This is a genomic window from Limnobacter sp. UBA7229 (genome assembly GCF_002473065.1).
Taxonomy (GTDB): domain Bacteria; phylum Pseudomonadota; class Gammaproteobacteria; order Burkholderiales; family Burkholderiaceae_B; genus Limnobacter; species Limnobacter profundi.
This window is the reverse complement of sequence record NZ_DKTN01000003.1, coordinates 115343-173013: the sequence shown is the minus strand read 5'-3', so window position 1 is coordinate 173013 and position 57671 is coordinate 115343. Positions and strand designations below refer to the sequence as shown.

Here is a 57671-nt window from a genome sequence, read left to right as displayed (position 1 = left end):
GGTTTTGGGTGTCATTCTGGGTGGTCGATTGGGCTATGTGTTTTTTTACAAGCCTGACTACTACATGGCCAACCCTGGCGAAATTCTCGCAATTTGGGAAGGCGGAATGTCTTTTCATGGTGGGTTTCTCGGCGTGTTGCTGGTGTGTTTTATTTACGGCAGGTACAAAGACTGGAAGTTTTTTGATGTGATGGATTTTGTGGCGCCCGCTGTTCCAATCGGATTGGCCTTGGGTCGTCTTGGCAACTTTATCAATGGTGAGTTGTGGGGGCGCCCGACCGATGGCTGGTGGGGGGTTGTGTTTCCGCAGGCGGGCGATGCAATTGCACGCCACCCATCACAGCTTTACCAAATGAGTTTGGAAGGTATTGCCTTGTTCATTGGGCTTTGGTGGTTTGCCAGCAAGCCACGCCCGCGTGCGGCAGTGTCAGCCTGGTTTTTGATTGGCTATGGTGCCGCCCGTTTTGTGGTGGAGTATGCCCGCGAGCCAGACCGCTTTTTGGGTACGCTTTCTCTGGGATTGTCGATGGGGCAATGGTTGTGCGTGCCCATGATTCTGGGTGGATTTGCCTTGTTGGCCTGGTCACGAAACAAGCCCACAGGGCTTGAAACCATGATTGCGCTGGAGGCCGCCCAGGCCAAGGTCGGCAAGGGCAGCAAACGTAGCAAGTGATAATGAATTAGAAGCCGGTAACTGCTTTGTAAATCATGGACATGGCAATGAAAGCCAGCAGCAGTGCAAAAATGCGCTTGATCTTTTTGACAGGCAGGGTGTGCGCCAGTTTTGCACCATAAGGGGCAAATAGCACGCTCATCACTGCCACGCAGGCCACAGCGGGCAAATAAACATAGCCTAGGGACCCAGCTGGCATGCCTTGCAAGTGTTGTCCGTTGATTACGTAAGCGGCACTTGAAAACACGGCAATCGGAAAACCCAAGGCAGCTGATGTTGCCACCGCATTGCGCAGGTTGATGTTGCTCCACACCATGAAGGGCACCGACAGAAACCCACCTCCGGCGCCTACAATTGCCGAGGCTGCTCCAATTACGCCACCCACAGCCGCAAGACCTGCTTTTCCCGGCAAAGTGCGGCTTGGTTTGGGTTTCTTGTCGGCATACATTTGGTAAGCGGAAAAAATAACAAAAGCACCGAATACCAAGGCCAGTTCTTTGGTAGGTAAGTAAGACACCACTTTCGATCCAATAAACCCACCGATGAGAATACCTGGGGTGAGGAACTTCACGATGTCCCACCGCACCGCGCCAGCCTTGTGGTGAGCACGCATGCTCGAAATGCTGGTAAACATGATGATGGCCAGTGAGGTGGCAATGGAGGAGTGCACCACATGCTCGACGGGCACGCCCTGGCTAACCATCAGGAAAGTGAGAAAGGGCACCAGCAGCATGCCGCCACCAATGCCCAACAAGCCAGCCAACACGCCGCTGACTACACCCAAAACAAGCAGTGAAACTATAAAAACCGGATCGAACATGGTGATTAAATTTTTTTTGGTTTGAATCTGGACAGAATAAAAAAAGAGGCGACTGAACATAGGTTCAATCGCCCCGGTGTGGGGGTCTCTGCCGATGCCATACTGGCCCGATCCCTGAACCTAAGGTTCAAGTGGGTCGCAGTATTAGGGTCTTTAGGTTTCCCTGACAAAGAGGGAATCACACCGACCCTGAAAAGTCCGCAACCGGGATCACAGATATTGGTTCACGGAATACTGACCAATACAGACACGGCAGAGATAAAACAAAATTCTTTATTCGAACAAGTCGGCATTCTTGGGCTTGCCAGCAGCCGCATTGTTCAGGCTGCCATCAACCATTTGTTCGATAGCCTCGATTTTACGCTCAATCGTCTCAATGTCCAGTCCTAAAACAGGGTTGGAAGGGTTACTACCAACGAGCGATTCATGCGCGATTTGTAAGGCCGCCATGACTGCGATTTTATCAAGCCCGACCACCTTACCAGTGTTGCGGATGCTAGACATTTTTGTTTCTACAATATTGACAGCTTGCTGCAAGGCTGCGCGTTCTTCGGGCTTGCAGGCAATGCGGAATTCCCGGCCCATGATTTTTACGTCAAGTGCTTCCAATTATTCCTCCGAGTTCAATTCAAGTTCAGGGAACCATTGATTCAGCATTTGGTTGATTTGACCTTGTGCATGATTCACTTTTTTGTGAAGCAATTCATTTTCTCGGCGCAGGGCTTCAATTTGTTCCTTGGCCGACTTGTTGTCGAAGCGGCTCTGCTCAAGGGCTTTGGCTAGGCTGGACACTTTGACTTGAAGTTCGTCGAGTTTCGCAAGCAGTGATTGCGTCATTGGCTGGCTCCATCTTCGGGTAATAGTTCCCGAGGGTTGCTGTTGTTGGTATTTTAACTTGACTATACAGTTGCTTACGGCAATCTACTACAGTTTCGCTTTAGGTTAAAACAAAGTTTTCAAGCCCAACACGTCTTGCATGTCAAACAAACCTTTTTCATGACCAATCAAAAACTGGGCTGCCCGAATTGAGCCTTGTGCATAAGTCATGCGACTTGAAGATTTGTGCGTAATTTCAATACGCTCGCCAATGCCGGCAAATAGTACAGTGTGGTCGCCCACAATATCGCCACCACGAATGGTCGAGAAGCCGATGGTGCCGGCCTTGCGCTCGCCGGTAATGCCTTCCCGGGCGAAAACGCCTACGTCTTGAAGATCAACCCCCAGGCCCTTGGCAACCACTTCGCCCATGCGCAATGCAGTGCCCGAAGGGGCATCTACTTTTTTGCTGTGGTGGGCTTCGATGACTTCGATGTCGTAGCCTTGTGACAAAATTTTTGCAGCCACTTCCAGCAGTTTGAATGTGGCGTTTACGCCAACCGCCATATTGGGAGACCACACCATGGCCACTTTCTCGGATGCTTTTTTCAGCGCTTCCAGTTGTTTCGGTTCGAACCCTGTGGTGCCAATCACGGCCTTCACGCCGTGTTTCTCGCACAAGGCCAAGTGGTGCAAAGTGCCCTCGGGGCGGGTGAAGTCGATTAACACATCGGCATTGACGAGGGCGGTGTCCTCATTGTCGGTAACCAGTACTCCCGATGAAATACCCATGAAGTCGCCAGCATCTCGACCAATGCTGGGTGAACCAGCTTGATCAAAAGCACCGGCGAGTTCGCAGTCGGGGTGGTTCAAAATGGCTTCGATCAATGTTTTGCCCATGCGCCCACTGGCGCCGGCAATTGCGATTTGAATTGGCTTGGTCATGGCTATTTATTTAAGTACGGGTGCGCGTTCTGTGCCGCCCACTGCAGATTCAGAATCCTTGATGTCTTCGGCTGGTTTTTCCGAGGGCAAGGGTTCCGTCGGCACTTTGGTGGTGCTGTCTGGGCCCAACAAATCGGTTGGGCTGGCAGGCAGGTTTTCACCACCATGGCGGGCCACTCGTTCATTCTCGAAAATCACGGTGTAACGTGATTGTGTGGTCTGTCCACCAGCGCGCATCAAACGGTAAACGTAGTCCCAGCGGTTGGCGTGGAAGGCGTCATTCAACAAGGGTGTGCCCAGAATAAAGCGCACCTGCTCTTTAGTCATGCCCACTTGCAGTTTGGCCACGTCTTGCTGGGTAATGAAGTTACCCTGCTGAATATCAAACTTGTAGGGTTTGACGAAAGAGGGGACGTAGTTGTCCGGAATGATTGAACACGCGGAAACCCCTAGGGCCATGGCCGAGCAAAGAATCAAATTCAGTCGTAAAATACGCATTGTTTTGTGAATTCGCATGTGAAGTGGGAACAGAGTACCTTATTCGGTGCGCTAACATGTCCTGCAAAGGCGTTATCATAAGCTACTTGAACTCGATTAAGCCTCAAAATGGTACCAAACTCATGACTACAGCAACGGATCTCAAAAGCATTGGTTTAAAGGCAACGCTGCCGCGAATGAAAATTCTGGAATTGTTCCAGAGCGGGCAACATCGTCACCTGAGTGCTGAAGACGTTTACAAACTGCTGCTGCAAGAAGACCTGGACATCGGTCTGGCCACGGTTTACCGGGTTTTAACGCAATTTGAACAAGCCGGTTTACTGGCTCGCCAGCACTTTGAGACGGGCAAGTCGGTGTTTGAGTTGAATGAAGGCGCTCACCACGACCATTTGGTGTGCGTGCAGTGCGGCAAAGTAGTGGAGTTTTTTGACGAGGAAATTGAGCGTCGCCAAAAGATGATTGCCAAAGACCGTGGGTTTGAACTTCACGATCATGCACTTTCTCTTTACGGTTCATGTACCAAGAAAGATTGTGAGAACAGGCGCAAATAATCAGGCCTTGGTAAAGCACACCCGCCAGTGAAGTTAACCGTTGGCCGAGGCAATCATTTCATGCGCCGCAGTGCGCGTGGCCTCGGTGATCACTTGTCCGCCCAGCATTCTTGCGATTTCTTCCACCCGGGCTTTGGCCTCAAGTTGCACAATCTTTGAGCGCGTGGTTTGCGCTGAAATGTCTTTGCTGACCTGAAAATGGTTGTGGCCCTGTGCGGCCACCTGAGGCAGGTGGGTTACGCAAAGCACTTGTTTGTTCGAGGCCAACAGGCGAAGGTAACGCCCTACGGTTTCTGCAACGGCGCCACCAATGCCGCTGTCCACCTCATCGAAGATCAGGGTGGGTACAGGTGTACTTTCAACGGTATTCACCGTAATCGCCAGGCTGATACGCGCAAGTTCGCCACCTGAGGCCACTTTCTGAATGGCTTGGGGTGTAACGCCCGGGTGCCCGGCCACGCGGAATTCAATGTTGTCGCTGCCTTTGGCAGAGGGCTCACCTTTGGCCACATCAACTACGAAAACGCCACCTTGCATGCTGAGTGTTTGCATGGATTCAGTCACGCGTTTCGACAAAGCCAGAGCAGCTTTTTTGCGCGCTGTACTAAGCAGATCGGCTTGTGTTTCATAAGCTTGCCGCGCGGCAGCCAGTTCCTTCTGCAGCTTTTCTACATCGAAACCTTCCTCAAGCCCCTTGATTTCGGCTTGTACACTTTCCATTTCCGTGTGCAGTGTTTCCGGCTGAATGCGCAGTTTGCGGGCGGTTTCATGCCAAAGCGACATGCGTGCTTCCACTTCAGCCAGTGTGTCTGGGTCCAGGTCGCTGTGTTTCAGGTAATTGCCCAAATCGTAGCTGGCTTCCCGAATTAATATTTCGCCCTCAGACAGTGTTTTGACCACGCCTTCAAGCGCTGGGTCCCGGGTACTTAAGTGGCTAAGCTTTTCAATGACCTGGGTAAGTTGGTCAAGCAGGGCATTTTCATTTTGCGATAGCACATCACTTGCGTGTTGCGTGCCCTCAATCAATTCTGCGCCATGGCTTAAGCGGTCGAAGTCGCTGCTCAGGGTTTCCCATTCGCCAGCCTTCGGTGCCACTTTGCTCAGTGAGTCCAGTTTCCATTGCAAATTTTCAAGGCGCGCTGCCCGGTCTTCCTGGCTGCTTTGGGCCTGTTTCAGGGATTTTTCCGCATTTTTCAATCGGGAGTAAATTTGGGTAGTGGCCTGGACAAGGTCGCCGTGTTGGCCGAAGTCGTCCAGCAAGCGCAGTTGCTCCCCAGGCTTTGCAAGCGTTTGAAACGCGTGTTGCCCGTGAATGTCGATCAATGTTTCAGACAATTCTTTTAGCGTGCTGGCAGGCACCGGCGTCCCGTTGATGTAGGCTTTTGACCTGCCATTCGATTCAATGGCCCGGCGAAGGTGCATTTCGCCCTCGCTGCAGTCAATAGATTGTTCATCGAGAATGGCTTTGGCCGCAGGGTTCAACTCGAATACCGCTGTGATATTGGCGCGTTCGCAACCTTCCCGAACTTGCGATGCATCGGCTCGCGCGCCCAAGCACAGCGACAGCGCATCAATCAAAATGGACTTGCCCGCGCCAGTTTCTCCGGACAACACCGACATGCCTGGGGCGAAATGCAAATCGAGTTTATCGACAATAACGAAATCTTGAATGGTCAAACTACTTAGCATGGCCGCTGTCTCTGAGTCCTCGAGTTTTGTGGGGGGCTTCCGTGGGGCTTGCACTCCAGTGCAATTTTTGCCTTAACATGGCGAAGTAATCATATCGTGCCGGGTGCAAAAGCTGGATAGGGTGTGGTGACACCTTGATCCGTATTTGATCACCCACTTTGGCGCGGCCATTGAACTGCATGTCAAAGTGCACGCCGGTCTGCTTGCCGCCAGTTACAAAAATATCAATTGTGCTGTGTTGGGGCAGGGCGATTGGCCGGTTGGTCAACGCATGGGGCGCAACAGGCACAATCAAAAGGCCTGCAAGGCTTGGGTGCAGAATTGGCCCATCGGCAGAAAGCGCGTAGGCTGTTGATCCCGTGGGGGTTGACACAATCAGGCCGTCCGCACGCAGGTCGTACATAAATGTACCATCAACTTCTACACGCAGTTCAACCATGCCGCCCACGATACCGCGGCTGATCACGATGTCATTTAAGGCAATGTGATTTTCCACCACTTTGCCTTGTCGCAAAATTTGACCCTCAAGGTAAGCCCGGTTTTCCGAGACCGATTGACCGTTGATGGTGTCGATCAGGGTGGGGTTGATGTCGTCGAGGCGAATGTCGGTGAGAAATCCCAGACGGCCCTGATTAATGCCGATCAAGGGAATGTTGCAGTCGGCTAATTCTCGGGCTGTGCCCAGAAAAGTGCCGTCGCCACCAATGATGACCGCAATTTTCGCCTTTTTTTTGATCAGGGCCAAATTGGCAAATTCAAAGTTGGCTTCATCACATTCAGGTTTTGATTTTCTCGAAGAACCGCTGCTCAACATGGAATCGCACACCAGCACATGGAAGGCGTTGGCGGCCAGTAGGTCAACCACACTTCGCCAAATGGCCTGTTTTGGGGAGGCGCCATGTTTGGCAAACACAGCAATGCACATCCCTTTCTGTTTCGGCATTCTTGATTCCCTGTTTTTGTCGTAAAGTGAAGCCTTGGTGTTAATCCTAAGCCCAATCGTATCGCAACACGCATTTGAAGTGACATTGATGATAGACGAACGCGCCCGTTCCATATTGAAAACATTGGTTGAAAGGTACATCACAGAGGGCAACCCGGTGGGTTCGAGGGCTTTGTCCAAGTATTCGACGCTGGATTTGAGTCCGGCCACTATTCGAAACGTGATGGCGGACCTTGAAGAACTGCGCCTGGTGGTATCGCCCCACACTTCGGCGGGTCGAGTGCCCACGCCTCAGGGGTATCGCATGTTTGTTGACTCTCTGCTTACCGTAAAACCTTTGGCAATCGATGTGCAATCCGCCCTAAGCGGAGGAATTCTACGTGAGGACCCTAACCGTGTTTTAAACAAGGCAGTGAACTTGCTTTCCAGTTTGTCCTCTTTTGCCGGGGTGATTACAGCGCCGAAAAAGGCGGCTTTGTTTCGACACGTGGAATTTTTAAGTTTGTCGGATAGAAAGGTGTTGCTGATTATCGTGACACCCGACGGGGATGTTCAAAACAGAATATTGATTGTCGAGAAGCCTTACACACAAAGCGAATTGACCATGGCGGCGAATTTCTTCAACCAGCATTTTGCAGGTTTGAGTTTTCAGCAGGCCAAACAGAGGTTGTCGGAAGAGCTCCACCAAATTAGCCAGGATATTAGCAAATTGATGCAAGCTGCCGTGAATGCGGGTACAGAGGCGGAGGAAAGTCAGGCCGATGGGGTGCTGTTGTCGGGAGAACGAAAACTGCTGGATGTGTCGGATTTGTCGACGGACATGGAGCGACTGAAAAAAATGTTCGGTGTGTTTGAACAACGCACTGCGTTGTTGCGCCTGCTTGAAAGCTCCAACAGGGCCGAAGGTGTGCAAATTTTCATCGGTGGTGATTCTAGCCTGGTGCCCATGGAGGAGATGAGCGTGATCTCGGCGCCTTACCATGTGAACGGTGAGGTGGTTGGCACTCTGGGCGTGATTGGCCCTACACGCATGGCCTACGAGCGGTTGATTCCGATTGTGGATATCACATCGAAGCTGGTTTCTTCGGCTTTGTCGGATCCGGAGTAGGGTGAGCCACCCCGGCAGTCAGCTTTGGGTATACTTTCAGGCTTGTTGTTCATTAGGTAGTATCCATGCGCACCGAAGCCCCTTTTCGTCACGGCACGCCCCAGAAAACAGCTGTTTTGCTTGTTAACCTTGGCACTCCAGACAATGCAGACACACCATCGCTTCGGCGTTATCTGAAAGAGTTTTTGTCAGATCCGCGTGTGGTCGAAATTCCAAAATTGATCTGGTGGATCATCTTGAACGGCATCATTCTGCAGATCCGCCCCAAAAAATCCGCAGCCAAGTACGCCACCGTGTGGACCGATGAGGGTTCTCCGTTGTTGGCGATTGGCAAAAGGCAGGTCAAGGTGCTTAGCGAGGCTTTCAAGGCCCGGCGCTGGGATGTTCGTGTTGATTTGGCGATGCGTTATGGCAACCCCTCAGTGGCCAGTCGAATGGATCAGCTTCGCAAAGATGGTTATGACCGTGTGCTGGTGTTTCCTCTGTATCCTCAATATGCGGCGGCTACTACTGCGTCGGTGTTTGATGCGGTGTTTGACTGGGCCAAGCCGGTGCGCAACATTCCCGAATTACGTTTGGTGAAGCACTATCACGATCACCCGGCTTATATCCATGCCCTGGCTGAGAGCGTGCGTAAGCACTGGCAAGTCAATGGGCGCCCGAATTTTGATCAGGGTGATGTGCTGTTGTTCAGTTTTCACGGTGTGCCTGAAATGACCTTGCTCAAGGGCGACCCTTACCATTGCGAGTGTTACAAAACTGCGCGCTTACTGGGCGAGGAACTGGGGCTTCAAAAGGGCAATTACAGGGTTACGTTCCAAAGCCGATTTGGCAAAGCCAAATGGCTGGAGCCATACACCGATAAAACCCTGGAAGCCTTGGGGCAGGCTGGTACCAAGCGTATTGATGTGATGTGCCCAGGTTTTATGGCCGATTGCCTTGAAACGCTGGAGGAAATTAATCAGGAAGGCCGGGAAGACTTTCAGCATGCGGGGGGAGGCGAGTTTCATTACATTGCCTGCCTGAATGACAGCGAGCTGGCCGCGGCAATGCTGTCCGAAATAACCGCGCAGCACATGCAGGGCTGGCCAGTCGACATGGGTTACGAAGAATCCATGGCACAGGAACTTGCCGAGAGTCGAAAATTGGCGCTTGAAATGGGCGCGCAATAAGTTTCTGCCAACAATTCAGCGTAATTCTGCGTATTTCTACTTTTTGGGCTTGAATTTCGCGTTCAAGCCCTCATTTACCGCCAAGAGTAGGGGCGACCGGTAAAGGCCTGTCGCCTCTTTTGAATTTTAATGGAGGAAAAGACATGTCAGAACCCACTGGAAAGCCGGCCACGGACGAACAAACGTCTGCCCAGGCACCAGAAGGTCAGCAGCAAGGCGCGCAGACCCAAAATGAGACTGAACAGGCTGTTCAGCAAGAAGCGCCCCAAGACGAAATCTCTGTGCTGAAGGCAGCATTGGAAAATGCACACCACGAGGTGGAGAAATCCCGAGAGGTGTATTTGCGCCTGGCTGCCGACATGGAAAACCTGCGCCGCCGCACTCAAGAAGACGTGGCCAAGGCACACAAGTACGCGATTGAATCGTTTGCTGAATCCTTGGTACCCGTTCGCGACAGTCTTGAAATGGCACTGGCTGTAGAAAACCAGACCCCGGAAGCATTGAAAGACGGCGTTGCTGCAACCCTTCGTCAACTGGAAGCTGCATTTGAGCGTGGCAGGGTGATGGTGCTTAACCCCGTGGGAGAAAAGTTTAATCCCAATCAGCACCAGGCGGTGGCCATGGTGCCGGGAGACTCTGTTGAGCCCGCTGTTGCGCCCAACCATGTGGTGGCGGTGTTGCAAAAGGGGTATTTGATCAATGACCGTGTGTTGCGACCCGCTTTGGTCTCAGTTGCACAATAGGCGGCGCAATAAATTTTTGAAGCTGGGTTGAAAAACCCCTTGAACTGAAGGGCTTTAGCCCCATATCAGCTTTAACCGAATATTACTGAATTTAGAAATCACGGAGAAATTCATGGGAAAGATTATTGGCATTGACTTGGGTACCACCAATTCTTGTGTTGCGGTATTTGAAGGCGGTGGTTACAAAGTGATCGAAAACTCGGAAGGTGCGCGTACAACCCCTTCCATCATCGCCTACATGGAAGATGGCGAAATTCTGGTGGGTGCACCCGCCAAGCGCCAGGCCGTGACCAACCCCAAAAACACCTTGTATGCGGTGAAGCGTTTGATTGGTCGCAAGTTTGAAGACGCCGAAGTACAGAAAGACATCGATATGATGCCTTTTTCCATCATGAAAGCTGACAACGGCGACGCATGGGTTAGCGTGCGCGATCAAAAACTGGCGCCCCCACAGGTGTCGGCCGAAGTGCTGCGCAAAATGAAAAAAACTGCGGAAGACTACTTGGGCGAAGAAGTAACCGAGGCCGTGATTACAGTGCCGGCTTATTTCAATGACAGCCAGCGCCAGGCGACGAAAGACGCCGGCCGTATTGCCGGCCTGGACGTAAAGCGCATTATTAACGAACCTACCGCAGCCGCTTTGGCTTTTGGTATGGACAAGGCTGAAAAAGGCGACCGCAAGATTGCAGTGTACGACTTGGGCGGCGGTACCTTTGACGTGTCGATCATTGAAATTGCCGACATCGACGGCGAGAAGCAGTTTGAAGTGCTCTCTACCAACGGTGACACTTTCCTGGGCGGTGAAGATTTTGACCAGCGCATTATTGACCACATCATCGACGAGTTCAAAAAGAACAATGGCGTTGATTTGTCGAAAGACCCAATCGCTTTGCAGCGTATCAAGGCTGCCGCCGAGCGTGCGAAAATTGAATTGTCTTCTTCACAGCAAACTGAAATCAACGAGCCCTACATTGCGATGGCCAACGGCGCACCCGTGCACCTGACCACCAAGCTGAGCCGCTCCAAGCTGGAAGCGCTGGTTGAAGACCTGATTGCCCGCACAGTTGAGCCCATGAAAATGGCCTTGAAAGATGCAGGTGTGTCCACTTCACAAATTGACGACATTATTTTGGTCGGCGGTATGACCCGCATGCCCAAAGTACAGGAAGCGGTTAAAAACTTCTTTGGCAAAGAGCCTCGCAAAGACGTAAACCCCGATGAGGCCGTGGCTGCTGGTGCTGCAATTCAGGGTTCCGTATTGAGTGGTGATCGCAAAGACGTGTTGTTGCTGGACGTGTCACCGTTGTCTTTGGGTATTGAAACCATGGGCGGCGTGATGACCAAGATGATCGAGAAAAACACGACCATCCCGACCAAGTTCAGCCAAGTGTTTTCAACCGCGGATGACAACCAGCCTGCCGTAACCATCAAGGTGTTCCAGGGTGAGCGCCAGATGGCCAACGACAACAAGAGTTTGGGTGAATTTAACCTGGAAGGTATTCCACCCGCGCCACGTGGCGTGCCGCAGATTGAAGTGACCTTTGACATTGATGCCAACGGTATTTTGCATGTGTCTGCAAAAGACAAAGGCACCGGCAAAGAGAACAAGATTGTGATTAAGGCCAACTCTGGTTTGAGTGAAGATGAGATCCAGAAAATGGTGAAAGATGCCGAGGCCAATGCGGCCGATGACGCCAAGCGCCGTGAGTTGGCGGAGGCCAAGAACCAGGCAGATGCACTGGTGCATAGCACCCGCAAGTCGCTGGGCGAGTATGGCGACAAACTGGAAGCTGGTGAAAAAGAAAAGATTGAAGCGGCATGCAAGGCTTTGGAAGAAGCTGCCAAGGGCGAAGACAAAGACGCCATTGATGCACGCACCAAAGAATTGGCCGAGTCAGCCCAGAAATTGGGCGAGAAGATGTACGCAGACATGCAGGCCCAACAAGCTGCAGAAGGAGCCGCGGCAGGTGCAAACCCAGGTGGTGCTGAGCAGCAGGCCTCTTCCAAGAAAGACGATGCTGACGATGTAGTAGATGCAGACTTCAAGGAAGTGAAAGACAAGTAATGTTGGCAGCGAGGCGCCTTTGTGGGTGCCTCGCCAAAAACCAAGGGCACACTGGCTGGCTGCATATGTTGCGGTTTTTCAGTGAAGCCCTTTTTGTACGAATAAAAGCAGTGTTTCGCGAACGGCTGCATGAATTGAGACTGACATGGCAAAACGGGACTTCTACGAGATTTTGGGTGTACAAAAAAATGCCACGGACGATGAGCTGAAAAAAGCCTATCGAAAAATGGCCATGAAGTATCACCCCGACCGCAACCCAGACAGCAAGGATGCGGAGGCCAAGTTCAAAGAGGCCAAAGAAGCCTATGAGATGTTGACTGACCCCAAGAAACGTGCGGCCTATGACAGACACGGCCATGCGGGTGTGGACCCCAATATGGGTGGCGGCGGTGCAGGTGGCTTCTCGGATTTCTCAGATGCCTTCGGCGATATTTTTGGTGATATTTTTGGTGGCCGCGCAGGCAGTGGTGCTTCTCGCCAGTCGCAGATGTACCGTGGTTCAGACCTGAAATACAACATGGAAATTACGCTGGAGCAGGCGGCCAAGGGTTTTGATACCCAAATCCGCGTGCCGGTGTGGGACAACTGCGGTACTTGCTCTGGAAGTGGTGCCAAGCCGGGCACCAAGCCTGAAACCTGTTCTACCTGTGGTGGATCGGGTGCTGTGCGCATGACCCAGGGTTTTTTCAGCGTGCAGCAAACCTGCCCGAAGTGCCATGGCACCGGCAAGATGATTCCGCACCCATGCCACGACTGTGAAGGTTTGGGTCGCAAGAAGACCAATAAAACCCTGGAAGTGAAGGTGCCCGCCGGTATCGACGATGGCATGCGCATTCGCTTGAGTGGCAAGGGCGAGCCTGGTGTGAATGGTGGCCCCGCTGGTGATTTGTACGTGGAAGTACACCTGAAAGAGCATGCAGTTTTCCAGCGTGATGGTGATGACTTGCATTGCGAGATGCCGGTTTCATTTGCTGCTGCTGCGTTGGGCGGCACCATTGAGGTGCCCACTTTGGGAGGTAAAGCGTCATTTGATATTCCTGAAGGTACGCAAACAGGTAAAACATTCCGTTTGCGTGGCAAGGGCATCAAGGGTGTGCGTTCATCCTACCCTGGTGATTTGTTCTGCCATATCGTGGTGGAAACACCGGTGCGTTTGTCTGAGCGTCAAAAAGAACTGCTGAAAGAGTTTGAGCAGTCTTGTACGGCCGATGGTGACAAGCACTCACCAAGGGCTAAGGGCTGGATGGACAAGGTAAAGGACTTTTTCGGCTAAGCCAGCCGTTTGATTTGGCTTGCGGCTAGTGATCTTTGCGGTTTGGGTGCTACACCACCTTGCCTCAGCAATACTTCTCAATCCGGCTTGATGCTTCTGGCTTGGGGCATGCGAAACGCTTAAGCGTCTTCGCATCGGTTCCTGGCGGAACCGCCCCGCGCTGCGAAGCCGCCGGGAAGTATTGCAAAGCCGGCAAGGCTGTGTAGTACCCAAACCTCACATTGCTCGCAGCTAAGGCTCGCAAGTTGCTCAGCATACAAATATTGTCCGATGACCTATGCCGGAACGATGCTGTCTGCCCCAGTGCCGCCCGTGGCCTCGTAGCCCAGGCGAACATAGATGGGTGCAAATGGCTCTGCTTGAGTTACTTTCACCAGGCCTTCGCGCGTCAACTCCAGCATGGCGATGAAGTTGACCACTACCACGGGTACGCCACGTTCAATGTCGAACATGTCGAAAAACTCAACGAACTTTTGGGTTTGAAGGCGACGCAAAATCATGGTCATGTGCTCACGCACTGACAGTTCTTCGCGCGAAATGGTGTGGGCTTTGACCAGGGACGCACGGCGCAAAATCGCCTGCCAGGCGTCTCGAAGTTCTTCTGGGTTTACATCAGGAAAACGTTCAACAGTATTTGGGTCGTGGAAGGCGTGAGCAATCCAGAAGTCCCGGCCCACCAGTGGCACCTTGTCGAGCTCTTGGGCCGCCAGCTTCATTTGTTCGTATTCAATCAATCGGCGGGCGAGTTCGGCTCGCGGGTCTTCCGCTTCTTCCTCGCCATCCTTGGGTATCACCGGCAACAGCATGCGTGATTTGATCTCGATCAGCATGGCGGCCATGAGCAGGTATTCAGCAGCCAACTCAAGGTTGCGGGTACGAATTTCTTCAATGTAGGTGAGGTACTGGCGGGTCAGTTCCGCCATGGGAATATCGAGAATATTGAAGTTTTGTTTCCGAATGAGGTAGAGCAGCAGGTCCAGTGGGCCTTCAAAAGCCTCTAAAAATACCTCCAATGCATCGGGTGGTATGTAAAGGTCTTTGGGCATGTTGAACAACGGGGCGCCGTACAGCCGTGCCAAACCAACGCCATCCACCGTGTCGGGGGTGCTGTCGTTTGGGTTCAGTACGCTGATGTCGTCGAGTTCGCTGCTCAAAGTGGCTGCACTTTATTTGCTTTGATACACATAGGGTTTTTGTGCAACCTTGGCTTCCTTAAAGCCTTCTTGAAGCCTCTTGTCCAGTTGTTTGTCCCACAACAGGGCTCGGCCTTTTTGCTGCTCATTTTCAAGGTGGGGGCGTTCATTCTTGAGTTGGGCCAGAAACTGGGTTGCTTCAGATTCGTATTGCATGGTGTCGTGCCAAATAAATGGTTTAAAAGGATATTTTCTATTTTATCAGGCGCCAGCCTGATCCTCGACGGAAATTGCTTGGGCGTGTGCCATTGCCGCGGAAAAGTCATCCTGTATTTGCCAAGCTTGGAGCTGGGCCGCAAAACCACTGCGTTTGAACAGGGACAGGGCTTGACTGTTCAGGCCGCAAAATATCAGTGTATGGCCCGCACGCTGCAGTTCCGAATTCAATTCCTCCAGGCATTCCAGCGCGGTGGTGTCAATTGAAATGGTTTGGTGAAGGTCGAGAATCAATATTTTGGTCGATTTTCCGGTGTTCATAATCAGGTTTTCAATTTTCCCCACCACTGCAAAAAACAGGGAGCCATAAATTTTATAGGCCGCAATTCCTCGTGCCCTGTCTTCGTCTTTCAGGTAAACCGGAATGAATTCTGTGAGGGTTGAAACCCGGTAGATAAAAAATACGCCTGCCAATACCAAGCCCACCTGAACTGCAACCGTAAGGTCGACAATCACTGTGAGAAGGAAAGTGGCCAACATGATGACCCTGTACACGGTGGTGTACTGCTTTAATTTTGGGAATTCACGCCATTCACCCATGTTGTAGGCCACGAACATCAAAACGGCCGAGAGCACTGCCAATGGAATGTGAAACGCCAGTGGTGCGGCAACCAGCATAATGATCAACAGCACCAATGCGTGAATGATTCCGGCCACAGGGGAGTTTCCACCTGAACGGATATTGGTGACTGTGCGGGCGATGGTGCCCGTGGCCGGCATGCCGCCGAACAGGGGCGAGGCGATATTGGCCAAACCTTGGGCCATCAATTCCTGGTTGGGGTCGTGTTTCTCATGGGTAATGCCGTCGGCCACACGCGCGCACAACAGCGATTCGATGGCGCACAGAAATGCAATGGTCAAGGTGGGGCCAATTAGCGTTTGAACGCTGGCCAACTCGATGGACGGCAGGGTCAACGTTGGAAGGCTGCGTGGAATTTCGCCAAATTTGCTGCCGATGGTTTCAATGTCAAGTCCAAGAATGTAGGCAGCCAGGGTGCCAGCAACCAGCAATATCACAGAGCCGGGAACACTTTGAAGAATTTTCGGAAACGTGCCTTCAGAGTGTTCTTTGCTGAGCACAGCAAACAATTTGGGCCATAGGAAAAGGAACGCGAGGCTTATGCTGGCAAGCGCGAATGCAGACCAATTGAGGCCAGGAATAGCCTGCAGCAAGGCCCAGTTCTTTTCAAAAAAATTGCCTTGGGTCACATCAATGTTCAAACCAAAGAAATCTTTGATTTGAGACAGTGCAATTAATACCGCGATGCCGTTGGTAAAGCCGATCACAATGCTGACCGGTATGAGTCGCACCAGGCTTCCTAGGCCAGTCAAGCCCATGAGGAACAGTAGCCCCCCAGCCATCAGTGTGCAAACGATCAGGTTGGCTACGCCATATTGGTTGACGATGCCGAGCACCACCACGATAAATGCACCGGCAGGGCCGCCAATTTGAACGCTGGATCCGCCAAAGGCGGAGATGATGAAGCCCGCCACAATGGCGGTGAAAAGGCCGGTTTGTGGCTCAAGCCCGCTGGCAATTGCGAAGGCCATGGCCAACGGCAGCGCAACTACCCCTACGGTAATGCCTGCCCCCAGGTCTTTCAAAAAACGCTGGGAGTTGTATCCCTGCAAGCTGTCCACAATACGTGGTTTGAATGGCTTGAGCGTTTTCAGAAACTGGGGGGTGGCCATGTTTTCCTTTTAGCTGATTTTCATTCCTGGCGTAAGTTTGCCCAACGCTGTCAGGGTGCTTAATGCGGTGTCGTCATCCGATGCCGCACACAACACCATGCCTTCAGAAAGTCCAAATTTCATTTTGCGTGGTGCCAGGTTGGCCACCACCACAACGTACTGCCCTGTCAGTTGCTCTGCCTGATAGTGCGCAGCGATACCCGAAAAAATATTGCGTGGTTTTTCTTCGCCCAGATCGACCGTGAGTTGAAGTAATTTCGTGGAGCCTTCCACTGCCTTGCACTCTTTCACCAAACCAATTCGTAGGTCAATCTTGGTGAAGTCATCAATACTGATGTATTCGCCTGACGCGGTGCTTGCAACTGACGTGGCAGATTTTTTGGCGGCGGTTTTCACAGGGGATGCTGAGGTAGGCGCCAAAGATTGTTTGTTGGCGTCTATCAAAGCGTCGATTTGCTTTTGATCCACGCGCTGCATCAGGTGTTTGAATGCCTGCACAGGTGTCGCGCTGCTCAACGGAGTATTCACATCGGCCCAGGTCATTGGCGCGACACCCAAAATATTCTCGGCGTTGCCGGCCAGTACTGGCAGCACTGGTTTCAAATAAAGTGTCAGCAAGCGGAACGCTTCAAGACAAATCGAACAAGCGGTTTGCAATTCAGCTTGCTTGTCCGGGTTCTTGGCCAATTCCCATGGCTTTTCCTGATCCACGTAGGCATTCACTTTGTCGGCGCAGGCCATGACTTCGCGAATGGCTTTGCCATATTCACGTTCGTCGTAATGTGCAGCAATTGCGGCAGCCTGTGCGCGAATTTCGGCAAGCAGCGGGTGTTGCATGGCGGAATCAAGTACGCGGCCTTCGAAGTTTTTCACCAGAAAACCCGCGCTTCGGCTTGCGATATTGATGTATTTGCCGACCAGGTCACTGTTCACGCGGGCGGTGAAATCTGAAAAACTCAGGTCCAGGTCTTCCATGGTGGAATTGAGTTTGGCCGCAAAGTAGTAGCGCAGCCATTCCGGGTTCAAGCCCTGTTGAATGAAGCTTTCGGCGGTAATAAACGTGCCGCGGCTTTTGCTCATTTTTGCGCCATCGACTGTCAAAAAGCCGTGTGCATTCACCTTGGTGGGCGTGCGCAAACCGGCAAACTGAAGCATCGCTGGCCAAAACAGGGCGTGGAAATACAGAATGTCTTTGCCGATGAAGTGAATCATCTCGGTGTTGGTGTCTGCTTTCAGAAATTCCTGATAGTCCAAGCCGATTCGTTCACACAGATTCTGGAAGCTGGCGAAATAGCCTACAGGTGCATCCAGCCACACGTAGAAATATTTGCCGGGCGCATCTGGAATTTCGAAACCGAAGTAGGGTGCGTCGCGCGAAATGTCCCAGTCGGCCAGTTTGCCGCTGCCTTCTTCACCCAACCATTCCTGCATTTTGCGGCTGGCTTCCACCTGCAGGCGGCCTTCGCTTTGAGTCCATTGGCGAAGGAAATTTTCACAGCGCGGGTCTGAAAGCTTGAAGAAGTAATGGTCGGAGCTTTTGCGCACAGGGGCAGCACCAGACACTGTGGAGTAGGCGTTTTTCAGCTCAGTGGGCTGATAGGTGGCACCGCACACCTCGCATGAATCACCGTATTGGTCTTTCGCACCGCACTTTGGACACTCGCCCTTGATAAAGCGATCGGGCAAAAACATTTCCTTGACTGGATCGTAGAACTGTTCAACCGAACGGGTTTGGATCAAACCCGCATCACGCAAGCGCGTGTAAATGGTCTCGCAATGGGCTTTGTTCTCGGGTGCGTTGGTGGAATAGTAGTTGTCAAAGCCCACATGGAAGCTGGCAAAGTCGCGTTGGTGTTCTGTGCTGACTCGAGCAATCAATTCTTCGGGGCTGATGCCCTCGGCTTGCGCACGCAACATGACTGGAGTGCCGTGGGTGTCATCGGCACACACGTAGTACACCTCGTTGCTTTGCATTTTCTGGAACCGAACCCAGATATCGGTCTGAATGTATTCGACCAAGTGGCCCAGGTGAATGGCACCGTTGGCATACGGCAAGGCAGAGGTAACAAGAATTCGGCGAGTCACGGTGTTGTTCTTTGAGGTAGTTCTAGACGCAATGCGCTATTGTACGCGCGATTGTTTGTGTGAAGAGTGTTGCCTGTGGTGCCCGGGACCGGAATCGAACCGGTACGCCCCTTTTACGGTAAGCGACGGATTTTAAGTCCGTTGTGTCTACCAATTTCACCACCCGGGCTGATGGCTTGAAAACTTGGAGGCGGGGGTCGGAATCGAACCGGCGTACACGGAGTTGCAGTCCGCTGCATGACCACTCTGCCACCCCGCCAAGGGTGTTCCACCAAAATATGGCGGGCAAAGAAAAGGGGAAGTGTATCACTTCCCCTTAGGAATTTGGAGCGGGAAACGAGACTCGAACTCGCGACCTATACCTTGGCAAGGTATCGCTCTACCAACTGAGCTATTCCCGCATTTCAACAACTTGACGTCGTTGAGAGAACGAAATTATAGCAAGAAAAATTTTTGTGTCAAACGTTTTTGCAAAATAATTTCATTTATTTTCAGCTTGCTTAAAAGTTGTGCAAACCCAAGCCTGTTGCGGCTTTCGGCGGTGTTGCCCTTTTCTGTTTCAAGCTATTGATTCTGTTGCGAAATGTAGTTTTTCCAGCCACGTTTGCGCAAATCGCAGGCCGGGCATTCACCACAACCGAACCCCCATTCATGTTCGTGGCTGCGGTCGCCGGTGTAGCAGGTGTGAGTGTCGCGAACAATAATTTCGAGTAATTTTTTGCCGCCCAGTTGCTCGCCCAGCTGAAACGTTTCCATTTTGTCGATCCACATGAGTGGGGTTTCAAAACGAAAGGTGCTGGCCATACCCAGGTTGGTGGCCACTTGCAGTGCTTTCAGCGTGTCTTCCCGACAATCGGGGTAACCTGAAAAATCGGTTTGGCACATGCCGCCCACGAGGGTTGATAAACCCCTGCGGTAAGCCACCGCCGATGAAATCAAAAAGAACACCAGGTTGCGGCCTGGCACAAAGGTGTTGGGCAAGCCTGTCTCGTTCAGTTCGATTTCGCGTTCTTCCGTGAGAGCACAATCGGAAATCTGCCCAAGCCAACTGAGGTCAATCACGCGGTCTTCACCAAGCTTGTGCGCCCATTCGGGAAACTGCTCGCGTATTCTGTCTATTACAGTCAGTCTGCATTCGAGTTCAATGCGATGGCGTTGTCCGTAGTCAAAACCGATGGTTTCAACATGCTCGAATTTGGAAAGTGCCCAGGCCAGGCAAACGGTGCTGTCTTGCCCGCCTGAGAACAGCACTAGAGCTTTTTTGTTCATATGTCAGGGATTGGTGAGGGTGTGCTAAACCGCTATTTTAGCCGTACAAAGAAAAAACCCCGCGGTTGCGCGGGGTTTTAATTTGCTGTTGTTGAGCTTGGTACAACCAAATTTAGCTAGCCATGCCCGCGGAAATTGCGTACTTCACCAGTTGAACACTGGAATCCAGATTCAACTTTTGCAGCAAACGCGCGCGGTAAGCGTCGATAGTGCGCGGTGAAACCTTCAGCAGTTCTGCGATTTCACGGCGAGGACGGCCTTGAGCAATCAAGGTAAGCACTTGACGTTCACGGCGGGTCAATTGAGCGCCTTCGTCTTGGTCGGCCAGTGGATTAATTTGGCCACCCAGGTTTTGCTGCTCGGAAGAGCCGTAAGAAGGGGTTGTTTTGTTATTCACCAGTTCAGGGGCCACATAACGGGCGCCTGCGGCAACGGTGTCTATTGCCTCGCGAAGCGTTTCCACTGACGATTGGCGGCCCACACAAGCCCACACGCCAGGTTTGAATGCCATCGCCAGAATGTCTTGCGCATTGCCTTCGCAGACCAACACTACCCGAACATCAGAATAGCTTGCACCAATGTGTTGAACCACGGCCTCGCCATGCCTGTTGCCTTTTTCAATGGTAATCACCACGATTCGCGTTTCGGCGCTGGCCAGGTGGTTGTCGATTTCTTCAAGGGTTGTCCGGTTGGTGACAAACATGGGCTGAAGGCTGATGGTCCTGCCCGGGGAGGTACTCTGAATGCCCGTTTCGCGGGGCGTTAGTGGTCGACCTGCCAAGCCCTTTTCATTCTTCATAGTCCCACCCATGTGTGGCTGGCTCGGCCAGCTCGGTATTAAGGTCATCGTTCGCCCCGCTTTTGGATTTGTTTGGGTTGCTGCTTATTCGTTTTGTACTTCAGGCGATAAATTTTGGATTCAATGCTCCGTAGGTAATTTCAAGCGGGTTAATTACTTTGGGGGGGATTGCATTTCGACCTACTATGTAAGCAAATAGACAATGCAAGTACTGTTCTGGAATCGGAACTTTTGCTAGTATCCCTTAGCTAGGGGATACTTAGGAGTTACATCCCCCGTGTTGGGTGGCCCTATTCAGTGGTTTGAGCAGTAAAACTTGGCCTTTTTGACAAAACCAAAGTCTGGCTCGACTGTAAATTAACAGTGACAGGACGTATCAAACACACACAGATGACTTCATCTCGGGGACAGCCAGGTTGAGAGAAGAGCTCGCTTCTTTAATTGAACGAATTGCAAATCGCGATCGAAAGGCGTTTGAGGAGTTGTATCAACTCACGTCTCGAAAGATGTTTGCTGTTGCGTTGCGCATAGTTCGGGAGCCTGGCATGGCTCAAGACGTGCTTCAGGACGCCTATATCCGCCTTTGGCGATACGCCCACACTTTCAACAACAAGTTGTCTGCACCCGAAACCTGGTTGCACCAAGTGGTGAGAAACAGGGCACTTGACCTAATCGCCCAGCAAAGCCACACCGTGAATTCAATTTCCCTGGACCAGTTTTCTGACCAGGATGACGAACCCAATGAATTGGTGTTTGAAGCGCATTCAACCAGCAGCGATGACAAGGAAACCAGCCGGGTAATGCAGGCCTGCGTGCAACGCCTTGAAGGCAAATATCGCCAGGTGCTTACTTTGGCTTATACCCACGGCATGAGCCATGCAGAGATATCTGAGCACCTGGATGTGCCATTGGGCACCGTTAAAACCTGGGTTCGCAGGGGCTTGATCGAATTGAAAACCGTATACGACGAATTTCAGTCCGAAGGTTTGGCAACCATGGCTGCGAACAATTCGCGTCGCCAGGACGCTGAACAATCCGGATACATGGCATAAGGGGGCCGCATGACTGACGACGACAAAAACTGGTTGGCTGCCGACTACGTACTTGGTGTGATGCGTGGAGCCGAGCGCACCGCATTTGAAGGACAGTTGAGATTGGACCCCGTGTTGGCCAAATCGGTACTGAACTGGCAAGAGCGTTTGAGTTTGATTGATGCCAAGCCACAAGTGTTGTATTCCGCGATGACTGAAGCTGAAGTGGACGCCGCGCTTAGCAATGTATTTGAGCGGGTATGCCGTGCAATCGATGCGCAGCCCGATGCCCATACCCGCTTGGAAAACCCTTTGGCCAAGTTGACTCGCGAACAGTTGGCCGGCATGCGCCCTGCTGTTGTCCGTTTGATCGCCTCGTACCTGGTATTGCTTGAACGACTCAAGGCGCAGCAGTTGCGCATGGCTGGTTCGGCAGGCGCTGTGTAACCTAGGGACTCGCAATGTCGGTTAAATATTTGTTCAAAGAAAGACTCGAAGCGCTCTGGAATTTCGGCTTGAAGCCGGAAAAATCGGGAGATGCCGCCGCCGATGGGAGTAATGCGGTCGACGCATCCAACTCAAAAACAGTTGAGGGGGTCATTCGCAGCGCCTTGCCTTTGCTAAAGCGTGCGGCGTTGTTGTCGATTTTCGTGAATCTGGTGGCCTTATTCCCTGCGGTATTTTCCTTGCAGGTATATGACCGGGTTATTTACCGCTCGGGCCTGAATACACTGACCGCTTTGTTGATCGGCATGGGTATTTTGCTTGCAGCAGATCTGATTTTGCGTTCGTTCCGGGCTCGAGTTCTGCGTGTGGCTGCGGTAAAAATTGACGGGCAAATCGCCAGCAAATTGATGAACAAGATTCTGTCGATCCCATTGCGACAGTTGGAGGCCCGTTCAACTGCGGCTTGGTATTCGCTGTTCAAAGATGTGGACACCGTGCGCGTGGTCTGGAGTGGCGCGGTTGCCATGACCATTCTTGATCTGCCATTTGCCATTCTGGCCATTGGATTGATCGCCACTATCGCTATGCCTGTATTGCCCGTGGTGCTGATTGGCTTGGTGTGTTTGGCCGCCTTGTCTTGGTACAGCTCGGGTGAATTCCGCAAGCGCCGAGTGGAGGAATTTTCGCGCGCTCGCCGCCGGGATGAAGTGCTGGCCGAGGTTTGCCGGGGCCGTGAAGCGATTAAAAGCTTGGTGCAGGACGATTCTGCCAAGCGGGCCTGGGTGTCAAGCTACAACTCCTGGGTTCAGGAATCATTTCAGAAAAATGGTGAAATGGAAGACCAGCGCGAGTTGTCGGTCTCCATCATGCTGTGTGTGAACGTGGCCATTACGGCTGTGGGCGCCTACGCAGTGATTAACCAATGGATGACGGTGGGCGGACTGATTGCCTCGAACATGCTGGCTGCCAAGGCGATTGGCCCGTTGGCTGCATTGACTGGTCACTGGCGCTCGATTGCACATTCCCGTGAAGCCACAGACCGCTTGAACAAAGTGTTTGCCGCAGATGAGGAGAAGCAACACACTGGTTTGAACCTGCCCATGCCTTCAGGCGCTTTGCGCCTTGAAAATGTAAGTTATCAGCACGTTGGTGCACAAAAGGAAGTGGTCAAGTCGGTTTCGGCTCAAATTGGCCCCCGTGGCATTTACGGCTTGGCAGGTGACAACGGCGCGGGCAAATCAACTTTGTTGAAATTGCTGCGTGGTCTTTATGAGCCTCAAAGCGGCCGTGTGTTGCTGGACGAATACGATTTGTCACAGTTCTCTCGGCAGGAACTTGCCAAGTGGATTGGCTTTTTGCCCCAAACATCGCAATTGTTTGAAGGCACGATTGTTGAGAACCTGCGCCGGTCCAACCCCGATGCCAGTGACGAGCAAATTTTGTTGGCTGCCAAGCGTTCTGGTGCGCATGAGTTCATTGCAAAAATGCCAGATGGCTACATGACGCAAGTGGGCGAGGGGGGTAACCGCTTGTCGGGTGGGCAACGCCGAAGGGTTGCCATTACCCAGGCGTTTTTGTCGGACGCGCCCGTGCTGTTGCTGGATGAGCCAACCAACGATTTGGATTTTGCCGCTGAAACTCACTTGATGGCTGTGTTCAAAAGCTTGGCCACGGTTAAGACCATCATCATGGTGACTCATTCGGTGCGTTTAATGTCGATTTGCGACAAGATCATTTATCTGGACAAGGCTTCAAAGTTGCACGTTGGTGCGACACCGGAAATGCTGAAATTGTTGTATGGCATTTCTGTACCGAAGCCCGTGCCAGCCGCGCCCAAAGCTGCGTCGCAAGTGACTTCCGAGGCTGCCAAGCAGACGCTGGGGGCCAATGGCGCTGAAGGACAGGCAAATACGGATGCGGGCGGCAAGGCCGCTCAAGCGTGATGAGCGAAGGTCGAGAAATCATGAAGTCGAACAATGCATTGGCCGAAGTCGGCAAAAATGATCTGAAGCCCTATGAGGTCCCCGCCCTTTACAAACCCAATGGTGGTGGGTTCGACACCAAAAGCAGGTTTGCGCTGGGTTTGATTGCGCTGTCTTTGTTCGCATCCTTGTTCATCCGCGTTGACCAGGTGGTTACTGCGCCGGGCAAGGTGATTCCATCGACCCGGGTCAAAAGTATTCAGCACCTGGAAGGCGGTATTGTTCAGGACCTGGCTGTGAAAGAGGGTGATCTGGTGAAAGAAGGGTCCATGTTGGTTCAACTGAACCTGGCCACTTCGGGCATCAACATTGAAGAATTGAAAAGCCGGCGTGCCGCATTGGAGATGAGCCGTGCGCGTTTGCTGGGCGAGGCTTCGGGCAAGGTACCAGAATATCCCGCAGAAATTATTGCAGACTATCCCGATTTGTATCGCACCGAGCAGTCCACCTACATTGCCCGCATTACTGAATTGAACGGTATTCTGGGCGTGAATGACAGCCAGATGCTGGGCAACCAGGGTAAGGTGGGCGAATTGCAAGCCAAGCTTGAAGGCTTGGAGAATCGCGCAGTGACTACCCTGCGTGAACTGGAAATTACCCGAGAACTGGTTCGCGAACGCCTTGTGTCTCAGCTTGAATATTTGACCAAGAAACGTGATTACGACAGTTTGACCGCTGAAATTGCCTCGATGCGGCAAACCATTGCATCAGCCCAGGCCACTGTTGGGCAAAGCCGTGCTCGCCGAGTGGAAGAAGATGGCAAGTTCCGCCGCAGGGCTGCGGATGAATTAACAACGCTTGAACGCCAGTTGGCCAGTTTGAAAGATGAAATTGATCGAGCCAGCGATCAGCGCGACCGTGCCGTGATTCGGTCACCCATCGATGGCGTGGTGAAAAACTTGAAGTTACAGGCCGTGGGCAACGTGGTTCGCCAGGGTGAGCCCATCATGGAAGTAGTGCCAGTCGATGAGGTGTTGGTGGTTGAAACCCGACTTTCACCCGCAGACCGCGGTTATGTAAGCATGGATCAACCTTCGGAAGTGAAGGTGTCTGCCTATGACTTTTTGCGCTATGGCACTTTGCCCGGCAAGGTGACCCAAATTGCAGCTGACACTGACCCTGGTACGGAAGAAACCGGCCCCTATTACCGCTTGATTGTGAGCACAGACAAGGCATTTTTTGGCACGCCCGATGCGCCGCTGCGCATTTCACCGGGCATGACCGCTGAAGTTGACATTAACGTGGGTTCGCAACCCTTTATTTATTATTTGTTAAAACCTGTATTGAAGCTGAAGCAAGAAGCCTTCAGAGAACCATAAAGCAACACATGACAACACAATTGGACATGACCCCAGGGGGCGTATGGGCTCGCAAAGCACTGTGTGTGCTGATTGCGGGCCTTCTTGCATTTCCCGTGGGTGCGCAAGATCTGCCCGCGAGCGACCAGCCTTCTGCCAATGTAGGCAACGACAACAACGAGTTTCGTGCCCGACGCATAGCTCCGGCAGAGGCAGCAAAAATGAGCAAGGAAGAGCTCACCAAAATTCGCTTCCTGAACATGTTGCGCACCAACCCTGAAATTGTGACTTCACGCATCAATGTGAATGCCTCGCAATTTATTGAAGATGGTGCCCGCGCTGCCTATTACCCCAGAATTACTGTGGGTGCCAATGCCAGTTCTAGTTCAACAGTGACCAACCGGCAATCGACCGACATTACGGTGACCCAGCCCCTGTACACCGCGGGTCGAATTACTGCGAGAGTAAAAGCGGCTGAAACCGATGGGACTATCGCAGATGGGCAATTTGTAAAAACAATTCAAGACGTGGTGCTCGAAGGCTTTTTGGCCAGCAGTACTTTGTCGCGCAATGCTTTGTTGGTGGAAGCCTCCCGAGCCGCAGAGGCAGCCGTCGCCCAATTGCTGGCCCTTGAGGAGCGTCGGGTTGAGTTGGGCGGAAGCGGCGTCACCGATGCACAATTTGCGAAAGCCCGTTTGGCGGTCACCCGTGACCGGCTGGTGAATTTTGAAGGACAGTTTGAAGAGGCCCGTGCCACTTACTTCCGTTACTTCGGTGTTTATCCCGAGGGCTACAACGTGCCGGAACTGGAAATTCAGCGCAACATGTTGCCCCAGCTGGTAGATGAAGCAGTCACGAAAGCGCTGTTTTCCAACCCGGAAATTCGTGTGGCTGAAAGCCAGATCGTGAAAGCGCGACACAACTACACGGCTGAGGATGCAAGCCTGTACCCGTCTTTGAACCTGGTGGGTATTCAGCAATTTTTTGGTGAACCCGACCCCTTTACTGGTGACAGAACCGACAGCTCCGTGAACCTGCGTTTGCAGTACAGCGCTTTTTCAGGCGGCGAACAGGTCGCTCGAGTGAATCAGGCGGCAGCCACGATTGATACCCGGCGTGCCCAACTGGCCGCAGCCCGATTGCGGGTCGAGGAAAGTGTCCGCTTTCAGTGGGGCAAATGGTCAGCCGGGCAGTCGCGATCGGTGACCTTGCGCGGCGCTTATGCCGATTCTTTGCAGGTATTCAAAAACCGCAAAAGGCTTCGTGATTTTGGCCGTGAAACCGTGATCGTGATGCTGGATGCCCAAGTTGAGTACTTCAACGTTTTGATTGCATACATTAACGCAGTGTTTGATGCACGGGATGCGAGTTTCCGCTTGATGCATGCCATGGGCTTGATGATGCCAACCCCCGGTGCAGAGGGCGATTGGTTTGAGTTGTTTTTCTCGAAAACTCCCGAGCGCGAGCGCCTGGAGAGTAGCTTGAAAGATACGGCCGACATTGCCAGCAGCCCGGCCGATCAAAAAATTGCGGAAAAGCTTGGCCTGGATGTTAGCCAGACCGAAGTGGAGAAGGCAGCTGGATTTGTACTGACCCCGGCGCAGCGGCTTGAGGTTGAGAAAAGCTCGGAACGCAGCCGCGTGCAGGGCAGTACGACTGAAAAAGAACTGCGGCCAACCCTGAAACCAGCGCCTGTTCTCGATACCAGGTTTTATCGGTAAAGTCTTGATTTTTGTCAGTAAAGTGCTCACACTGATCAAACAGGGGCATTTTACTGCCTTAATTCATCCATTCGCAGGGCTCGAACCCTGAGAAACTGGCATGAGTGGGGCGATTCCCAAAGGAATGACAAAAATGGGCGATGACATTCAAAACATGAAGAGCACGGCTGAAGATCGGGCTGTAGAGCGCGCTGAACAGCAACTTGCTGATCCGTCTGCTCTGAACATGCAGTTTTTGCAATCCACCCTGAACACATCCGAATTCGACGGTTTAAGCGCCAACTCCGGTTTTCCTGGCAGTGCGGCGAAAAGTCAATTGCATCAATCGAACCCATCTGGTGGCGGTTTTTCCGGATTGTCCCCCGCGTATTCAGGTGCAGGCCTTTTGGGTGCAGTGGCAGCAGCCGATTTAAGTGGTGCATCCAGTGCCATGGGCATGGCGGCTCAAGTGGCCAGCGCAGCCCCGGTTACCTTTGGTAAAACCACCGTGGGTGAGTCTGCAAGTTTGGCCGGTTTGGGCAACAAGGCTTTGTCACAGCCTACTGATCTTTCAAAGGTTTCAGATTTCACTTTGCTCAAGCCTGTCGCCAATCCCGATGGTTCATTGGTGCCGGTCTCTGCAGAGTTTGCTCAGCTTATGGCCATGCTGGAAGGTGGTGGCGGAATAAACCCCGACGATGCATTGAACAGCCTGATCGGCAGTTTGGGCCAAAACCCCAGTCCCGAGAGCCTGCAAACTGCCATCGATGCCGTACTTGATCAAATCAATTTGCTGAACACCACTTTTGAGCCTGTATTTGACAACCTGAGTGGCGATGTTCAGAACCAGTTTGCTGCGCAAAATGGTTTGCCCAGCAGTGATTTGGGTTTGAGTATTTTTGAAGACGCTGGCGAGGTTTCCACGGTACTGACCGACCTGTTGGGTACGATCAACGTAGGTGCCAACCCGCAGTTGGACAGTCTGTTGAATCTGGATTCAACGTTTGATGACATTGCTTCTTTGGTGGGCTCCTTGCCTGATCTGGATTTGTCGCCAGTGACGGACCCTGTTACCGACATTGTGGGTGGCATCACTGACGGCATTGGCGGTATCACCGACCCAGTCACAGATATCGTTGATGATGTGGTTGGAGGTATCACCGACCCAGTGGTTGATCCAATTGTGGATGTGATTACCGATGTCACAGACCCAGTGGTTGATCCAATCGTGGATGTGATTACCGATGTCACCGACCCAGTGGTTGATCCAATCGTGGATGTGATTACCGATGTCACCGACCCTGTAGTTGATCCGATTGTGGATGTGATTACCGATGTCACCGACCCTATAGTTGATCCGATTGTGGATCCGATTCTTGATCCTGTGACCGATATCACTGATCCCTTGTTGGAGCCTATTCTTGACCCCATCACCGGCGGTGGTGGCTTGCTGTCTGGTTTAAGCAGTTCTTCAGGCGAATCCGATTCAGGTTTGCTGGATTCGCTCAGCAGCGGGATTTCCTCCAGTGCAGGCTCAGAAGGTGGTGCACTGGATGGCTTGTTGGGTTCTCTGGACCAAAACAAATAAAACTCACCCCCTTTTTTGATAGGGGGGTGTTTTGAATCCAATTTGAGTGGCCTATCGTATAAAATGGTAGTACGTCACGAAAAAATTGGGTTTATGTCAAATTCCGTCATTCAATTGTCAGTGCAGACCGATCACAGCGATACCGCTGGTGGGCTGCTCGCACCCATAAGCAGGGCGACAATCGAGTTTTTTGACACTTTTGAGTCATCCTCTGGTTCATCAAATATTGCTTTTTCTTCGTTTGACGGTCTCGATTCCAAAGAATTTTCAAGTGCACCCTCTCTCGGCTTTGGTGAATTGCGGTGCATTTCTCAGGCTTGCGTCAGTGACGTCAGCGTTTTCGAGAGTTCTTCAAGCCTTGCCAGTGTTGACCCGGCATTGCTTGCCAACGCAGACACTGCAGGAATTCTGAATACCATGAATGAACAAGCCTCATTTGAAGCCTTGAACGCTGAGCTTTTGAGTGCAATGCCGCGCGTGAAGCACGCCTTGGGTGGTGAACTTAGTTACTCCGAGTTGACTCAGCTGATTGCCGATATTCAAGCCCAGGTGCTCGACCTGAATGCATTAAGTCAAGACACGTTTGGCGAGCTATCCAGTGAAGTTGGTAATGCGGTGCACGAGGTGGCTGAGTTTGATACCGATTCATTGCTGGCATCGATGCAAATTGACTCGGGCCTGTTTGCGCAGCCAGAATTGGCGGGCAACGCTCATTCGCTGGCTTTTGCAGCAACGCTGGACGGTTTGTTTACCTCTCCTGAAGCTTTCCCCTTGACGCTGGATTTCTCCAGTCCCAACAGTATTCAGGAAGCGTCCGAGCTTTTTGCCTCTGCTGGCGGTACTTCGTCAATCAGTTCTACCGCTTCCAGTTCCGATACCGACAGTGGTTTGTCTTCGGGTGCTGCTGGTTCAAGTGACCTGAGCTGATTTTGGCTTGATCAAACCCGATCGAACGTAATGACGTGGTCGAGTTCAAGTTTGATTCCGATTGGCTCGCCGATGGCATGGTTGTGATGGCTTGGTACCAAGGCCAGCACATGTACTCCACTTTCCAATTCAAGTGTGTACAGGAAATCGGCACCTCGAAACGACTTTCTCACCACCTTGGCCTGCATGGGGCTGGCGTCGTCGTGAATAATATCGTCCGGGCGAATCAGTACATCAAATTCATTGCTTGCTGGCAATTGATCCTCGGTTAGCCGCAGGTGAGCCAATTCAATTTGCAAGCCCTGCTCGGTTTTTTTGCCTGGCAGAAACACACCTTGACCAATAAAGTCGGCCACCATCCGTGAATTCGGCTGATGGTAGAGACTGTAGGATGATCCCCATTGTTGTAACTCACCCGCGTGCATCACCCCGATGCGATCGGCCATACTGAACGCCTCATGTTGATCGTGGGTGACCAAGATGGCACTCATGTTTTCGGCTTTTAAAATTTCCCGAACTTCAAAAGTGAGTCGCTCTTTCAGTTCAACGTCCAGGTTGGAAAATGGCTCGTCCAGCAAAATCAGCGTGGGTTTGGGAGCCAGTGCACGCGCCAGTGCCACCCGTTGTTGCTGGCCACCTGACAATTCGTGGGGGTACCGGTCGGCCAAGGCCTCAAGCCCGATTAGCGCCAATAATTCACCACTGCGGTTGCGTTTTTCATGTTCACTGCGTTTGTGTAAACCGAACTCAATGTTTTTTCGAACTGTGAGGTGGGGGAACAGGGCATAGTCTTGAAAAACCACCCCGACATTGCGGTTCTCAGGGCTGCGTACCTTGCCCGGTTCGCTGGCTTTTTCACCTTTCAGCAAAATATGGCCCTGTGTGGGCATGAGAAAACCTGCGATTGCACGCAACAAGGTTGTTTTGCCGCAGCCAGAGGGTCCCAGCAAACAGGCAATTTCACCCTGTGCCAACTCGAAACTAACGTTGCGAACAGCAGGTGCATTGCTGCCCGGGTACAGAATACTCAGTTCATTGATGCTTAGGGCGGGAGCTTGTTTCATTATTTTGGGGGCACCGTGGTCTGTTTACTACGCAGTTCACCTTTGCTTCGGGTGAGTTGCATGAACTTAAAGTAAAATCGTTCTCACTTCTATTTTGCCATGTCTGGGCGGTTTGTTTGTTTACTCTGGGGTTAAGAAGTCGCATTTCTGTTGCGCTGCTGGCGTTGCTGCTGTTGTTGCCGTTCGTCTATCTGTTTGGCTTGGCGGTTTTTAGCCTGGTACAAGCTCCCCAGGTGCTGGCCCATTTGGCCACCACCATTCTTCCCGATCTGGTTTGGCAAACGGTTTACCTGTGTTTTGGCGTTGTGGTGTTGACCAGTACCATGGGAGTGCTGCCAGCCTGGTGGGTTTCTGCCCATGAGTTTCCCGGGCGCAAGTGGCTTGAATGGTTGTTGTTGCTGCCCATGGCCATGCCATCGTACGTGATTGCTTACGCGTATACCGATGCACTTCAGTACTCTGGTTGGCTGGCCAGCAGCTTGCGGGAAATTCTGGGCAGCGATTTCCGCATTCCGGAAATTCGCTCCACCTCGGGCGCAATTCTTGTGCTCAGCTTTGTGTTGTACCCCTATGTTTACATCATGGCGAGAACTGCATTTTTGGGGCGTAGCCCTTCCATGCTGGATGCGGCACGTTCTTTGGGGCACAGCGCCACCAGCGCCTTCCTCAAGGTGGGTTTGCCTGTCGCTCGCCCCGCGTGGGTGGTAGGGCTTACTTTGGTACTCATGGAAACCCTGGCGGAGTATGGCGCCTTGTCTTACTTTGGTGTGCGCACCTTCACGACTGCAATATTCAACACCTGGCTGAACCTGGGCGACAGGGAAAGTGCAGCTTTGTTGGCTGTCATGTTGCTGGTGGTCATGCTGGCCTTGATTGTTTTTGAATCCAAGGCGCGTGGGCGAGCCCAGTTTTATACGCAGTCGGGCAAGGGCAGTACCATTGAAAGAAAACGTTTGAAGGGTGCACAGGCGGCGTGGGTGATGTTTTTGTCAGCCATGCCGTTTGTGTTGGGATTTGTGCTGCCGGTGCTGATTTTATTGGTGCTGGTAGTTGATGTAGACACCTCGATTAATTGGGCACGCAGTTTTCAGTGGGCCTACCATTCAGCCCTCTTGGGTGGCATGGCCGCCCTTGTTGCGGTGGTTCTCGCGGTTTTTCTGGCCTATGTAAAACGACAGGCGCATGTGTGGTGGGTTACCGCAATTTATCGGTTGATTTCGCTGGGCTATGGTGTACCAGGTGCAATTTTGGCCATCGCTATTTTGCTGCCATTGGCCACGGTTGATCGTTTCACTTATGACATGGGCTGGCAGGTGCCGGCGTTAACCGGCAGTGTGCTGGCCTTGGTGTATGCCTACAATGTGCGCTTCACTTCAGCAGCTTTGCAGTCCGTAGACTCGGGTTTACAGCAAATTACGCGACACATTGACGAATCGGCCCGAATTTTGGGCCGCTCACCACGGCAAGTTCTGTGGCATGTTCATTTGCCGGTGCTGAAGGGCTCTGTGGCCACCGGCATGTTGTTGGTGATTGTGGATGTGATCAAGGAATTGCCAGCTACTCTGGTGTTGAGGCCTTTCGATTTTGACACCCTGGCGGTTGTCTCTTATCAGTTTGCTTCAGACGAACGATTGACCGAGGCGGCAGTGCCAGCACTGATGATTGTTATGATTGCCCTGGTGCCGATTTTGTTGCTGATTCGTCAGGGCGCGAAGCAGGCGAGAAGCGGCAAGCAATAACGCCAGCAGCCAGCACGCCACGCAATGCGCAAACTACGCCCCTAGCAACTCTCGCAATACAAACGGCAGAATTCCCCGGTGCTTGTAATATTCAACCTCGATCGGCGTATCGATTCGGCTGAGCACTTTCACATCCTGAACTTCACCATTGGCACGCGTAATTCGCAGCACCAGTTCGGCTTGCGGTGCGGTGTCTTCAGCCAAACCGATTACATCATAGGTTTCACTGCCGTCGAGCTTCAGGTTTTGAATGGAATCACCGCCCAAAAACTGCAAAGGCAACACGCCCATGCCCACCAGGTTACTTCGGTGAATGCGTTCGTAACTTCTTGCAACCACAACCTTCACACCCAGCAACTGCGTGCCCTTTGCAGCCCAGTCACGGGATGATCCTGTGCCGTATTCTTCGCCAGCCAACACAATGGTGGGGGTGCCTTGCGCCATGTATTCCATGGCGGCGTCGTACACCGTGGTTTGTTGTCCGTCCTTGATGGTGAAGCCACCCTCAATGCGATTGCCATTGGCATCGGGAGGAATCATCAGGTTTTTCACGCGTACATTGGCAAAGGTGCCGCGAATCATCACGTCATGATTGCCGCGCCGTGACCCATAACTGTTGAAATCTTTTTGCTCGACACCATGCTGTTGTAAATATTTTCCTGCAGGTGTTGTGGGTTTGAATGAGCCCGCCGGTGAAATGTGATCCGTTGTGACTGAATCACCCAGAATCAGCAAAGGTTTTGCACCGGCAATGGTTTCCACCTTGGTGGGCTGCATGGCAAACTCATCAAAGAAGGGTGGCTTGGCAATGTAGGTGGATTGTGGCCATGGGTAAACCTGACCTTCCGGTGCGGGCACGTTGTTCCACAGGTCGTGGCCCTCTGTGAAGTTGCTGTAAAGGCGCACAAAAGTTGCTGCATCCAAGGCGGTGGGAAGCAATGCATTAACCTCTTGATTGGAAGGCCAAATGTCGCGCAGGTAAACCGGCTGCCCATCGCTTCCAGTGCCAATCGGCTCAGAGGTCATGTCCATATTGGCTTTGCCGCTGAGCGCGTAGGCAACCACAAGGGGAGGTGAAGCCAGAAAGTTGGCTTTTAAATTCGGGTGAATACGTGCTTCAAAATTACGGTTACCCGACAACACCGCGCAACCGATTACATCGTTTTTCAAAATCGTGTCGTTGATCTCGGGTAGCAAATCGCCTGCATTGCCAATGCAGGTTGTGCAGCCGTACGCGGCCACGTTGAATCCCAACTTGTCAAGGTAAGGTTGCAGGCCTGTTTTTGCCAGGTAGTCGCTCACCACGCGCGAACCGGGGCCGAGTGAAGTTTTAATGTGCGGCCGAACTTTCAGGCCTTTTTCAACTGCTTTCTTGGCCAACAAACCGGCAGCCAGCATTACCCCAGGGTTGGAGGTGTTGGTACAGCTTGTGATGGCCGCCAGCAATACATCACCATGACCAATACTGAGTTTGTCCAGCCCAGTGGGGTAGCGTGTGCTCAAGGCGGCTGCGTCTTTGCCAAAGCCGTTTGCTGCCATGGGTTCGGCAAAAAGGGTATTGAATTGTTGCTTCATGTTCTTGAGCAACACGCGGTCTTGAGGTCGCTTTGGCCCAGCCAACGATGGCTCAACCGTGTCCAGGTCGAGCGTGACCACTTCAGAATAGTCAATTGCACTTGGGGCTGGCATTCCCAGCAAGCCTTGCGCTTCAAAATACGCCTCGAACCGGTCTGCTTCAGCGGCAGTTCGACCTGTCTTGCGCATGAACTCAACAGTCTTTGAGTCTGGTGGGAAGAAACCCATGGTAGCGCCATATTCAGGCGCCATATTGGCCAGTGTAGCGCGGTCCGTCACTGACAAACTTGCTGCACCGGGTCCGTAGAATTCAACGAATTTGCCCACCACTTTTTTCTTGCGCAGCAGCTCTGTAATCGCCAACACAAGGTCGGTTGCGGTAATGCCTTCTCGCAGTGCGTTGGTCAGTTCAACGCCCACCACATCGGGTGTCAAAAAGTACACAGGCTGCCCCAGCATCCCAGCCTCGGCTTCAATACCCCCAACACCCCAGCCTACAACGCCCACGCCGTTGATCATGGTGGTGTGGCTGTCTGTACCCACCAACGTATCAGGGTAGTACACCGTGTTGTCATTTTCCTCACCCGCTTTAACAGCACTGCGGATGCCGCGGAACAGGTATTCCAGGTTGACCTGGTGAACAATGCCAATGCCCGGTGGCACCACCTTGAAAGTGTCAAAGGCCTGCATGCCCCATTTCATGAATTGGTAGCGTTCACCGTTGCGCTCAAACTCAATTTCCATGTTTTTGCGCAGTGAATCGGCTGTGCCAAAGTAGTCAATCATCACAGAATGGTCAACCACCAAATCCACTGGCACAAGCGGTTCAATTTTCTTGGGATTTTGGCCCATGTCCCTTGCCACATTGCGCATGGCAGCCAAGTCGGCTAGAAGGGGCACGCCGGTGAAATCCTGCAGCACCACACGCGCCACGATGAACGGAATTTCATCGGTTCGTTTGGCTTGAGCTTGCCAACATGCCAGTTGCTGAATGTGTTCTTCTGAAACCTTTTTTCCATCGCAATTGCGCAGCACCGATTCAAGCACAATGCGAATCGATACTGGCAAGCGGTGCAGGTTGGGAAAGCCCAGTTCAGCCAGTTTGGGCAGACTGTAAAACTGGCCTTTCTGACCAGTTTTAGAAGTGAAGGTGCTCAGTGTTGAATGCTTCAGGGTTGACATACCTGTTTCTCCCTTACGTGTAGGGTGCCGAAAAATGTCGGCACCGTATTACAAAATCAAGCGATATGTTTGATGCTTTTCAATGCAAATGCATGCTGTTTGGCAATTCAGAGTCTTCCGGGAGTTCTGCATGCAGCAACTCACCCTCCGGGTTGGGGTACAAAGGCGATCCGCAATCTTCACAGTACTCCAGCGGGAAACGTTCTTCCAGCACCTTGATTTGACGAATGCCGACTTCTTTTAACAAGGCTTCAATTTTTGAGCGAATAACGGGGTTGTCGGGTTCGCTTTCGATGTCTTTTTCGTACACCGGGTCAGGCTCATTGCCGTATTCTTCGCCAATGAGTGGCCACACCACGCCATGCACAATGTCGCTATTGCCTTCCACAGAAAAGCCGATTCGGTATTCTTCAATTTCTCCGCGATCTACAAATGCGCCAACACTGGCATGAATTTTCTGTGTAGGTACATCCAGCGCACTTTCAAGAAAGGCGGCAGAGGCGCGTACTGAATAGGCACGAGCCTCTTTCTCGGCCTCGCGGCACGCGTTGTAAAGGCCGTTTGGCAGCATCAGTTCAAGCAGGCAGCCAGGCATTATTTTTTGAAGGGCCTGGCCACCGGTCAGTCGCCAGTTGGCGAGCACTTCGTCTTTACTCAGAAGAGTGCCATTGCTGTGGGCCTCAACTTGCCACTTGAATGCAGGTTGGCCCGCGGGCACGGAAATCGCGCCAATCAAATAACGCACATCACTTAAAAAGCTTTGGGTGGCGGGCAGGTTCTCGGTGTCGATGCGAACTTTCACGCGATCGATAGCAGCTTGCCCCAATTGCCTCGCCAGTTCCGCCGCTGCGGTGTAACTTTCAGGCAGTTGATCCGGGCTGAACAGCATGTTGGTGAGCACCAGGTGGGCATGATCAGACAGCACATTTTTTTGAAGCAGCTTGGTGAACTCAGCCACCGTGGCCTCTTCAATTTTGCCAGACGGAATGTTGTAGGTTGACCAGGCCAGTACTGGCGCGGCCAACAACAGAATGTCTTCTTCTTGACCCAGCTCGGGACTTTCGACGGTGTTTTCGATGGCAAAGGCCAATTCGTCGTAGGCACGGTAGTTGGTACTGTACAAGTGATCAAGAGTTTGCATCAGCGTCGTGTCGCTGCGGCCTTCAAGCATGGGGGCCAACGCTGCAAACAGCTTCTTTTTCCAGAAACGGCGCTCAAGCCGGCTACCGGCGTCTGCAAGCAGAATGGCCAGGTTCGCCAGCGGTTTGGCGTACTTGGACAGTTTGGATCGGGAAGCTGTGTTGAGTGGTTTTCTGCGCATGGGTGATCCTTCTGAGGTTCCACCCATTGTAGTACGAGAAGATTGCTTAAATTGTTTTGTCGCGCAGGTTGGACTGATCGCTCAGGCCTGGTCGTACCCACTCGGGCGGTGCCCATATGTGCTTGATACGCTGCCAAACTGGGCCAGGCTTGAGTGCATCTGAAAACATGTCGCGCCATTCATGGGTGTTCAGCGTCCAGATGTTGTTGGTCCTGGGTTGGCGAACAATGCCGTAGTCCACCGGCGCAACTTCGGGCTCGAAAGTGCCAAAAATTCGGTCCCAGATAATTAATACGCCGCCGTAGTTTTTGTCGATGTATTCGGCGTTGCGACCATGGTGCACGCGGTGGTGGCTGGGTGTGTTGAAAATATACTCGAACCATTTTGGAAACTTGTTCACAGCCTGAGTGTGAACAAAATATTGGTAACCCAAGTTGATGCCATAGGCCAATAGTACTGCCCACACGGGGAAGCCAATGATCAACATGGGCGCCCAAAAAATTTGGTGCAGGTTCACTGCATAGAACAGGCTTTGGCGCATGGCTGTGGTGGTGGTCATGTTCTCACCACTGTGGTGTACAACATGCGCGCACCAGAACCAGCGTACCCGGTGGCTGCCCCGGTGAAACCAGTAATAACAAAACTCAATGCCGAAAAGCAAGCCAGCAAAACTCAGCGGCGTGACTTCAATGGTCGCGATGCGGAAGGAGTAGATCCATTCCATGAATGCCGACACAAACAGCGCAAACCACACCAGCTCCATAGCCTGGTAGCTTCCACCCAACAGCATATTGGTGATGACTTCATTTTTTTTAAAGAAGAACGACTTGCCCTCTTTTTTCAGATACAGGTACTCGACCAGCGTTGCGCCCAGAAAAATTGGGGTGAGCAAGGTTAGAAACACCTGTTTCCAGTCCGGGTTCGGCCCGAACAGCAAATTGAATGTGGGCATTGCCTGATTGATCAACTGTTCCATGCGTGAGTCTCCGCGTTTTGGTTTTTTGATGCCTTGAATTGTGCGCGGATATTGGCAAGGAATATTGTGAGTTCAAGCCTGTTTTTTGTGAAAATGCGCCAGCGTTTTACTGCGCAATCATCTCACGCCACTTCACATAGTCCGCTGCAACCTGCTTGGGTTGTTCCATCATGGGAACGTGCCCAACCTTGTCCATCAAAATGACATCGAAACCAGGCATCGCGGCTTTCAATTCTGCTGCGCCGTCCACATGCAATACCCGGTCTTCCTTGCCCCACACAATCAGGCCTGGGCCCTTGTATGCAGATGCTGGCAGCACAGCAGCCAGGTCAGAGGGCACGGTTTTAAAGTCTTTGTAAATGCGCTTGTGCAAAGATTGATCCGTGGCAGCGCGCGCAGCCATGGCATCCACTACAAAGCCGGGTGCGAAAGCAGGGCGCTCATACATCACCACATCCACAATTTTCTCGAACTCTTCGCGATTGCTTGCAGTTAAAACAATTTCACCTGTCTTCTCGAATTTCTGGATCACTTCTGATTTTCTGGACTCCACCAAGCCTGCGGGTGCTAAAAACCATACGGAGGCTACATCGCCGGGGTATTTTGCCGCATAGGCGCCGCTGATCCAGCCGCCCATGGAGTTACCGCCAATGTGTGGTTTCTCCAGTCCCAGCTTTTTAATAATTTCATGTACCCGGTCAATTTGGGTGTTGATGACATAGTCGGCATTCAAGTCGCGGGTGGAGGCTCCGAAGCCTGGCACGTCGATTGAATAAACGGTGTAGTGCTTGGTCAGGTAATAAGCCACCCGATTGAAGTTGTCTTTTGAGCCACCAAAACCGTGAATCAACACCAAGGGCTCGCCCTGGCCACCCTGCAGATAGGGCACCACAAAGCCGTCAATTTGAAGTACCTTGCGCTCAAGTCCGGAAATGGCCCGTTCGGCAGCAATGGCCAATCCCGCTGCACCCTGAATTTCACCTTCGGGCGCTTGAACGTTGCAGCCACTCAGACCGACAAGCGCAGTGCTTGCAAGAAGGGCTGTCAATCGCTTGATTGCGGTGCTGTGTTTTTTCATGTTGTGGTGTCTGTTTGTTGAAGTTGTATTGTTGAATACGCGCTAGCATAGAACAGGTAAAACTCTTCTGACAATATTTATTGTCAAATAATGAACCAGCATTCTAATCTCGGACATATTTCTGCCAGTTACGTGAATCTGCTTTTTGACTGGTTGGTAAGCGCTCATCCCGAAGTGGCCACCCGCATGCCCTTCGCACGGCCGGTTGCAGGTGAGTTGAACCGAATTGAGATTCCGCAATGGCAGGCCATGCTGGACTGGACGTACCAAGCGCTTGAGGACGCTGCAATGCCGCTAAAAATTGCTGCCCATGTGCGCCCGGCCAACATGGGTCTGTTGGGTTATGTGGCCAGTTGCTGCACCAACTTGGGCGAAGCATTTGCCCGTTTGCAGCAGTTTGAGAATTTGGTGTACAGCGTCAATGCATTGAATGTGGCGTTTCAGGGCGATGAAATTATCCTGCGTTGGGGTGCCGAACGCGGGCGCCCGGGTCACTGGGTTGATTCAGTGGCCATTGGCGTCTTGGTGGCATTCACCCAGCATTTGATAGCCACACCCGTGTACCCACGCCGTGTTCAGTTCATCAACCCCATGCCTGAAAACCCAAGTGATTTCGATGTTTTTTTTCAATGCAAGGTGGGTTTTGCAGGCGATTACACAGAAGTGGTGTGGCCAGTCAGTTTGCTTGAAATGCCATTGAAGTCGCCAGACCATGTCATGCGCAGCATGCTCGACCAGCAGGCGCAGTTGTTGTTGAAGCAGGTGAAGAATGGCGAAGAGTCAATTCCCGGTTTTCAGAAGGCCTTGCAAGAGTCCGTTGGCGCTGGCTTGCCGAGCTTGAACGAAGTGGCCCGCCGTTTGTGTGTCAGTACCCGTACCTTGCAACGGCGCTTGCAAGAGCAGGGCAGCAGTTTTAGAGATGAGTTGGAGCAGGTGCGGGTTGAAATGGCGAAAAACTGCCTTCAGGCGGGTGATCTCAGCCTGGCGGACATTGCCAATTTTCTGGCTTACAACGATCAAAGCGCTTTTACCCACGCCTTTAAACGGGTCACCGGTGTAAGCCCGGCCAAATATCAGCGTACAAAGCGACAATAGGCTCTAAAAGCGGACCGAATCGACCTTGCCCTCTTCAAAAATAAGGGAAAGTCCTATATCATATATAAGACTTGAGAGGCACTGAAACCCCGCCACTTTTGCATCGCAGCACTTGTGTGCACGTGCGAACTGCCTCAAAATTACACAGTTTCTATTGACCCCACCCAATCTAGGGAGATCTCATGCTTGAGTCCTATCGCCAACACGTTGCCGAGCGCGCAGCGTTGGGCATTCCTCCACTGCCTTTGTCTGCCCAGCAAACTGCTGATCTGGTTCAGCTGCTGAAGAACCCGCCCGCAGGCGAAGAAGAGTTTTTGCTGGACCTGATTACCAATCGTGTGCCCGCTGGCGTGGATGATGCCGCCAAGGTGAAGTCTGCCTTCCTGGCCGCCATTGTGAATGGCTCGGACACCTGCAAGCTGATTGATCGCAAGAAAGCAACTTTCTTGCTGGGCACCATGCTGGGTGGTTTCAACATCAAACCATTGATTGATGCGTTGAACGATGCCGAAGTGGGTGAAATTGCGGCTGAAGCCCTGTCAAAAACCCTGTTGATGTTTGATTACTTCCACGACGTAAAAGACCTGGCCGACAAGGGCAGTGCAACTGCCAAGAAAGTGATGCAAAGCTGGGCCGACGCCGAGTGGTTCACCAGCCGCCCCGAAGTGCCAAAAAGCATCAAGTTGACCGTGTTCAAGGTAACCGGTGAAACCAACACCGACGATTTGTCGCCCGCGCCCGATGCCTGGAGCCGTCCCGACATTCCATTGCACGCCTTGGCCATGTTGAAAAACCCACGCCCAGGTATTGAAGCGGACGAACCTGGCAAGGTTGGCCCCATTAAGCAATTGCAGGCCCTGATCGCCAAAGGCAACCCAATCGCTTATGTGGGCGATGTTGTGGGTACTGGTTCATCACGCAAGTCAGCCACCAACAGTGTGTTGTGGTTCACGGGTGATGACATTCCGTTCATTCCCAACAAGCGTTTCGGCGGCTACTGCCTGGGCAACAAAATTGCTCCCATTTTCTTCAATACCATGGAAGATGCGGGCGCCTTGCCAATCGAGCTGGATGTCAGCCAAATGGACATGGGCGACGAAATCGAATTGCGCCCATTTGAAGGCAAGGCCTTGAAAAACGGTGCCGTGATTGCTGAATTCAGCATGAAAACTGATGTGCTGTTCGATGAAGTACGCGCCGGTGGCCGTATTCCATTGATTATCGGTCGTGGCCTTACAGACCGCGCACGCGCTGCTTTGGGCCAAGGCCCAAGCCCAGTGTTCCGTCGCCCCTCTTCACAAGCTGCATCAACCAAGGGCTACAGCCTGGCGCAGAAAATGGTGGGCAAGGCATGTGGCGTGGAAGGTGTTCGCCCAGGTACTTACTGCGAACCCAAGATGACCACTGTGGGTTCCCAGGACACCACGGGTCCCATGACCCGCGACGAATTGAAAGACCTGGCCTGTCTGGGCTTCTCTGCTGATTTGGTGATGCAGTCCTTCTGCCACACAGCGGCTTACCCCAAGCCCGTGGACGTGAAAATGCACCATGAACTGCCCGACTTCATCGAGAACCGCGGCGGTGTGGCTCTGCGCCCAGGTGATGGTGTTATTCACAGCTGGTTGAACCGCCTGTTGATGCCCGACACCGTGGGCACTGGTGGCGATTCTCACACCCGTTTCCCGATTGGTATTTCTTTCCCGGCCGGCTCTGGCTTGGTGGCGTTTGCTGCTGCCACTGGCGTCATGCCTTTGGACATGCCTGAATCCGTACTGGTTCGCTTCAAGGGCGAAATGCAGCCCGGCGTTACTTTGCGTGACCTGGTTAATGCAATTCCTTTGTACGCCATTAAGGCAGGTTTGCTGACCGTTGAAAAGAAAGGCAAGAAGAACATTTTCTCTGGCCGCATTCTGGAAATTGAAGGTTTGCCAGAACTGAAAGTTGAGCAGGCTTTTGAATTGTCAGACGCCTCTGCAGAACGTTCAGCTGCGGGTTGTACCGTGCATTTGGACAAAGAGCCAATTATTGAGTACATGAATTCCAACATCACTTTGATGAAGTGGATGATTGCACAAGGCTACCAAGATGCACGCACGCTGACGCGCCGAATCAAAGCCATGGAAGCCTGGATTGCAAACCCTGAATTGCTGAAAGGCGACGCCGATGCGGAATACGCTGCCGTAATCGAAATCGATCTGAAAGACATCAAGGAGCCCATTCTGGCTTGCCCGAACGACCCTGATGATGTGAAGTTCTTGAGTGAAGTGGCTGGCGACAAGATTGATGAAGTATTCATCGGTTCTTGCATGACCAACATTGGCCACTTCCGCGCAGCCGGCAAGGTGCTGGAAGGTAAAACCGACATTCCAACACGCTTGTGGATTGCACCACCCACCAAGATGGATCAGCACATCCTGACCGAAGAAGGTTACTACGGCATCTTGGGCCGCACTGGCGCGCGCATGGAATTGCCAGGTTGTTCACTGTGTATGGGTAACCAGGCGCAAATCCGCAAGGGTTCCACCGCTGTATCCACTTCCACACGTAACTTCCCGAACCGCCTGGGCATTGACACCCGTGTGTACCTCAGCTCGGCCGAACTGGCTGCTGTGTGTGCACTGATGGGCAAGATCCCGACTGTGGAAGAGTACATGGAGCAGGTGAAAATGCTGGGCAATGTGTCTGGTGAAGTTTATCGTTACATGAACTTTGATCAAATCAAGGAATTTGTGGACATTGCAAACAAGGCTGAATTGGCGGCATAAGTAGGCCCACCAAGTTGTAACAACACAGTCATAAAAAAGCCACCTTCGGGTGGCTTTTTTACGTGTGTTCAATCCGCTCTTTTCGGGGACGCTGGTTTTTTTTCGGTTTTCGGTTGACCTGTAGAAGCAATTCTTTCAAGGTTGAGTGAATTACATTGATTTCAGCAAGCTTGCCCAGGCGGCAAATGTCCCTGTGATTTGAAAATTTCACAAACATGTCGCTGTGGTCTTCTTCAAGAAAAAGAATATTGGCAGTGGGGAAAGTTTTCTCCAGCTTGCTCAATGCGCCTTCTTCAAATTCTTCCATGATATTCATGTCACAAATCACAAGCTTGGCGTGTGAAAGTTCGCTGAAATCTGGCTCAATGCTGCGAAATGAATGGACACATTTTTCGCCCAGGCTATTCAGAAAGCGTTGGTAAGCCATTGTTTTTATGGGGTAGTCGCTGAATACTACACAGGCGATAAGCAGTGGTTTCATGTCATGCAGCCAACGCAATTAAAATTTTGGATGCCTTATTCTTCCTCTTTCCAATCCGGGTGGGTATTACCTGAGTGGGGTAAGATATTCACTTACATACATTGCTACCCCAGTTTTTCGGAGACACAATAAAAATGGCAGGTTTCAAAGAATATGACCAGTTCGACGCCCTTGGTCTTGCCGGGTTAATCAAAAAAGGCGAGGTGAGCGCAGTTGAATTGCTCGAGGAGAGCATTGCCCGCACGGAAAAAGTAAACCCGCGCATTAATGCCGTAATTCGTCCCATGTACGACATTGCACGTGCGCGCGCCAAAGAAACTGTCGAGGGGGCCTTTGCAGGTGTTCCCTTTTTGTTGAAAGACCTGATTGCCAGTTATGCCGGTGTCGAGATGAGCAGCGGAAGCCTTTTCTACAAAGGCTTTGTGCCCTCCGAAGATTCAGAATATGTAAAGCGATTCAAGCGGGCGGGTCTGAATATTTTTGGTAAAACTGCCACGCCGGAATTTGGTATTACCCCCTCCACTGAACCTGAGCTGACCGGGCCATGTCGTAACCCCTGGGATCCACTGCGCAGCCCTGGTGGCTCCAGCGGCGGTGCTTCCGCAGCTGTGGCGGCTGGCATTGTACCCATGGCCAGCGCAAGCGACGGAGGCGGTTCAATTCGCGTACCCGCATCGTGCACCGGCTTGTTTGGTTTGAAGCCCACGCGCGGGCGTGTGCCTTCTGGCCCCGACCTGCCCGATGGGTGGTTTGGTTTCATTGCAGAGCATGTGGTGTCGCGCACTGTACGGGATTCTGCGCACATGCTGGACTGCTTGCAAGGCAACTACCCCGGCCAACTGCTGCGTATTGCGTCGCCAGTAAAAACGTATGCTGCGGCAATTGAAGCAAAGCCCAAGAAATTGAAAATTGCCTATTCACTGGACCCCGCCTTGGGTGAAACCCTGCATGCTGATTGTCAGGCAGGTGTGCTTGAAACAGTCAAGTTGCTTGAAAGCCTTGGCCACACTTGTGAAGAAGTTCGCCTGCCCATTCACAAGGAAGAATTTATTTACGCTTACACCGTGTTGGTGTGTTCAGAAATGGCTGCTACCTTGAAAGAAGGTGAGCGCGTGTTGGGAAGAAAAGGCAAGGCGGCTGATTTTGAGGCACGGACATGGGCATTGATGAAATTGGGTCGCAGTTTTAATGGTGGTGATGTGGCCAATGCGGTGTGGACCATGGCGCAGTTTTCTCGCCAGTGGATGACGTTTTTCGAACCCTACGATGCGCTGTTGACCAGTACCTTGGGCGAATTGCCAATTGCAGTTGGAGGCCTTCGCCCAACCCCGCAAGAAATGATTGAATTGAAGGCACTGAGCTATTTGCCAATTGGTTTTATTGCCAAGCAAAAAGATTTTGTGTTGAAAGCGGGGCGGCGCGTGTATCAGTACTGTTCCCAAACCATGCCGGCCAATGTCACGGGTCAACCTTCAATGAGCGTGCCATTGCACTGGAATGCGCAAGGCATTCCGGTGGGCATGATGTTCACTGGCCGTTTTGGTGAGGAAAATGTGTTGCTTAGCCTGGCTGCCCAGCTTGAGCAGGCCAAGCCATGGGCAGGCAAACGCCCGCCCATTCACGCGGGCGGTTCAGTTTAACCAAAGCGGTTGGAACTGGCGATTGCCTGCATCGACATGACAATGGGCTCAACCAGTCTGTCTTGAATCTCGGGGCCCGCTTGCTGGTGGGCCTTGAGTAATCCAATTTGCATGGCGTGGGCCGCCTGTGTCAACGGCTTTTTCACCGCAAGTATTTCTGCATCAGCGGGATTGTGATCCATCAAGTCGTTGCTTTTTTTGATACTCAAGATCATTTCTTTTGTCAGTTCATATTCATTCTTGATCGCCTCAAACACGCCTTGCGATTGAACCGGTGCCAATTTTGCATACTGTTGGGCAATTTGCAGGTCCGCTTTTTCCATGGCGGTGGCGGTTCTGTCAATAAAGCTTTTGAAGAAAGGCCATTCCTGATACATGGTTTGCAGTTGTGCCGTTCGTTGCGCGGGTGTGGTGTTGGCGCCAGCCGGTTGATCGATGAAGTTTTTCAGTGCGCTGCCTGTGCCAAAAAATGCGGGCATGGCGCTTCCCGATTGATACCACGAACCCACCCAAGGTATGGCCCGCAGTTTGTCAAGGTTGAGACCGCCTCCCGCCGTGTTTGCGCGCGAGGCAGGGCGGCTGCCAGCATTGGATTTACCGACAAATTCAATGGGTGTACTGCTTTGAAAAAAATGGGGAAGCTCGGGATTGGAGTACAGGCTTTCATAGTGGTTGCGTGCATGTTGAGCAAGTTTTTCCATGGTGCTGGCGTATTTTGCAATTTGTTGGTCTTTGCCGGTTGCCATGGTCTCAAGCGTTGAGCCCACCATGTCTGCCAGGTTGGATTGCGACATTGTTTTTGTGCCGAATTTTGCAGGTACTTCTTCACCTTGCTCGGTTTGACGCATGCCGGTTAGCAAGCTGGCGCCGTTGCTTGATTTGATTTCCTGCGCATAAGAATCGCCTGAACCCCTGGCTTCTGTGCCGCCGCGGCCATGAAACACATGCAAACTCACGCCGCGCTGCTCCGCTACTTCAAGCATCTTGGCTGTACCTTCATACACGGCCCAACTCGAGGCGAGTGGTCCGTCCAATCGATTGCTGTCGGAATAGCCCACCATGATTTGTTGCTGATTGCCGCTGGCTTGAAGCGCCTGACGGTACCATGGGTTGTTCAGCATGCTGTTCAAAATGGCCGGGCCGTTGTGCAGGTCATTCACAGTTTCAATCAGGGGGACAACATTCATCTTGATGCCTTGCTCATCGGCCAGGCCTGCGTGTTTCAGCAGCAACATCACTTCAAGCATGTCGCTCATGGTTTCTGTGTTGGCCGTAATGCAGTTTTTAAGTGCCTGCGGCCCGTAACTGTCGTGAATGGTTTTGTAACTCTTGATCAATGCTATTTCGCGATCAAATTCGGCATTCTCGCTTTGACCGTCAATGGGTGCATCGCTCAGTACAGTTTGCTTGTTGAGCAGCAAGTTGGTCAACAAGGTCTGCTTTTCAATTTCTCCCAGGCTTTCGTAATTGCTTGGGCCGCCAGACCTTCTCAACAATTCACCAACTGTTTTTTCATTCATGGCGCTGTTTTGCCGAATATCGGTGCTGGCACCGTGAAACCCGATGCTGTCTGCATCCAGTTTCAGCAAATCCAGTTTCTCTTGAACGGCCGCTTTTTCTTGAGTATCCAAACTGGCAATGCTCAAAGATTCAAGATCATGTACCAGTTCATTTGCGTTCAGGTACAAATCGCCTTGAATTGGCAATGGGCTGTTGCCCACCAAATGTGTTCGGGTTCGCGCCAGTTTTTCCCGAATCAGACCAAGTGATTCCGAATGTCCAGATTTGCAAAGCAGGTTGCACAGGCTGCCTGTTTGGGTATTTTTCTCTTTGCCAATTTCTTGTTCAAAGTACTCAAAAGCTGCCGTACTCAGGGTTTTGACCACGTCCTTTAACACGGTTGCATCAATATTCGGGTTGCCATCCCGATCACCTCCAACCCAGTTGCCAGCTTCAACCAAGGGTTTCGACAGTTTCAAATTATTGGGCAGTCCCGAGAGTTGTTGGTTGATCTGTTCGTGAATGGTGCGGCCAGAACTGTGCAAGTGCCTGATATTGGCAGAGAACTGATTGGCCTCGTCTTGCACGGTGGGTTTTAGTTCCCGCACGCCTTGAATTTCCCAGAGCTCTTGGCAGACTTTTGCATTGCCTTGGGGGCTGGCAATGTTGTCGAGTTGAGAAAGAACAATTTCACTGGCCTGAGGTTTGTTGAAATTGGTAGGGTGGGCAGTAAATACCGGAGAAATTTTGGTATTCGACAGTCTTTGAACAATAGATTCTCCCCGGCTTGCCGAGTTGTCGATCAAGGTTTTCAGCCCTCGCATCAGCGATTGCGTTATTGGGGCATCTTGGGCCTTCATCTGCCTTTCCGCAGTACTCAATATCATGAGTTGGCTATTCAAGTATTTCAGTGCACTGACTATTGCCTCGGGGTCATTCTTGTTACGTTGAACAAATTCCTCTACACGGGCATGAAGTTGATTGAAATCAGGTTCAGCAGTTTCAATCTGTTCAGCCAGTTCACAGGCCTGTTCAAACTTCAGCGGGGGCAAGCTTTTCTGCAATTGAAGCTTTAAATTCGCATGGGTATTTTGCCGAATATCTTTGAGCTTGCTGGCCAGGGGGCCAACAATCCTGGTGGATGCTGAGCCTGAGCTACTTCTTCCCAAGGCATTGCTGCCTGCTGACATAGCGATTTGAGCACTGCTGTGGCTTGCAACTGCGCGAAACATGGTGGGGACTCCGTTCTATTTTTTTGGAGCCACGAGGATAATTTGGGTGGAGTTACGTAATCAGAAAGAGGGGTGGGGGGACGTGAGTACTTGCTCACTCTTTTGCCCATAGCTACAGTTTCAGGGATTGTAAACTTGCACTTCAGTTTTCGGCATTGCACCAAAAAAGACTGAAGTGCATGTAGTGGCAAGCTTTATCAGCTTGGTTCCATTACTTAAAACGTATCGTTGGGTATGCGAACCCAACCTTCCATCAATACGCGTGCGCTGCGGCTCATAATCGCCTTTTTCACCGCCCACTGGCCGTTTTCAAGCACAGCCTGTGCACCCACACGCAAAGTACCACTTGGGTGGCCAAAGCGAACGGCTTCTCTTTCACTGCCACCCGCCGCCAAATTCACCAGGGTGCCAGGCACAGCCGCCGCTGTACCAATGGCCACTGCGGCCGTACCCATCATCGCGTGGTGCAATTTACCCATGCTCATGGCGCGTACCAGCAAATCGATGCTTGCAGCTTCAACTGCCTTGCCGCTCGAACTGGTGTAGGTTTTCGATGGTGCAACAAAGGCCACTTTGGGTGTGTGTTGGCGTTTGGCTGCTTCATCAATGTGTTTGATCAAGCCCATTTTCAGGGCACCGTGGGCGCGGATGGTTTCGAACATCGCCAATGCCTTGGGGTCACTGTTGATGTCGTCTTGCAGTTCGCAGCCGGTGTAGCCAATGCTGTCCGCATTGACGAAAATGGTCGGGATGCCCGCATTGATCAAAGTGGCTTTCAATGTACCCACGCCGGGAACATCAAGGTCGTCAATCAGGTTGCCAGTGGGGAACATGGAGCCTGAAGCACCATCTTCGCCTTCATCGGCCGGGTCCAAGAACTCCAGCTGAACTTCGGCCGCGGGGAAAGTAACCCCATCCAGTTCAAAGTCGCCGGTTTCTTGAACAAGCCCGTTGGTAATTGGCACATGCGCAATAATGGTTTTGCCAATATTGGCTTGCCAAATACGCACCACACAAGTGCCATTTTGTGGCACGCGTGCGGGCTCTACCAAGCCACTGGCCACTGCGAATGAACCCACCGCAGAGGACAAATTACCGCAGTTGCCGCTCCAGTCCACAAAGGCTTTGTCGATGCTGACCTGTCCGAACAGATAATCCACATCGTGATCCGCCTTGCTGCTTTTACTCAAAATCACGGTTTTGCTGGTGCTTGATGTAGCACCACCCATGCCGTCGATTTGCTTGCCATAGGGGTCCGGGCTTCCGATTACACGCAACAAAAGTTTGTCGCGTGCCTCGCCCGGTTTCTGGCAAACTTCGGGCAAATCCTGCAACCTGAAAAACACACCTTTGCTGGTGCCGCCACGCATGTACGTGGCGGGTACTTTCAATTGCTGTGTGTGTTGATTGCTCATGCAGCTGTTCCTTCAAGGAAGTCTTGCGCGAAACGCTGTAAAACGCCGCCAGCCTCGTAAATCGAAACCTCTTCAGCCGTGTCCAAACGGCAAGTCACAGGGAATTCGACGCGTTCCCCATTCTTGCGGGTCATCACCACAGTCAAGGTTGCGCGTGGGCTGCGTTCGCCCAACACTTCAAACACTTCTGTGCCGTCGATGTTGTAGGTGTGGCGTGTGTTGCCAGCCTTGAATTCCAGGGGCAGGGTGCCCATGCCGATCAGGTTGGTGCGGTGAATTCGCTCAAAGCCTTCAGCAACAATTGCTTCTACTCCGGCCAGACGAACACCTTTGGCTGCCCAGTCGCGAGAAGAACCCTGACCGTAGTCAGCACCTGCGATGATGATCAGCGGCTGGCCACGGTCCATGTAGGTTTCAATTGCTTCCCACATGCGCGTTACCTTGCCTTCCGGTTCAATGCGGGCCAGTGAGCCTTTTTTCACTTTGCCGTCTGCATCGCGAACCATTTCGTTTTGCAGGGTGGGGTTGGCGAAGGTGGCACGTTGCGCGGTCAAATGGTCACCACGGTGCGTGGCATAGCTGTTGAAGTCTTCTTCCGGCAAGCCCATTTTGTGCAGGTATTCACCTGCCGCGCTGTTCATCATGATCGCGTTGGATGGGCTGAGGTGATCAGTCGTAATGTTGTCACCGAGTACCGCCAGCGGGCGCATGTTTTTCAAGGTGCGTGGTCGAGCAGCCAAAGCACCTTGGCCTTCCGTGTCCCAGTAGGGTGGACGACGAATGTAGGTGCTTTGTGGGCGCCAGTCGTACAGTGGGCTTTTCGCTTCTTCAATGGCACCCAAGTCAAACATGGGAATATAAATTTCGCGGAACTGTGAAGGTTTCACGAATTCATTCACGATCGCATCTATTTCTTCATCTGAAGGCCACAGGTCTTTCAGGCGAATTTCTTTGCCGTTCACTACACCCAGCACATCGCGCTCAATATCAAAGCGAATGGTGCCCGCGATGGCGTAAGCCACCACCAGAGGGGGGCTGGCGAGGAACGCCTGCTTGGCGTAGGGGTGAATGCGGCCATCGAAGTTGCGGTTGCCGCTCAATACAGCGGTGGCGTACAAATCGCGGTCAATAATTTCTTGCTGAATTTTAGGATCAAGCGCGCCACTCATGCCATTGCAGGTGGTGCAGGCAAACGCCACAATGCCAAATCCCAGCTTTTCCAGGTCGGTTAGCAAACCGGCTTCTTTCAAATACAACTCAGCCACTTTCGAGCCAGGCGCGAAAGAAGACTTCACCCAAGGCTTGCGCACCAAGCCCAACTCATTGGCTTTGCGGGCCAACAAGGCCGCAGCCACTACGTTGCGCGGATTGCTGGTGTTGGTGCAACTGGTAATGGCGGCAATAATCACGGCGCCGTCGGGCATCAAACCTTCAGCTTCTTGGGCGCGCGCGGCGTCCAGGTTGCCTGCAATGCCTTTGGCTACCAAATCGCTTGTGGCCACTCGGGCATGCGGGTTTGACGGGCCAGCCATGCTGCGCACCACCTTGCTCAAATCAAATGTCAACACGCGCTCGTATTCAGCACCTGTCATTTTGCCGGCCCACAAGCCAGTGTGTTTGGCGTAGTGTTCCACCAGCTTCACTTGCTCGTCTTCACGGCCAGTTAACTTCAGGTAGTCGATGGTTTGCTCGTCGATGTAGAACATCGCGGCGGTGGCACCGTATTCCGGGGTCATGTTCGAGATGGTCGCCCGATCACCAATCGTCAGGCTATTGGCACCTTCACCGAAAAATTCAATGTACGCACCCACCACGCGTTCTTTGCGCAAAAATGCGGTTAGCTCCAGAACAATGTCGGTGGCAGTAATGCCGGGCTGGCGCTTGCCGGTCAGCTCAACGCCTACGATGTCAGGCAGACGCATCATGGATGCACGGCCCAGCATCACGGTTTCAGCTTCCAGACCGCCCACGCCAATTGAAATCACGCCCAGCGCATCCACATGAGGTGTGTGGCTGTCTGTGCCCACGCAAGTGTCAGGAAAGGCCACACCATCGCGCACCTGCACCACTGGAGACATTTTCTCCAAATTAATTTGGTGCATGATGCCGTTGCCGGCGGGAATTACATCCACATTTTTGAATGCGGTTTTGGTCCAGTTGATGAAGTGAAAACGGTCTTCATTGCGACGTTCTTCAATGTCACGGTTTTTCTGGAAAGCGTCGGGATCAAAGCCGCCACATTCAACCGCCAGTGAATGGTCCACAATCAATTGCGTGGGCACCACCGGGTTCACCAGTGAGGGGTCACCGCCCTGGTCCGCAATCGCATTGCGCAGGCCTGCCAAATCCACCAAAGCGGTTTGACCAAGAATGTCGTGGCAGACCACGCGGGCTGGATACCAAGGAAAATCAAGATCGCGCTTGCGGTAAATCAATTGCTTCAGGCTGTCAGTCAGCGAAGAAGGTTCACAGCGGCGCACCAGCTGCTCAGCCAGCACCTTGCTGGTGTAAGGCAGCTTGTCCCAAGCACCTGGTTCGATTGCATCGACAGCCGCATGGGTGTCGAAGAAATCAAGCTTCGTACCTGGAAGGTTTTTACGGAATAGAGTGTTCATGCTTATTTGCGATCCTTGATGGGTACAAATTTCTGGTCTTCGGGGCCGGTGTAGTTGGCGCTTGGGCGAATGATCTTGCCGTCAATTCGCTGCTCAATCACATGGGCGCTCCAGCCGGAAGTGCGGGCGATCACGAACAGGGGCGTGAACATGGCGGTGGGCACACCCATCATGTGGTAGCTCACGGCGCTGAACCAGTCCAGGTTCGGGAACATTTTCTTGATTTCCCACATCACGCTTTCCAGTCTTTCAGCGATGTTGTACATCTTCATGTTGTTCTGTTCTTTGGACAAATCTTCCGCCACTTTCTTGATCACCACATTGCGGGGGTCGCTCACGGTGTACACGGGGTGGCCAAAGCCAATCACTACTTCCTTGCGTTCAACGCGTGCACGAATATCGGCTTCTGCTTCATCTGGGTTGTCGTAACGCTTTTGAATTTCGAACGCCACTTCATTGGCGCCACCATGCTTGGGGCCGCGCAAGGCACCAATGCCGCCGCAGACGGCGGAATACATGTCGGAACCTGTACCGGCTACCACGCGGCTGGTGAAAGTGGATGCATTGAATTCATGCTCTGCGTACAGAATCAACGAGGTGTGCATGGCGCTGACCCAACTGTCGCGCGGCTTTTCGCCGTGCAGCAGGTGCAGGAAGTGGCCACCGATGGAATCATCATCAGTTTCCACTTCAATGCGCTTGCCGTTGTGGCTGTAGTGATACCAGTAAAGCAGCATGCTGCCCAGGCTGGCCATCAGTTTGTCGGCAATGTCCCGAGCACCGGGGTGGTTGTGGTCGTCTTTCTCGGGTTGCAGGCAACCCAATACGGAAACACCAGTGCGCATCACATCCATGGGGTGAGCTGAAGGGGGCAGGGCTTCCAGGGCTTGCTTCACGCCCGCAGGAATGCCGCGCAAAGCTTTCAGTTTCAGTTTGTAGCCAGCCAGTTCAGCCACGGTAGGCAGCTTGCCGTGCACCAGCAAATATGCAATTTCCTCAAATTCGGTGGTGGTGGCCAAGTCCAGAATGTCGTAACCGCGGTAAGCCAGATCGTTGCCTGTGCGGCCCACTGTACACAGGGCGGTATTTCCAGCGGCGGTGCCTGAAAGGGCTACAGATTTTTTGGGCTTAAAGCCAGGGGTTGTTGTTTGTTGCTCAGACATTGCTGTCTCCTGTTAAAAATAGTTTTTTATAACAATTGTTTATATTGTTTAATTAAAGTTATTTCTGCTGAAAAAGAGCGTCCAGTTTCTGCTCGAAGTCGTGGTAGCCAATGCTGTCATACAGCTCCATGCGGGTTTGCATGGTGTCCAGTACGTTCTTCTGGGTGCCATCGCGGCGCACCGCTTCATACACGTTCTGTGCTGCTTTGTTCATGGCGCGGAACGCGCTCAAGGGGTAAAGCACCAAGCCTACGCCCACGCCTTTCAGTTCTTCGGTAGTAAACAGTGGGGTTGAACCAAATTCAGTGATGTTGGCCAACACAGGCACCTTCACAGCGTCCACAAATTGCTGGTACATGCTCAGTTCAGTCATTGCTTCCGGGAAAATCATGTCGGCACCGGCCTCCACGCAGGCACAAGCACGGTCAATGGCCGATTGCAAACCTTCCACGGCCAATGCATCTGTACGCGCCATGATCACGAAGTCGTCTGAACCACGGGCATCCACGGCCGCTTTGATGCGGTCCACCATTTCAGCTTGGGTCACAATCGCTTTGCCGGGGCGGTGGCCACAGCGTTTGGCGCCCACTTGGTCTTCAATGTGCATGGCGGCAGCGCCGGCTTTCATCATGGCCTTGGTGGTACGAGCGATATTGAAGGCTGATGAGCCAAAGCCAGTGTCGACATCCACCAGCAAAGGGGTGTCACACACATCGGTAATTCGGCGCACGTCGGTCAGTACGTCATCCAGTCCTGAAATGCCCAGGTCGGGCAGACCCAGTGAACCAGCCGCCACGCCGCCGCCGCTCAGGTAAATGGCTTTGAAGCCGGCACGCTTGGCCAGCAATGCGTGATTGGCATTGATTGCGCCAATCACTTGCAAAGGTTGTTCTTCTTTCACTGCCTGACGAAAACGGGCGCCTGCGGAATGTTGGGTCATGGTGTTCTCCTTGTTGTATGTTCTGTGTAGTGCAGGGTTCGTGCCAGTCAACAAAAATAATAGATTGTTCAAATAAGATCAATAATTTGGCGTATTAATATCAAGTAATTACAAGAATAATTTGATGGTGTTTTGAAACACATTTGTATAAAATGAAACGGTCAAATGTTTCAAATGAAACTTAAGGTGTTTTGAATGAAACCCAGAATTGTGGTGTTCAGCATCAGCGCATTGGCTGGTACATTGCGGGAGATTGCCCGCGACTACAGCGGTTCAGCCAACATTGAATTGGTGCCCAAGGCCTATGAAGATGCCTTGGCGTATGCACGTCATCGTTACTACACCGACACGGCCGATGTATTCATCGCCGCGGGTTCAAACGGCGCATTCTTGCAGAACCAGCTTGAGGCGCCGCTGGTCATTATTCGTACGGACGGTTTTGATGTGATGCAAGCCTTGGCATCAGCCAGAAAAGCGTCCGCGGCAGTGGGCTTGGTCAGTTACGAACATTCGTTTGATGAGCTGGAGCAGTTTGCCCGAGCGTTTGATGTGCCCTTGAGTACCCGAACTTATCGTACACCGGAGGACGCGCGTCGCGCTGTGCGGGAATTGGCGCAGCTGGGTGTGAAGGTGGTGGTGGGGTCGGGCTTGGTCACCGAAATCGCGCAAGAAATGGGCATGGAAGCCATTCTGATTTATTCCCGGCAAGGTGTTGTCAAAGCCTTTGAGGAAGCCATACGGCTGGCCAGTGCCAAAGCTTCTGGCGGAGTGCGCCGAAACAGTCAGGCTTATACCTACCACACAGAACAAGACCTGATTGGCAATAGCCGGGCAGTTGAAAAGCTGCGCAATACGATTCGCCTGTGTGGCAGTATCGATTTTTCCGTACTAATTCAGGGTGAAACCGGCGTGGGCAAGGAGTTGGTGGCCCAATCCATCCACAGCGCCAGCCCTCGCGCAGGAAAGCCATTCGTCGCAATCAATTGTGCATCGCTCACAGAGAGCTTGCTTGAAAGCGAGCTGTTTGGTTATGAAGAGGGTGCATTTTCAGGGGCCGTGAAAGGTGGGCGCGCGGGCATGTTTGAAAGCGCACAGGGGGGCACCGTGTTTCTCGATGAAATTGGTGACATGCCTTTGGCTTTTCAAACCAGGCTGCTGCGCATTCTCGAGGACAACACAGTGCGCCGAATTGGTTCTGCCTCATCCCGCAAAGTTGATTTTCGTTTGCTGGCGGCCAGCAACGTGAATTTGCAGCAAGCCGTTGAAGAAGGGCGCTTTCGCGAAGACCTTTATTTCCGGCTGAATGAAATGCTGATCCATATCCCACCACTGCGAGAACGTACCGAAGACATTGGCGAATTGGCGGGCTACTTTTTAAGGACCACGCCAGTGCGTGTCAGCAAATCGAAATTTGATGAGTTTCTTCAACTGGCTTTGCCAGTTCTTCAATCCTTGCCTTGGCCAGGCAATATCCGTCAATTGAAGAATGTGTGTCGCAGGGCGGCTGTGTTGATGTTGCAAGAAAGTGATCTGTCGTCCTGGCGCACCTGGTTTCCAGACCTGCTTGTGGGCGTGGAGAATTCGACCACGTCACCTTTGCAGCACATCAATTTTCTCGATTCAATGAGCAATATGAATGCCTTGGCCTTGGCCTACAGCAGGGCGCCTATGTCGGAGCGCACAAGCATTGTCCGTCAGGCATTAAACCTGGTCGGTGGCGAGGTCAATAAAGTGGCTGAAGGTTTGGGCATTAGCAGGTCTACGGTTTGGCGTTTAAATAAGGGCAGCTAACAACATGTCATACACGCCACCCACCTTGACTGAATCGGATGTCGAATTCACCGCCATTCGCGCCCAAGGCGCAGGTGGTCAAAATGTCAACAAAGTGTCCAGTGCCATTCATCTGCGTTTTGACATTCGTTCATCGTCTTTGCCTGAATTCATCAAGGAAAAATTACTGGCTCTGCAAGACCAACGTTTGACCAAAGACGGTGTTATTGTCATCAAAGCTCAAACCACGCGCAGTCAAGAACAAAATCGGGTAGAAGCCCTTGCACGCTTGAACGAGCTGCTTGCCGAGGTTGCCAAACCTGTCAAGGTTCGCCGTGAAACCCGACCCACCCTGGGTTCAAAACGTCGCAGGTTGGAAGGCAAAAGCATTCGGGGGCAGGTCAAGGCGCTGCGTGGAAAGGTCCAGGATTAATCGTTGCCCGTGACAGAACACAAGCTGTTGTACGCGACCGAAAATAACAAACATTTGTCTTTATCGTGTATAAAAAACACTGGCAATTTTTGTTCAAACTATTTTTCGGGAGAATCAATGGACCTTATTCGCATACTGATCGCCATCTTGTTGCCTCCACTGGGCGTGTTTCTTCAAGAAGGGCTGGGCAAGCATTTCTGGATCAACATCATTCTGACTTTGCTCGGCTACATTCCCGGCATTGTTCACGCCGTGTATATCATTGCCAAAAAGTAGCCGCTTGCTGCTTGCGCAGGAACACTGCCCTTGGAGTGTTCCGTTTTACAAATTATTCTGTATGCCGTTCTTGTTCGCAGCCCGTTAATACCCTCTCATTCACAACATTCAGGAAAACAAGATGCAAGCCACCAAACTGATTGGAATTCTGTTGATTGTTGCCGGCACCTTGGGACTGGTCTACGGGGGCTTTAGCTACACCGAAGAGTCAACCGCAGCAAAAATTGGTTCACTCGAGATCACGGTGGATCAGGAAAAAGAGGTCAATGTTCCCATGTGGGCAGGCGTGGGTGCAATTGTCGCCGGCGCTTTCCTGCTGCTGGTGGGTGGTCGCCGCCGCTAGTTTGTCCAGCGTTCAACTAAACAAATGACCACGCCACAATGCGCGTGGTCTTGTTGCCTTGTTCCATTTCAACTTCAAGAATATCCCGTGCACCCGCATTGCGCATATGCCATTTGGCTTGCGGTACATTTTCGGCCTTTGACACCAGCGTGGTAAACCATCTGCATTGTTTACCAAATTGCGCGCTCTCGTTGATCATGGTTTGCAGAAAACCAATTTCCCCACCCTCGCACCACAATTCATTCTTCTGCCCACCAAAATTCAAGCCCGCAGGTGCTTTTGAACCTGGTTTTTCTCCACGATTAAAAGCCAGGCTATTCACTTTTCGTTGATTGCTTTTTATGGCTTCTTTTTGTGAGGCGTGAAACGGCGGGTTGCATACGCTCAGGTCAAATTTCTCCCCTGGCTTGATCACACCTTCCAATATTTTCCGTTTGTCCCGCTGCAGCCGCAGATCAATCAGGCGCTTCAAGTCGTCGTTTTTATCCAGCACCGAGGCAAGGTTCTTCAAGCCAACCGGGTCAATTTCACTGCCAGTGCAGTGCCAGCCGTATACTTTTGCTGCCAGCAATGAATAAATGCCGTTGGCCCCTGTGCCGATGTCCAGCATTTTTACCTGCTTTGAATCTGATGCATTAATCCCGCAGCTTGACAGCAAATCTGCCGCGTAATGAATGTAATCCACCCTGCCGGGGATCGGAGGGCACAGGTAGCCCTCTGGTACGTTCCACTCCGAGATGCCGTAGTGGTGTTTCAGCAGTGCGCAATTCAAAGCTTTCACGGCAGCAGGCGAGGCGAAATCGATGGAGTTTCGGCCGTGGTTATTGGGCTTAACAAATTTTTTCAGGGCAGGGGAAGTCAACACCAAGGCATCGAAATCGTAACCGTCTTTGTGCGCGTTATTGGGGTGAAGTGTTTTAGTCAATTTTTCTCTCGCTGGGCCTTGCTGCGCGCCGCCAAATCATAGCAACCGGTTTTGTTGGCATTCTCGGTAGAATCGGGCGCACCTGTGTCCACAAATGGAATCAATGCGGCAAACGGGTTTAGCAGCGACAGCAACACCGCGCCAGCCACTTTGCCCGCAATTGGACCTTTTTCAAGGGATACATCGGGTGAGCCCATGGTGCCGGTGATCAGCAAAGGCGTACGCAAGCTAACCGGACTGAAGTCTTTGGGTGTTACAACCACCCTCAAATTCAAGGCTTCTGTTTTCATCGAAATACTGCCATTGACCCACATTGCAGAGTCTTGAGTATCAATCACAAATACCCTGGGTTGCAGTACGCCATTGTTTGCATCCAGATCGGCAAACGCACAGGTCATTTGCAACACGTCATCACCCCGAAACCAAACACCGAGCGCCTCGGCAGCGTCCAGGCCTGCGGCCTCAACGATCAAATGCGACATGGTGCCATTGCGCACCTGTGTTCGTACATTGCCAGCCAGGCTACCCAGTATTTCAGCAGTCGAGCGGCCTTGCCCACTCAGTGTGGCAGCACCATTCATGGTGCCGGTTACATAAGGCAGCTCATTGCCTGCCCTTGG

48 protein-coding genes, 3 tRNA genes and 1 other RNA gene (2 of these 52 running past the window's edge) are annotated in these 57671 nt (G+C 52.2%); 22 read left to right on the top strand and 30 right to left on the bottom strand.

Annotated elements, in window-relative coordinates:
- Positions 1-673, top strand: the 3' portion of a protein-coding gene (gene lgt, locus B4C79_RS01360; protein ID WP_291743019.1) for a prolipoprotein diacylglyceryl transferase. The gene continues 176 nt to the left of window position 1, outside the view; 673 of the gene's 849 nt are visible here — the last part of the coding sequence; the start codon falls outside the window, past its left edge; the stop codon is at positions 671-673.
- A 7-nt stretch (positions 674-680) separates the two neighbouring features.
- On the opposite strand, the gene B4C79_RS01355 is transcribed toward lgt, so the two are convergent.
- The 6 genes from B4C79_RS01355 to B4C79_RS01330 all read right to left on the bottom strand — a co-directional run bounded on the left by B4C79_RS01355 (position 681) and on the right by B4C79_RS01330 (position 3752).
- Complete coding sequence (locus B4C79_RS01355) at positions 681-1553, bottom strand: sulfite exporter TauE/SafE family protein (RefSeq protein ID WP_291743022.1); 873 nt, start codon at positions 1551-1553, stop codon at positions 681-683.
- A 21-nt stretch (positions 1554-1574) separates the two neighbouring features.
- A non-coding RNA gene (ssrS, locus tag B4C79_RS01350) (6S RNA) lies at positions 1575-1755 on the bottom strand.
- A gap of 11 nt (positions 1756-1766) precedes the next feature.
- The gene (locus tag B4C79_RS01345; protein ID WP_105029388.1) at positions 1767-2102 is read right to left on the bottom strand and encodes a cell division protein ZapA; all 336 of its coding nucleotides are present in this window, start codon (positions 2100-2102) and stop codon (positions 1767-1769) included.
- The gene (locus B4C79_RS01340) at positions 2103-2330 is read right to left on the bottom strand and encodes a hypothetical protein (protein WP_193976771.1); all 228 of its coding nucleotides are present in this window, start codon (positions 2328-2330) and stop codon (positions 2103-2105) included.
- Positions 2331-2435: 105 nt separating this feature from the next.
- The gene (dapB, locus tag B4C79_RS01335; RefSeq protein ID WP_291743033.1) at positions 2436-3254 is read right to left on the bottom strand and encodes a 4-hydroxy-tetrahydrodipicolinate reductase; all 819 of its coding nucleotides are present in this window, start codon (positions 3252-3254) and stop codon (positions 2436-2438) included.
- Positions 3255-3260: 6 nt separating this feature from the next.
- Complete coding sequence (locus B4C79_RS01330; protein WP_275271335.1) at positions 3261-3752, bottom strand: outer membrane protein assembly factor BamE; 492 nt, start codon at positions 3750-3752, stop codon at positions 3261-3263.
- Between the two features lie 122 nt (positions 3753-3874).
- On the opposite strand from B4C79_RS01330, the gene fur reads away from it, so the two are divergent.
- Positions 3875-4303, top strand: coding sequence for a ferric iron uptake transcriptional regulator (gene fur / locus B4C79_RS01325; RefSeq protein WP_105029386.1), 429 nt, complete (start codon positions 3875-3877; stop codon positions 4301-4303).
- Between the two features lie 33 nt (positions 4304-4336).
- On the opposite strand, the gene recN is transcribed toward fur, so the two are convergent.
- Together recN and B4C79_RS01315 are read right to left on the bottom strand one after the other, a co-directional pair.
- Entirely contained in the window at positions 4337-5992 is a 1656-nt protein-coding gene (gene recN, locus B4C79_RS01320) for a DNA repair protein RecN (protein WP_291752432.1), read from the bottom strand.
- Positions 5982-6935, bottom strand: coding sequence for an NAD(+)/NADH kinase (locus tag B4C79_RS01315; RefSeq protein ID WP_291742327.1), 954 nt, complete (start codon positions 6933-6935; stop codon positions 5982-5984). The genes recN and B4C79_RS01315 overlap by 11 nt, the downstream gene beginning before the upstream one ends.
- Before the next feature lie 91 nt (positions 6936-7026).
- On the opposite strand from B4C79_RS01315, the gene hrcA reads away from it, so the two are divergent.
- The 5 genes from hrcA to dnaJ all read left to right on the top strand — a co-directional run bounded on the left by hrcA (position 7027) and on the right by dnaJ (position 13296).
- Positions 7027-8043, top strand: a complete 1017-nt coding sequence (hrcA, locus tag B4C79_RS01310; RefSeq protein WP_291742330.1) for a heat-inducible transcriptional repressor HrcA — start codon at positions 7027-7029, stop codon at positions 8041-8043.
- 65 nt (positions 8044-8108) lie between these two features.
- Complete coding sequence (gene hemH / locus B4C79_RS01305) at positions 8109-9215, top strand: ferrochelatase (RefSeq protein WP_291742324.1); 1107 nt, start codon at positions 8109-8111, stop codon at positions 9213-9215.
- A gap of 143 nt (positions 9216-9358) precedes the next feature.
- Positions 9359-9958 (top strand): nucleotide exchange factor GrpE, encoded by a 600-nt coding sequence (grpE, locus tag B4C79_RS01300; protein WP_291742321.1) that lies wholly within the window; start codon positions 9359-9361, stop codon positions 9956-9958.
- A 112-nt stretch (positions 9959-10070) separates the two neighbouring features.
- Positions 10071-12023, top strand: coding sequence for a molecular chaperone DnaK (dnaK, locus tag B4C79_RS01295; protein ID WP_275271330.1), 1953 nt, complete (start codon positions 10071-10073; stop codon positions 12021-12023).
- 145 nt (positions 12024-12168) lie between these two features.
- The gene (gene dnaJ / locus B4C79_RS01290) at positions 12169-13296 is read left to right on the top strand and encodes a molecular chaperone DnaJ (RefSeq protein ID WP_291752434.1); all 1128 of its coding nucleotides are present in this window, start codon (positions 12169-12171) and stop codon (positions 13294-13296) included.
- Positions 13297-13571: 275 nt separating this feature from the next.
- Here the strand turns inward: dnaJ and B4C79_RS01285 are convergent, their stop codons facing one another.
- The 9 genes from B4C79_RS01285 to B4C79_RS01245 all read right to left on the bottom strand — a co-directional run bounded on the left by B4C79_RS01285 (position 13572) and on the right by B4C79_RS01245 (position 20550).
- Positions 13572-14450 (bottom strand): segregation and condensation protein A, encoded by an 879-nt coding sequence (locus tag B4C79_RS01285; protein WP_291741214.1) that lies wholly within the window; start codon positions 14448-14450, stop codon positions 13572-13574.
- Positions 14451-14462: 12 nt separating this feature from the next.
- The gene (locus B4C79_RS01280; protein WP_171099594.1) at positions 14463-14645 is read right to left on the bottom strand and encodes a DUF3460 family protein; all 183 of its coding nucleotides are present in this window, start codon (positions 14643-14645) and stop codon (positions 14463-14465) included.
- Positions 14646-14690: 45 nt separating this feature from the next.
- Entirely contained in the window at positions 14691-16397 is a 1707-nt protein-coding gene (locus B4C79_RS01275) for a SulP family inorganic anion transporter (protein ID WP_291741211.1), read from the bottom strand.
- Positions 16398-16406: 9 nt separating this feature from the next.
- Positions 16407-18482: a methionine--tRNA ligase gene (gene metG, locus B4C79_RS01270; protein WP_291741208.1), complete on the bottom strand. Its 2076-nt coding sequence runs from the start codon at positions 18480-18482 to the stop codon at positions 16407-16409.
- A 76-nt stretch (positions 18483-18558) separates the two neighbouring features.
- Positions 18559-18651 (bottom strand) — tRNA-Leu (locus B4C79_RS01265).
- Between the two features lie 16 nt (positions 18652-18667).
- Positions 18668-18741 (bottom strand) — tRNA-Cys (locus B4C79_RS01260).
- A gap of 66 nt (positions 18742-18807) precedes the next feature.
- Positions 18808-18883, bottom strand: a tRNA-Gly gene (locus B4C79_RS01255).
- A gap of 163 nt (positions 18884-19046) precedes the next feature.
- The gene (gene queC / locus B4C79_RS01250) at positions 19047-19751 is read right to left on the bottom strand and encodes a 7-cyano-7-deazaguanine synthase QueC (protein WP_291741205.1); all 705 of its coding nucleotides are present in this window, start codon (positions 19749-19751) and stop codon (positions 19047-19049) included.
- 112 nt (positions 19752-19863) lie between these two features.
- Complete coding sequence (locus tag B4C79_RS01245; RefSeq protein ID WP_291741202.1) at positions 19864-20550, bottom strand: response regulator transcription factor; 687 nt, start codon at positions 20548-20550, stop codon at positions 19864-19866.
- Positions 20551-20966: 416 nt separating this feature from the next.
- Between B4C79_RS01245 and B4C79_RS01240 the strand changes: the two genes are divergently transcribed.
- From B4C79_RS01240 to B4C79_RS01210, 7 genes are all read left to right on the top strand, one after another.
- A complete protein-coding gene (locus B4C79_RS01240; protein WP_291768507.1) occupies positions 20967-21602 on the top strand; it encodes an RNA polymerase sigma factor in 636 nt (211 codons plus the stop codon).
- Positions 21603-21611: 9 nt separating this feature from the next.
- On the top strand, positions 21612-22028 hold the full coding sequence (locus B4C79_RS01235) for a hypothetical protein (RefSeq protein WP_105029363.1): 417 nt from the start codon (positions 21612-21614) through the stop codon (positions 22026-22028).
- A gap of 14 nt (positions 22029-22042) precedes the next feature.
- A complete protein-coding gene (locus B4C79_RS01230) occupies positions 22043-23971 on the top strand; it encodes a peptidase domain-containing ABC transporter (RefSeq protein WP_105029362.1) in 1929 nt (642 codons plus the stop codon).
- 20 nt (positions 23972-23991) lie between these two features.
- Positions 23992-25329: an HlyD family type I secretion periplasmic adaptor subunit gene (locus B4C79_RS01225; RefSeq protein ID WP_291741200.1), complete on the top strand. Its 1338-nt coding sequence runs from the start codon at positions 23992-23994 to the stop codon at positions 25327-25329.
- A gap of 8 nt (positions 25330-25337) precedes the next feature.
- Positions 25338-27029 carry a TolC family protein gene (locus B4C79_RS01220; RefSeq protein ID WP_291741198.1) on the top strand — a complete coding sequence of 564 codons (1692 nt, stop codon included), beginning with the start codon at positions 25338-25340 and terminating at the stop codon, positions 27027-27029.
- 133 nt (positions 27030-27162) lie between these two features.
- Positions 27163-28596: a hypothetical protein gene (locus B4C79_RS01215; protein ID WP_291752436.1), complete on the top strand. Its 1434-nt coding sequence runs from the start codon at positions 27163-27165 to the stop codon at positions 28594-28596.
- A gap of 93 nt (positions 28597-28689) precedes the next feature.
- Complete coding sequence (locus tag B4C79_RS01210) at positions 28690-29523, top strand: hypothetical protein (protein WP_291742076.1); 834 nt, start codon at positions 28690-28692, stop codon at positions 29521-29523.
- 11 nt (positions 29524-29534) lie between these two features.
- Here B4C79_RS01210 and B4C79_RS01205 read toward each other — a convergent pair whose 3' ends face one another.
- Complete coding sequence (locus B4C79_RS01205; RefSeq protein WP_291742078.1) at positions 29535-30587, bottom strand: ABC transporter ATP-binding protein; 1053 nt, start codon at positions 30585-30587, stop codon at positions 29535-29537.
- Between the two features lie 116 nt (positions 30588-30703).
- On the opposite strand from B4C79_RS01205, the gene B4C79_RS01200 reads away from it, so the two are divergent.
- The gene (locus B4C79_RS01200) at positions 30704-32326 is read left to right on the top strand and encodes an ABC transporter permease (protein WP_291742080.1); all 1623 of its coding nucleotides are present in this window, start codon (positions 30704-30706) and stop codon (positions 32324-32326) included.
- A gap of 33 nt (positions 32327-32359) precedes the next feature.
- Here the strand turns inward: B4C79_RS01200 and acnA are convergent, their stop codons facing one another.
- The 4 genes from acnA to B4C79_RS01180 all read right to left on the bottom strand — a co-directional run bounded on the left by acnA (position 32360) and on the right by B4C79_RS01180 (position 38458).
- On the bottom strand, positions 32360-35083 hold the full coding sequence (gene acnA / locus B4C79_RS01195; RefSeq protein WP_291742082.1) for an aconitate hydratase AcnA: 2724 nt from the start codon (positions 35081-35083) through the stop codon (positions 32360-32362).
- A gap of 79 nt (positions 35084-35162) precedes the next feature.
- Entirely contained in the window at positions 35163-36404 is a 1242-nt protein-coding gene (locus tag B4C79_RS01190) for a DUF2863 family protein (protein ID WP_168427002.1), read from the bottom strand.
- Positions 36405-36450: 46 nt separating this feature from the next.
- Positions 36451-37380, bottom strand: coding sequence for a sterol desaturase family protein (locus B4C79_RS01185; protein WP_291742085.1), 930 nt, complete (start codon positions 37378-37380; stop codon positions 36451-36453).
- 106 nt (positions 37381-37486) lie between these two features.
- Positions 37487-38458, bottom strand: coding sequence for an alpha/beta fold hydrolase (locus B4C79_RS01180; RefSeq protein WP_291742086.1), 972 nt, complete (start codon positions 38456-38458; stop codon positions 37487-37489).
- 90 nt (positions 38459-38548) lie between these two features.
- On the opposite strand from B4C79_RS01180, the gene B4C79_RS01175 reads away from it, so the two are divergent.
- Positions 38549-39553: a helix-turn-helix domain-containing protein gene (locus tag B4C79_RS01175; protein ID WP_291742088.1), complete on the top strand. Its 1005-nt coding sequence runs from the start codon at positions 38549-38551 to the stop codon at positions 39551-39553.
- A gap of 182 nt (positions 39554-39735) precedes the next feature.
- Complete coding sequence (acnB, locus tag B4C79_RS01170) at positions 39736-42318, top strand: bifunctional aconitate hydratase 2/2-methylisocitrate dehydratase (RefSeq protein WP_291752437.1); 2583 nt, start codon at positions 39736-39738, stop codon at positions 42316-42318.
- Between the two features lie 58 nt (positions 42319-42376).
- On the opposite strand, the gene B4C79_RS01165 is transcribed toward acnB, so the two are convergent.
- A complete protein-coding gene (locus B4C79_RS01165; RefSeq protein WP_171099563.1) occupies positions 42377-42799 on the bottom strand; it encodes a hypothetical protein in 423 nt (140 codons plus the stop codon).
- Positions 42800-42933: 134 nt separating this feature from the next.
- Here B4C79_RS01165 and B4C79_RS01160 point away from each other — a divergent pair, with 134 nt between their 5' ends.
- Complete coding sequence (locus tag B4C79_RS01160) at positions 42934-44439, top strand: amidase (protein WP_291752440.1); 1506 nt, start codon at positions 42934-42936, stop codon at positions 44437-44439.
- On the opposite strand, the gene B4C79_RS01155 is transcribed toward B4C79_RS01160, so the two are convergent.
- The 5 genes from B4C79_RS01155 to prpB form a co-directional block, all read right to left on the bottom strand.
- Positions 44436-47171: a phosphoenolpyruvate carboxylase gene (locus B4C79_RS01155; protein WP_291752443.1), complete on the bottom strand. Its 2736-nt coding sequence runs from the start codon at positions 47169-47171 to the stop codon at positions 44436-44438. The genes B4C79_RS01160 and B4C79_RS01155 overlap by 4 nt on opposite strands.
- Positions 47172-47386: 215 nt before the next feature.
- Entirely contained in the window at positions 47387-48586 is a 1200-nt protein-coding gene (gene prpF / locus B4C79_RS01150) for a 2-methylaconitate cis-trans isomerase PrpF (RefSeq protein WP_291739328.1), read from the bottom strand.
- The gene (gene acnD / locus B4C79_RS01145; protein ID WP_291739329.1) at positions 48583-51201 is read right to left on the bottom strand and encodes a Fe/S-dependent 2-methylisocitrate dehydratase AcnD; all 2619 of its coding nucleotides are present in this window, start codon (positions 51199-51201) and stop codon (positions 48583-48585) included. Before acnD ends, prpF begins: the two co-directional genes overlap by 4 nt.
- A gap of 2 nt (positions 51202-51203) precedes the next feature.
- On the bottom strand, positions 51204-52364 hold the full coding sequence (prpC, locus tag B4C79_RS01140; RefSeq protein WP_291739330.1) for a bifunctional 2-methylcitrate synthase/citrate synthase: 1161 nt from the start codon (positions 52362-52364) through the stop codon (positions 51204-51206).
- Positions 52365-52422: 58 nt separating this feature from the next.
- Positions 52423-53304, bottom strand: a complete 882-nt coding sequence (gene prpB, locus B4C79_RS01135) for a methylisocitrate lyase (RefSeq protein ID WP_105029899.1) — start codon at positions 53302-53304, stop codon at positions 52423-52425.
- A gap of 195 nt (positions 53305-53499) precedes the next feature.
- Between prpB and prpR the strand changes: the two genes are divergently transcribed.
- The 4 genes from prpR (at position 53500) to B4C79_RS01115 (ending at position 56126) form a co-directional block, all read left to right on the top strand.
- Entirely contained in the window at positions 53500-55095 is a 1596-nt protein-coding gene (prpR, locus tag B4C79_RS01130) for a propionate catabolism operon regulatory protein PrpR (RefSeq protein WP_291739116.1), read from the top strand.
- Positions 55096-55099: 4 nt separating this feature from the next.
- Positions 55100-55507, top strand: coding sequence for an alternative ribosome rescue aminoacyl-tRNA hydrolase ArfB (arfB, locus tag B4C79_RS01125; RefSeq protein WP_291739117.1), 408 nt, complete (start codon positions 55100-55102; stop codon positions 55505-55507).
- Between the two features lie 117 nt (positions 55508-55624).
- Positions 55625-55783 (top strand): YqaE/Pmp3 family membrane protein, encoded by a 159-nt coding sequence (locus tag B4C79_RS01120; RefSeq protein ID WP_171099549.1) that lies wholly within the window; start codon positions 55625-55627, stop codon positions 55781-55783.
- A 121-nt stretch (positions 55784-55904) separates the two neighbouring features.
- Positions 55905-56126: a hypothetical protein gene (locus tag B4C79_RS01115; RefSeq protein WP_008248518.1), complete on the top strand. Its 222-nt coding sequence runs from the start codon at positions 55905-55907 to the stop codon at positions 56124-56126.
- A 16-nt stretch (positions 56127-56142) separates the two neighbouring features.
- Here the strand turns inward: B4C79_RS01115 and rlmF are convergent, their stop codons facing one another.
- Together rlmF and B4C79_RS01105 are read right to left on the bottom strand one after the other, a co-directional pair.
- Positions 56143-57051, bottom strand: a complete 909-nt coding sequence (gene rlmF, locus B4C79_RS01110; RefSeq protein WP_291739118.1) for a 23S rRNA (adenine(1618)-N(6))-methyltransferase RlmF — start codon at positions 57049-57051, stop codon at positions 56143-56145.
- A protein-coding gene (locus tag B4C79_RS01105) for an AsmA family protein (protein ID WP_291739119.1) crosses the window boundary here: on the bottom strand, positions 57048-57671 show its 3' end. Its footprint extends 1389 nt past the window's final position; the window shows 624 of its 2013 coding nt (coding positions 1390-2013); its start codon lies off the right edge, out of view — the gene reads right to left on this strand; the stop codon is at positions 57048-57050. The genes rlmF and B4C79_RS01105 overlap by 4 nt, the downstream gene beginning before the upstream one ends.

What these genes read in the sequence shown, in the direction of transcription:
- B4C79_RS01355 (WP_291743022.1), bottom strand. Translation starts at nt 1,553, where the DNA reads ATGTTCAGTCGCCTCTTTTTTTATTCTGTCCAGATTCAAACCAAAAAA.
- B4C79_RS01340 (WP_193976771.1), bottom strand. Translation starts at nt 2,330, where the DNA reads ATGACGCAATCACTGCTTGCGAAACTCGACGAACTTCAAGTCAAAGTG.
- dapB (WP_291743033.1), bottom strand. Translation starts at nt 3,254, where the DNA reads ATGACCAAGCCAATTCAAATCGCAATTGCCGGCGCCAGTGGGCGCATG.
- B4C79_RS01330 (WP_275271335.1), bottom strand. Translation starts at nt 3,752, where the DNA reads ATGCGTATTTTACGACTGAATTTGATTCTTTGCTCGGCCATGGCCCTA.
- fur (WP_105029386.1), top strand. Translation starts at nt 3,875, where the DNA reads ATGACTACAGCAACGGATCTCAAAAGCATTGGTTTAAAGGCAACGCTG.
- recN (WP_291752432.1), bottom strand. Translation starts at nt 5,992, where the DNA reads ATGCTAAGTAGTTTGACCATTCAAGATTTCGTTATTGTCGATAAACTC.
- B4C79_RS01315 (WP_291742327.1), bottom strand. Translation starts at nt 6,935, where the DNA reads ATGCCGAAACAGAAAGGGATGTGCATTGCTGTGTTTGCCAAACATGGC.
- hemH (WP_291742324.1), top strand. Translation starts at nt 8,109, where the DNA reads ATGCGCACCGAAGCCCCTTTTCGTCACGGCACGCCCCAGAAAACAGCT.
- grpE (WP_291742321.1), top strand. Translation starts at nt 9,359, where the DNA reads ATGTCAGAACCCACTGGAAAGCCGGCCACGGACGAACAAACGTCTGCC.
- dnaK (WP_275271330.1), top strand. Translation starts at nt 10,071, where the DNA reads ATGGGAAAGATTATTGGCATTGACTTGGGTACCACCAATTCTTGTGTT.
- dnaJ (WP_291752434.1), top strand. Translation starts at nt 12,169, where the DNA reads ATGGCAAAACGGGACTTCTACGAGATTTTGGGTGTACAAAAAAATGCC.
- B4C79_RS01280 (WP_171099594.1), bottom strand. Translation starts at nt 14,645, where the DNA reads ATGCAATACGAATCTGAAGCAACCCAGTTTCTGGCCCAACTCAAGAAT.
- B4C79_RS01275 (WP_291741211.1), bottom strand. Translation starts at nt 16,397, where the DNA reads ATGGCCACCCCCCAGTTTCTGAAAACGCTCAAGCCATTCAAACCACGT.
- queC (WP_291741205.1), bottom strand. Translation starts at nt 19,751, where the DNA reads ATGAACAAAAAAGCTCTAGTGCTGTTCTCAGGCGGGCAAGACAGCACC.
- B4C79_RS01245 (WP_291741202.1), bottom strand. Translation starts at nt 20,550, where the DNA reads ATGAAGAATGAAAAGGGCTTGGCAGGTCGACCACTAACGCCCCGCGAA.
- B4C79_RS01235 (WP_105029363.1), top strand. Translation starts at nt 21,612, where the DNA reads ATGACTGACGACGACAAAAACTGGTTGGCTGCCGACTACGTACTTGGT.
- B4C79_RS01230 (WP_105029362.1), top strand. Translation starts at nt 22,043, where the DNA reads ATGTCGGTTAAATATTTGTTCAAAGAAAGACTCGAAGCGCTCTGGAAT.
- B4C79_RS01225 (WP_291741200.1), top strand. Translation starts at nt 23,992, where the DNA reads ATGAAGTCGAACAATGCATTGGCCGAAGTCGGCAAAAATGATCTGAAG.
- B4C79_RS01220 (WP_291741198.1), top strand. Translation starts at nt 25,338, where the DNA reads ATGACAACACAATTGGACATGACCCCAGGGGGCGTATGGGCTCGCAAA.
- B4C79_RS01215 (WP_291752436.1), top strand. Translation starts at nt 27,163, where the DNA reads ATGGGCGATGACATTCAAAACATGAAGAGCACGGCTGAAGATCGGGCT.
- B4C79_RS01210 (WP_291742076.1), top strand. Translation starts at nt 28,690, where the DNA reads ATGTCAAATTCCGTCATTCAATTGTCAGTGCAGACCGATCACAGCGAT.
- B4C79_RS01205 (WP_291742078.1), bottom strand. Translation starts at nt 30,587, where the DNA reads ATGAAACAAGCTCCCGCCCTAAGCATCAATGAACTGAGTATTCTGTAC.
- acnA (WP_291742082.1), bottom strand. Translation starts at nt 35,083, where the DNA reads ATGTCAACCCTGAAGCATTCAACACTGAGCACCTTCACTTCTAAAACT.
- B4C79_RS01190 (WP_168427002.1), bottom strand. Translation starts at nt 36,404, where the DNA reads ATGCGCAGAAAACCACTCAACACAGCTTCCCGATCCAAACTGTCCAAG.
- B4C79_RS01185 (WP_291742085.1), bottom strand. Translation starts at nt 37,380, where the DNA reads ATGGAACAGTTGATCAATCAGGCAATGCCCACATTCAATTTGCTGTTC.
- B4C79_RS01180 (WP_291742086.1), bottom strand. Translation starts at nt 38,458, where the DNA reads ATGAAAAAACACAGCACCGCAATCAAGCGATTGACAGCCCTTCTTGCA.
- B4C79_RS01175 (WP_291742088.1), top strand. Translation starts at nt 38,549, where the DNA reads ATGAACCAGCATTCTAATCTCGGACATATTTCTGCCAGTTACGTGAAT.
- acnB (WP_291752437.1), top strand. Translation starts at nt 39,736, where the DNA reads ATGCTTGAGTCCTATCGCCAACACGTTGCCGAGCGCGCAGCGTTGGGC.
- B4C79_RS01165 (WP_171099563.1), bottom strand. Translation starts at nt 42,799, where the DNA reads ATGAAACCACTGCTTATCGCCTGTGTAGTATTCAGCGACTACCCCATA.
- B4C79_RS01160 (WP_291752440.1), top strand. Translation starts at nt 42,934, where the DNA reads ATGGCAGGTTTCAAAGAATATGACCAGTTCGACGCCCTTGGTCTTGCC.
- B4C79_RS01155 (WP_291752443.1), bottom strand. Translation starts at nt 47,171, where the DNA reads ATGTTTCGCGCAGTTGCAAGCCACAGCAGTGCTCAAATCGCTATGTCA.
- prpF (WP_291739328.1), bottom strand. Translation starts at nt 48,586, where the DNA reads ATGAGCAATCAACACACACAGCAATTGAAAGTACCCGCCACGTACATG.
- acnD (WP_291739329.1), bottom strand. Translation starts at nt 51,201, where the DNA reads ATGAACACTCTATTCCGTAAAAACCTTCCAGGTACGAAGCTTGATTTC.
- prpC (WP_291739330.1), bottom strand. Translation starts at nt 52,364, where the DNA reads ATGTCTGAGCAACAAACAACAACCCCTGGCTTTAAGCCCAAAAAATCT.
- prpB (WP_105029899.1), bottom strand. Translation starts at nt 53,304, where the DNA reads ATGACCCAACATTCCGCAGGCGCCCGTTTTCGTCAGGCAGTGAAAGAA.
- prpR (WP_291739116.1), top strand. Translation starts at nt 53,500, where the DNA reads ATGAAACCCAGAATTGTGGTGTTCAGCATCAGCGCATTGGCTGGTACA.
- arfB (WP_291739117.1), top strand. Translation starts at nt 55,100, where the DNA reads ATGTCATACACGCCACCCACCTTGACTGAATCGGATGTCGAATTCACC.
- B4C79_RS01120 (WP_171099549.1), top strand. Translation starts at nt 55,625, where the DNA reads ATGGACCTTATTCGCATACTGATCGCCATCTTGTTGCCTCCACTGGGC.
- B4C79_RS01115 (WP_008248518.1), top strand. Translation starts at nt 55,905, where the DNA reads ATGCAAGCCACCAAACTGATTGGAATTCTGTTGATTGTTGCCGGCACC.